40 protein-coding genes and 1 pseudogene are annotated in these 45981 nt (G+C 39.1%); 18 read left to right on the top strand and 23 right to left on the bottom strand.

What is annotated here, in order from left to right; all coding sequences use genetic code 11:
- The 3 genes from P9B04_RS01905 to P9B04_RS01895 all read right to left on the bottom strand — a co-directional run.
- Positions 1 to 1830, bottom strand: a 1830-nt coding sequence (locus P9B04_RS01905) for a pPIWI_RE_Z domain-containing protein (RefSeq protein WP_446717957.1), incomplete at its 3' end; no start/stop codon positions are given.
- Positions 1827 to 2126 (bottom strand): restriction endonuclease-related protein, encoded by a 300-nt coding sequence (locus P9B04_RS01900; RefSeq protein ID WP_342053308.1) that lies wholly within the window; start codon positions 2124 to 2126, stop codon positions 1827 to 1829. The genes P9B04_RS01900 and P9B04_RS01905, both read right to left, overlap by 4 nt.
- 118 nt (positions 2127 to 2244) lie before the next feature.
- Positions 2245 to 2979, bottom strand: a complete 735-nt coding sequence (locus P9B04_RS01895) for a hypothetical protein (RefSeq protein WP_342053307.1) — start codon at positions 2977 to 2979, stop codon at positions 2245 to 2247.
- Between the two features lie 168 nt (positions 2980 to 3147).
- On the opposite strand from P9B04_RS01895, the gene P9B04_RS01890 reads away from it, so the two are divergent.
- Positions 3148 to 4350, top strand: a complete 1203-nt coding sequence (locus tag P9B04_RS01890) for a class I SAM-dependent methyltransferase (protein ID WP_342053306.1) — start codon at positions 3148 to 3150, stop codon at positions 4348 to 4350.
- A 219-nt stretch (positions 4351 to 4569) separates the two neighbouring features.
- Here P9B04_RS01890 and psaB read toward each other — a convergent pair whose 3' ends face one another.
- From psaB to P9B04_RS01870, 4 genes are all read right to left on the bottom strand, one after another.
- A complete protein-coding gene (psaB, locus tag P9B04_RS01885) occupies positions 4570 to 6777 on the bottom strand; it encodes a photosystem I core protein PsaB (RefSeq protein WP_342053305.1) in 2208 nt (735 codons plus the stop codon).
- A 176-nt stretch (positions 6778 to 6953) separates the two neighbouring features.
- On the bottom strand, positions 6954 to 9197 hold the full coding sequence (psaA, locus tag P9B04_RS01880; protein WP_342053304.1) for a photosystem I core protein PsaA: 2244 nt from the start codon (positions 9195 to 9197) through the stop codon (positions 6954 to 6956).
- Between the two features lie 368 nt (positions 9198 to 9565).
- The gene (locus P9B04_RS01875) at positions 9566 to 10381 is read right to left on the bottom strand and encodes a Cof-type HAD-IIB family hydrolase (RefSeq protein ID WP_342053303.1); all 816 of its coding nucleotides are present in this window, start codon (positions 10379 to 10381) and stop codon (positions 9566 to 9568) included.
- 175 nt (positions 10382 to 10556) lie between these two features.
- Positions 10557 to 11846, bottom strand: coding sequence for a glucose-1-phosphate adenylyltransferase (locus P9B04_RS01870; RefSeq protein WP_342053302.1), 1290 nt, complete (start codon positions 11844 to 11846; stop codon positions 10557 to 10559).
- Between the two features lie 399 nt (positions 11847 to 12245).
- On the opposite strand from P9B04_RS01870, the pseudogene P9B04_RS01865 reads away from it, so the two are divergent.
- Positions 12246 to 12389 (top strand): annotated as a pseudogene (locus P9B04_RS01865) (transposase family protein); the annotation flags it as partial.
- Positions 12390 to 12511: 122 nt separating this feature from the next.
- Here P9B04_RS01865 and P9B04_RS01860 read toward each other — a convergent pair.
- From P9B04_RS01860 to P9B04_RS01840, 5 genes are all read right to left on the bottom strand, one after another.
- The gene (locus P9B04_RS01860; RefSeq protein WP_342053301.1) at positions 12512 to 12889 is read right to left on the bottom strand and encodes a hypothetical protein; all 378 of its coding nucleotides are present in this window, start codon (positions 12887 to 12889) and stop codon (positions 12512 to 12514) included.
- An 18-nt stretch (positions 12890 to 12907) separates the two neighbouring features.
- Positions 12908 to 14920 carry a ribonuclease catalytic domain-containing protein gene (locus tag P9B04_RS01855; protein WP_342053300.1) on the bottom strand — a complete coding sequence of 671 codons (2013 nt, stop codon included), beginning with the start codon at positions 14918 to 14920 and terminating at the stop codon, positions 12908 to 12910.
- A gap of 144 nt (positions 14921 to 15064) precedes the next feature.
- Positions 15065 to 15280, bottom strand: a complete 216-nt coding sequence (rpsR, locus tag P9B04_RS01850; protein ID WP_342053299.1) for a 30S ribosomal protein S18 — start codon at positions 15278 to 15280, stop codon at positions 15065 to 15067.
- 32 nt (positions 15281 to 15312) lie between these two features.
- Positions 15313 to 15507 (bottom strand): 50S ribosomal protein L33, encoded by a 195-nt coding sequence (gene rpmG / locus P9B04_RS01845; RefSeq protein ID WP_342053298.1) that lies wholly within the window; start codon positions 15505 to 15507, stop codon positions 15313 to 15315.
- A 288-nt stretch (positions 15508 to 15795) separates the two neighbouring features.
- Positions 15796 to 16299, bottom strand: coding sequence for a hypothetical protein (locus P9B04_RS01840; protein WP_342053297.1), 504 nt, complete (start codon positions 16297 to 16299; stop codon positions 15796 to 15798).
- A 788-nt stretch (positions 16300 to 17087) separates the two neighbouring features.
- Between P9B04_RS01840 and P9B04_RS01835 the strand changes: the two genes are divergently transcribed.
- Both P9B04_RS01835 and dnaN read left to right on the top strand, forming a co-directional pair.
- A complete protein-coding gene (locus tag P9B04_RS01835; protein ID WP_342053296.1) occupies positions 17088 to 18266 on the top strand; it encodes a cysteine desulfurase family protein in 1179 nt (392 codons plus the stop codon).
- 586 nt (positions 18267 to 18852) lie between these two features.
- Positions 18853 to 20034: a DNA polymerase III subunit beta gene (dnaN, locus tag P9B04_RS01830; protein WP_342053295.1), complete on the top strand. Its 1182-nt coding sequence runs from the start codon at positions 18853 to 18855 to the stop codon at positions 20032 to 20034.
- 31 nt (positions 20035 to 20065) lie between these two features.
- Here the strand turns inward: dnaN and P9B04_RS01825 are convergent, their stop codons facing one another.
- The 3 genes from P9B04_RS01825 to ldpA form a co-directional block, all read right to left on the bottom strand.
- Positions 20066 to 21247 carry a M20 family metallopeptidase gene (locus P9B04_RS01825; protein WP_342053294.1) on the bottom strand — a complete coding sequence of 394 codons (1182 nt, stop codon included), beginning with the start codon at positions 21245 to 21247 and terminating at the stop codon, positions 20066 to 20068.
- 330 nt (positions 21248 to 21577) lie between these two features.
- A complete protein-coding gene (locus P9B04_RS01820) occupies positions 21578 to 23383 on the bottom strand; it encodes a R3H domain-containing nucleic acid-binding protein (protein WP_342053293.1) in 1806 nt (601 codons plus the stop codon).
- 70 nt (positions 23384 to 23453) lie between these two features.
- Positions 23454 to 24506, bottom strand: coding sequence for a circadian clock protein LdpA (ldpA, locus tag P9B04_RS01815; RefSeq protein WP_342053292.1), 1053 nt, complete (start codon positions 24504 to 24506; stop codon positions 23454 to 23456).
- Between the two features lie 479 nt (positions 24507 to 24985).
- Between ldpA and P9B04_RS01810 the strand changes: the two genes are divergently transcribed.
- Positions 24986 to 26080, top strand: coding sequence for a calcium/sodium antiporter (locus P9B04_RS01810; protein ID WP_342053291.1), 1095 nt, complete (start codon positions 24986 to 24988; stop codon positions 26078 to 26080).
- Between the two features lie 273 nt (positions 26081 to 26353).
- Positions 26354 to 27712 carry an NAD(P)/FAD-dependent oxidoreductase gene (locus P9B04_RS01805; protein WP_342053290.1) on the top strand — a complete coding sequence of 453 codons (1359 nt, stop codon included), beginning with the start codon at positions 26354 to 26356 and terminating at the stop codon, positions 27710 to 27712.
- 73 nt (positions 27713 to 27785) lie between these two features.
- Here P9B04_RS01805 and P9B04_RS01800 read toward each other — a convergent pair whose 3' ends face one another.
- Positions 27786 to 28985 carry a tetratricopeptide repeat protein gene (locus P9B04_RS01800; RefSeq protein ID WP_342053289.1) on the bottom strand — a complete coding sequence of 400 codons (1200 nt, stop codon included), beginning with the start codon at positions 28983 to 28985 and terminating at the stop codon, positions 27786 to 27788.
- A gap of 17 nt (positions 28986 to 29002) precedes the next feature.
- The gene (locus tag P9B04_RS01795) at positions 29003 to 29758 is read right to left on the bottom strand and encodes an LmeA family phospholipid-binding protein (RefSeq protein WP_342053288.1); all 756 of its coding nucleotides are present in this window, start codon (positions 29756 to 29758) and stop codon (positions 29003 to 29005) included.
- 257 nt (positions 29759 to 30015) lie between these two features.
- Between P9B04_RS01795 and P9B04_RS01790 the strand changes: the two genes are divergently transcribed.
- The 11 genes from P9B04_RS01790 to P9B04_RS01740 all read left to right on the top strand — a co-directional run bounded on the left by P9B04_RS01790 (position 30016) and on the right by P9B04_RS01740 (position 39515).
- Entirely contained in the window at positions 30016 to 30381 is a 366-nt protein-coding gene (locus P9B04_RS01790; protein ID WP_342053287.1) for a hypothetical protein, read from the top strand.
- Positions 30382 to 30571: 190 nt separating this feature from the next.
- Positions 30572 to 31114, top strand: coding sequence for a hypothetical protein (locus P9B04_RS01785; protein ID WP_342053286.1), 543 nt, complete (start codon positions 30572 to 30574; stop codon positions 31112 to 31114).
- On the top strand, positions 31102 to 32091 hold the full coding sequence (locus tag P9B04_RS01780) for an HTTM domain-containing protein (RefSeq protein ID WP_342053285.1): 990 nt from the start codon (positions 31102 to 31104) through the stop codon (positions 32089 to 32091). Before P9B04_RS01785 ends, P9B04_RS01780 begins: the two co-directional genes overlap by 13 nt.
- Before the next feature lie 18 nt (positions 32092 to 32109).
- Entirely contained in the window at positions 32110 to 33483 is a 1374-nt protein-coding gene (fumC, locus tag P9B04_RS01775; RefSeq protein ID WP_342053284.1) for a class II fumarate hydratase, read from the top strand.
- A gap of 68 nt (positions 33484 to 33551) precedes the next feature.
- A complete protein-coding gene (locus tag P9B04_RS01770; protein WP_342053283.1) occupies positions 33552 to 34370 on the top strand; it encodes a carbon-nitrogen hydrolase family protein in 819 nt (272 codons plus the stop codon).
- An 89-nt stretch (positions 34371 to 34459) separates the two neighbouring features.
- Entirely contained in the window at positions 34460 to 35920 is a 1461-nt protein-coding gene (locus tag P9B04_RS01765) for a glycoside hydrolase family 13 protein (RefSeq protein WP_342053282.1), read from the top strand.
- 51 nt (positions 35921 to 35971) lie between these two features.
- Complete coding sequence (locus tag P9B04_RS01760; RefSeq protein WP_342053281.1) at positions 35972 to 36259, top strand: DUF2288 domain-containing protein; 288 nt, start codon at positions 35972 to 35974, stop codon at positions 36257 to 36259.
- Positions 36260 to 36390: 131 nt separating this feature from the next.
- Positions 36391 to 36486, top strand: coding sequence for a photosystem II reaction center protein T (locus P9B04_RS01755; RefSeq protein ID WP_342053280.1), 96 nt, complete (start codon positions 36391 to 36393; stop codon positions 36484 to 36486).
- 180 nt (positions 36487 to 36666) lie between these two features.
- Positions 36667 to 37227, top strand: coding sequence for a transcriptional regulator NrdR (nrdR, locus tag P9B04_RS01750; RefSeq protein WP_342053279.1), 561 nt, complete (start codon positions 36667 to 36669; stop codon positions 37225 to 37227).
- A gap of 89 nt (positions 37228 to 37316) precedes the next feature.
- A complete protein-coding gene (locus tag P9B04_RS01745; protein ID WP_342053278.1) occupies positions 37317 to 38681 on the top strand; it encodes a TrkH family potassium uptake protein in 1365 nt (454 codons plus the stop codon).
- Between the two features lie 141 nt (positions 38682 to 38822).
- Positions 38823 to 39515, top strand: a complete 693-nt coding sequence (locus P9B04_RS01740; protein WP_342053277.1) for a potassium channel family protein — start codon at positions 38823 to 38825, stop codon at positions 39513 to 39515.
- Here P9B04_RS01740 and P9B04_RS01735 read toward each other — a convergent pair.
- From P9B04_RS01735 to hisIE, 3 genes are all read right to left on the bottom strand, one after another.
- Complete coding sequence (locus tag P9B04_RS01735) at positions 39510 to 40070, bottom strand: deoxycytidylate deaminase (protein ID WP_342053276.1); 561 nt, start codon at positions 40068 to 40070, stop codon at positions 39510 to 39512. The genes P9B04_RS01740 and P9B04_RS01735 overlap by 6 nt on opposite strands.
- A gap of 47 nt (positions 40071 to 40117) precedes the next feature.
- The gene (dut, locus tag P9B04_RS01730) at positions 40118 to 40546 is read right to left on the bottom strand and encodes a dUTP diphosphatase (RefSeq protein ID WP_342053275.1); all 429 of its coding nucleotides are present in this window, start codon (positions 40544 to 40546) and stop codon (positions 40118 to 40120) included.
- Positions 40547 to 40732: 186 nt separating this feature from the next.
- On the bottom strand, positions 40733 to 41377 hold the full coding sequence (gene hisIE, locus P9B04_RS01725; RefSeq protein ID WP_342053274.1) for a bifunctional phosphoribosyl-AMP cyclohydrolase/phosphoribosyl-ATP diphosphatase HisIE: 645 nt from the start codon (positions 41375 to 41377) through the stop codon (positions 40733 to 40735).
- Between the two features lie 413 nt (positions 41378 to 41790).
- Here hisIE and P9B04_RS01720 point away from each other — a divergent pair, with 413 nt between their 5' ends.
- Complete coding sequence (locus tag P9B04_RS01720) at positions 41791 to 42996, top strand: pentapeptide repeat-containing protein (protein WP_342053273.1); 1206 nt, start codon at positions 41791 to 41793, stop codon at positions 42994 to 42996.
- Between the two features lie 555 nt (positions 42997 to 43551).
- On the opposite strand, the gene lspA is transcribed toward P9B04_RS01720, so the two are convergent.
- From lspA to bioB, 3 genes are read right to left on the bottom strand one after another with little or no spacing between them, the layout of a single operon-like run.
- A complete protein-coding gene (lspA, locus tag P9B04_RS01715; RefSeq protein ID WP_342053272.1) occupies positions 43552 to 44025 on the bottom strand; it encodes a signal peptidase II in 474 nt (157 codons plus the stop codon).
- A gap of 8 nt (positions 44026 to 44033) precedes the next feature.
- Positions 44034 to 44678 carry a biotin transporter BioY gene (locus P9B04_RS01710; protein ID WP_342053271.1) on the bottom strand — a complete coding sequence of 215 codons (645 nt, stop codon included), beginning with the start codon at positions 44676 to 44678 and terminating at the stop codon, positions 44034 to 44036.
- Entirely contained in the window at positions 44641 to 45792 is a 1152-nt protein-coding gene (gene bioB / locus P9B04_RS01705; RefSeq protein ID WP_446717956.1) for a biotin synthase BioB, read from the bottom strand. The genes P9B04_RS01710 and bioB overlap by 38 nt, the downstream gene beginning before the upstream one ends.
- Positions 45793 to 45981: the final 189 nt, after the last annotated feature.

Below are 45981 nucleotides of genomic sequence, written 5' to 3'. Positions count from 1 at the left end.
ATCTTTGTCCCCTAACTTTCGGCGAGTCCCCCCAGACTTTTTGAGAAGCTTCCTTGGATCAGTCAAATCATCTTGTATACGTTTAAATATTTCACGATATCTCCCATAACTTTTTTCGTATTTATTGGTCGTTGGTTTACGGATTTTTGTCCCTAAACGTATTTTGATTTTTCCTGATAAATGTTCAGCTAAACTATCAAATAAAGACCAGGCTGCAAATAATCTTCCTTCTGTCGAACATTGTTTAAGCAATTTTTCAATCTCTTGAGTGGTTTTTTCTCCTTCAAAAGTAGTAGCAATATCTCTCAGAGAATACAGCAATGAAGAAAACGCTTTATTAGCCAAATGTCGCCATTCTTCTGATGTTTCTAAACAAGAATCACGATATCTATTCGGAACAACCATTGCACCCTGTAAAAAACTATTGACGTGTTGATAAGATTCTTCTCTTATCCAAGTATCTTTGGTTTCATTAAAGGATTCTAAAGTAACAATAGGATAAAATAATTCATCTAATTTAGGTTGAGCAAGATCAACTTCATCTACTATAAATAAATCAGTGCTTAATGCTAAATATTCCAAAATTGTAATGTTTTCTTTTAAAGCATGGCTGGATACTTTTTTATGAATAAATCCTGGTAATGTTCCGACAATTAACTGCGCTTCTTCTAATTTTTTAGCGGTAATATGTTGAGGACAAACACCAACTAAGGGACAATCATATTTTTTCTTTTTTGGATCATTAACATCTTCTAATTGATTAAAACAAGGTTGTTTATTTCTTTTGTTTGTAGTTGACTGTGGAATTGATGGGGTTGCTAATGCAAATAAGGGACAAGATTGACTTAACCATTTAAAACCTGGATGAGTAAAAGACTGTTTTTTATTATCAAACATAATTGCTTGATTTAAGCGACTTAAATGTTTATGTCGTTCAGAATTACCAATGATAGGAACAGCTTTAATGTTTGTTTTTTGAGCAAAATCTAACCAATCTTGAACTTCTCCCACACTATTAGTTGCAATAGTAATCCTTTTATTTTTTTCAATTAAAAGAGTAATTAAAATTTCAATTAATGTTGATTTTCCGCTCCCAGTGGGACCCAAAATATGACTTTCTCCATCAATATATATCTCTTCAGTTTCTTTATTATTCTCTATATCCCAATAATGAGAATTATTGATAATTTCTCCCGCATCATACTTGAGAACTTCTTTTAACTCCCGTCCTTTATTAACCAATTTTTCAAGAGTTATTCTAATTGATTCATGATTATTACTTAAATTCATACTTGGAATACCGTTTTGATATTGTTTTCCTATACTAGCAATCTTATCTGTAATTTTTACTAGTCTTATTTCTTCCGAATTAATCTTAAATTGATAATCTCCTTTCGGTGCAGGATTGTATTTTTTTGTATCAAATTCAAGTCTTTGATTTAGGACACTTTCATAAATCTCATAACGATTCGTAAACATATCATTAGTTAGACGAATACAGTTATTTTCATAATCAATTTGAAATCCTAAACAGCTATTACTTTGTTCAGCAAGATCATTATAATTTCTTAGGGCAATTTCCCAACTAATAGAACTACGAAATTCTGACACTAAATGACGTAAATGTTTAATAATTTTCCACTGCTGATTATTAATTCTTGTTTCTCGATAACCCTGCATTAATAAATGAGCCTTTTGTATTGGATGTTGAGGAAAATACGTATGTAAAGCGTATAACATTAATTCGGTACGAATAAAATTAGTTCGCTGAGAAACATGGTTTTCAAACTGTTTACTTAGTTTTTTAAGCCAACTACTTGAATCTCTCATTTTAATTCCTTCTTGATGCGCTTAATTAAGTCTGATTCTGAAATTAAATCAATATTACCTTGATATTTGCTTTTGAAAATTGCTTGATCTTGAAGCTTCCTAAGTCGATAGTCTGGAACCACAAAAAATGATTTACATTGACCAATATTAGGAATTTTATCTTGATTTAACTCTCTGGCTAATTTCCTTGCATTTCCCCAATCTTTAGCATCAATTGCCCAAATTTTACCATCAGGAAAAGTAACTTTTAGATCAGCTTTATCTAATTCTGGCCACAATTCTACTTCTAATTGCATTTCCTTAATTTTTTCTTCCAGGCGCAATTCAATTAAAGATGGTCTATAGCAGTTCCCATACTTGTGAGGTACAGAAGTTATCTCTTTGAGGCAGAAGGCAGGGGGCAGGAGGCAGAAGTTAGGTGTACCTCATGAGTCCGAGAAACGCTATAATTAAACACCTAACAGTATCAGAAGTAGGTGCCTTATATATTTTTTGATCCAAAGGTTCACAACATCCTTTAATTTCTCTCGCCGCACAGTATAAATAACCACCACATTTTTTACATAGTGGCTTATCATTAGACTGCGAAGGTGTTTCTTGATAAGCTTCTTCTAATAAGTCTTTAATTGTTTTAATTTCAGGATATTTCTCTATTAATAATGCTTCATCAAATTCACAAGGAAAAGGATGTTCTGCTATAAAACGACGAAATACACTATAGGTTTGATAGGGTAAGTCATATTTTGTAATTTCTTCCATCAACCGAGGAATATAACTTTGATTATTATCAATTTCTAAGCTTAAACTATACTCAATTGCATAATCTTCGCATTCCTCCGATGGTTTTGTCATATCCTCAATTAAAGGTTCATCAGGAAAATCAACCCACTGACAAAAATCTGGTTCAACTGCTTCTACTGACTTTCTCGCTGCTTCAACCATGCTGAGAATAGAAGGATGACGCATTTTCCTATCCCTCAATATCCATTTAATGCTTAATTGTTCAAAAGCTTCGTACAAAGGTTGAGGAAATGGCTGATAATCATTAACGAGATAAGCAGGTTCACCTTTATCAATGCGATCGCAAATATCCACTAATCCTTTACACAGTTTAATCAATAATATTTCTTCTGTTTCTTGTTTTCTCATATTTGATCATTAACAGAATAATACTACCAATAATAAGTCTTGATTAGTAAATTTGTTTTTAATTAACATTATTTTAATATTTTAATCATATTATCACTCTCATTTAATGAGAAGATGGGGGAGTATGGACTATTTTCGATAGTTTAATTCACTTTTTTAGCTAAGTTTATGACTAAGTTTTCTCCTGAAAGTTCAGCCGTTCAACAATTATATAATACCTATCCTTTTCCTCCTGAACCCCTATTAAATGAACCACCACCAGGGTATAATTGGCGATGGAATTGGATTGCCGCTTATAACTTTTGTACAGGGAGAAAACCAGTAACAGAAAATATCCGCATTTTAGACGCAGGATGTGGCACAGGAGTAGGTACAGAATACTTAATATTATTAAATCCCCACGCTGAAATTGTGGGAGTTGATATTAGTGAAAAAGCTTTAGAAATTGCTCAAAAACGCTGTGAACAATCTGGTGTTGCAACTAACCACAATCATCCCATCTCTTTTCATCATTTACCCTTAGAAAATGCTGATGAAATCCAAGGAGAATTTGATTTAATTAACTGTGTGGGAGTATTGCATCATTTACCCGATCCCATTGCAGGAATTAAAGCACTATCCAAAAAATTAGCCCCTGGTGGAATTTTCCATATTTTTGTCTATGCAGAGTTAGGAAGATGGGAAATTCAATTGATGCAAAAAGCTATTTCTCTCCTACAAGCCGAAACCAAAGGAGATTATAAAGATGGAGTTTTTGTGGGGCGAAAATTGTTTGAGACCTTACCAGAAAACAACCGAATTGTCAAGCAAGAAGAAAGATGGTCCTTAGAAAATCATAGAGACGAGTCTTTTGCAGATATGTATGTGCATCCCCAAGAAACTGATTATAATATTGATACTTTATTTGAATTAATAGAAGCATCGGGGCTAGAATTTATTGGTTTTTCTAACCCTCAATATTGGCAGTTAGATCGGTTAATTGGAGAGTCAGAAGAACTGATAAAACGAGGAGAAAAATTAAGCGATCGCCAACGATATCGACTGATAGAACTACTTGATCCAGAAAACATTACTCATTACGAATTTTTCTTAGGAAAACCCCCTATACTTAAGATAGATTGGTCAGAGGATGAAACCCTATTATCCGCTATTTGTGGGATTCATCCTTGTTTGCACGGTTGGCCAAGTCAAAGCTTACTTAATTATGATTATCAACCCGTTAGTTTAAATGATGCTGAATATAATTTCATGCAAAACTGTGATCAAAAATTAACTGTTAAAGAGATTTTAGCTAAGGTTTCTGTTGATTTAGAAATTGTGCGATCGCTACAAAAAAAACAATTAATTATTTTGACTCCAAATAATAGTTGAATTAAAAACTTTTTTAAACTGATGATCATAGTCAGCTTGCGCTTCACAAAAGTGTAGCATAAACATCTTGCTTGCTACCTTAATAGCTATTTGCTTAAAAATAGAAACATCTTTACAGTATAAGTATTTTTGTTACTTGTTTTAATTCATATTCAATCAAAAATCCCCCACCGAAAGGCAGGGGATTTATTACTTATTTCATGCTAACTAGAAAGTTATTTAGCCAAACTTACCAGCAGTAGAAGCAATTAGGAACGCCGCATAAGTCAGTACATAACCAATAGTAAAGTGAGCTAAACCAACCACACGAGCTTGAACGATAGAAAGAGCCACAGGCTTATCTTTCCAACGAACTAAGTTCGCTAAAGGAGTACGTTCATGGGCCCAGACAATGGTTTCAATCAACTCTTGCCAATATCCACGCCAAGAGATGAGGAACATAAACCCAGTAGCCCAAACTAAATGTCCAAAGAGGAACATCCAAGCCCAGACTGACAGGTTGTTGACACCATAGGGGTTGTACCCGTTAATCAACTGAGCGGAGTTTGCCCAGAGATAGTCACGGAACCAGCCCATTAAGTAGGTAGAGTTTTCGTTGAACTGAGCAACGTTACCGCTCCAAACTCCTAAATGTTTCCAATGCCAGTAGAAGGTTAACCAACCCAAGGTGTTTAACATCCAGAACATAGCTAGGTAGAAAGCATCCCAAGCAGAGATGTCACAAGTACCACCACGACCAGGACCATCACAAGGGAAGGAATAACCGAAGTCTTTTTTGTCGGGCATTAACTTAGAACCCCGTGCATCCAACGCACCCTTAACGAGAATTAAGGTAGTGGTGTGCAAACCAAGGGCGATGGCATGGTGAACTAAGAAGTCACCAGGTCCGATGCTCAAGAACAAGGAGTTATTACCACCGTTAATAGCGTCTAACCAACCCTGTAAATAAACAGGAGCAACAAAACCCCCGGTAGCTAAACTGTCAGGGTTAGATAAAAGAGTATCAAATCCATACAGTGCCTTACCAGAAGCTGCTTGTACAAACTGAGCAAATACAGGCTCAATTAAAATTTGCTTTTCAGGGGTTCCAAAAGCAACCACAACGTCGTTATGAACGTATAAGCCGAGGGTGTGGAAACCAAGGAAGAGAGACACCCAACTTAAGTGGGAAATAATTGCCTCTTTGTGTTCTAGCATCCGTGCTAAAACGTTATCTTTATTCGCTTCGGGATCGTAGTCACGAACGAAGAAGATAGCACCGTGAGCAAAGGCACCTGCCATCAAGAAGCCAGCAATGTACTGGTGATGAGTGTAGAGTGCAGCTTGGGTGGTGTAGTCCTTAGCAATGAAAGCGTAGGACGGTAAGGAATACATGTGCTGTGCAACCAAGGAGGTAATAACCCCTAAACTTGCCAATGCTAAACCAAGTTGGAAGTGTAAAGAGTTATTAACGGTGTCATAGAGGTTGCGATGACCTGCACCTAATTTGCCACTGGGGGGTTTGTGAGTGTTGAGGATTTCCTTGATGCTGTGACCAATACCCCAGTTAGTGCGGTACATATGACCAGCGATGATGAAGATTACTGCGATTGCCAAATGGTGATGGGCAATATCTGTCAGCCATAATGCTTCAGTTTGGGGATGGAAACCACCTAAAAAGGTCAGAATTGCAGTTCCTGCACCTTCTGCAGTTCCAAACACATGACCAGGGGTGTCAGGGTTAGCCGCATAAGCACCCCAATTACCAGTGAAGAAGGGGAGTAACCCGTCTGGATGAGGGGGGGTAAACAAGAAGTTATCCCAACCAACGTGCTGTCCGCGAGCTTCGGGGATTGCTACGTGAACCAAGTGACCAGTCCAAGCCAACGAGCTAACTCCAAATAAACCAGCCAAATGGTGATTTAGACGGGACTCGGCGTTTTTAAACCAGGCTAAGTTAGGACGGTACTTAGGTTGTAGGTGCAACCAACCAGCAAACAAGAATAAGGCAGACAAAATCAAGAGGAATATAGACCCTTGATAAAGATCACCGTTGGTTGTCATACCTATGGTGTAGAACCAGTGGTACACACCAGAGTAAGCAACGTTAACAGGAGAAGAAGCACCTGCTTGAGTAAAGGCGTCTATCGCACCTTGACCAAACTGGGGATCCCAGATGGCATGGGCGATGGGGCGAATGTTAAGGGGATCGGTAATCCACTGCTCGAAGTTACCTTGCCAGGCCACATGGAAGAGGGTGCCGGAGGTCCACAGGAAGATGATGGCGATATGACCAAAATGAGAAGCAAAAATCTTTTGATATAGATTTTCTTCGGTCATTCCATCATGGGTTTCAAAATCGTGGGCCGTGGCGATCCCGTACCAAATCCGACGAGTAGTTGGATCTTGTGCGAGGTCCTGGCTAAATTTTGGAAATTTAGTTGCCATAGCTTTTTAGGAAATTCTCCTCTCTAAAATAATGAGACAAATGCTCATTTTTTGATGTAATTCGGGTTTGTCGTAAACGACAGAGGGGGAAAACGGTGTTAACACCCTCTTTATCTTAAAAAGTTGAGGATAAAGGACTCAGAGCAAGAGTTGCTCCAGTGTCCTTTTACCCTAGATTAACCAATTGATAAGCTTCTTGCCAGGAAGAATGCCCAGGTGGTCACAATTCCTCCCAACAGATAGTGAGCTACACCAACTGCCCGACCTTGAACAATGCTCAAAGCACGGGGTTGAATTGAAGGTGCAACATTCAACTTGTTGTGAGCCCAAACAATTGACTCAATCAGTTCTTGCCAATAGCCACGTCCACTGAAGAGGAACATTAAGCTAAAAGCGAAGACAAAGTGTCCTGCTAGGAACATGATTCCATAAGCCGATAAGGCAGAGCCGTAGGAATTGATTACGTTAGCAGCCTGTGCCCAGAGGAAGTCTCTTAACCAACCGTTGATGGTAATAGCACTTTGGGCAAAGTTGCCGCCTGTAATGTGGCCAACGTAACCATTTGGTGCAACGCTTCCCCAGACATCCGATTGCATTTTCCAACTGAAGTGGAAAATCACAATAGATAAGGAGTTGTACATCCAGAATAATCCTAAGAACACGTGATCCCAACCAGAAACTTGGCAAGTACCGCCCCGTCCTGGACCATCGCAGGGGAAACGGAATCCTAATTCACTCTTATCAGGAACGAGGCGAGAACTACGAGCGTAGAGAACACCTTTAAGAAGAATTAAGGCAGTTACATGGATGGTGAAAGCATGGATGTGATGAACCATGAAATCAGCTGTTCCTAGGGTGATGGGCATCATAGCCACTTTCCCTGCAACCGCTACGGTTTCACCGCCAAATGCATAACTAGCTGTGGCTAACGCATTGGGGGCAGTTGCGCCAGGGGCTAAGGTGTGCATGTTTTGTACGAACTGCGCAAAGATGGGTTGCAACTGAATGGCGGAGTCCGAGAACATATCTTGGGGACGGCCTAAAGCTCGCATGGTGTCATTGTGGATGTAAAGTCCGAAGCTATGGAAGCCTAGGAAAATACAAACCCAGTTGAGATGGGAAATAACCGCATCCCTGTGACGTAGCATCCGATCTAAAAGATTGTTGACGTTCTTTGCAGGATCATAGTCCCTAACCATGAATATAGCTGCGTGCGCTCCTGCACCTACTATCAAGAATCCACCAATCCAAGTGTGATGAGTAAACAAGGATAATTGGGTTCCGTAGTCAATCGCTTGATACGGGTAAGGTGGCATGGCGTACATATGGTGAGCCACGATGATGGTTAATGAACCTAACAGTGCTAGGTTTAGGGCTAACTGAGCGTGCCAAGAGGTGGTAAGGATTTCATATAAACCTTTGTGTCCTTCTCCTGTGAACGGTCCTTTGTGAGCCTCAAGAATTTCTTTCATGCTGTGGCCAATACCCCAGTTGGTGCGGTACATATGACCAGCAATGATGAAGAGGACGGCGATGGCCAAGTGATGGTGCGCTGTATCAGAGAGCCATAAACCACCGGTTACGGGGTTTAGTCCACCTTTAAAGGTTAAAAAGTCTGAATAGACTCCCCAGTTCAAGGTGAAGAAAGGGGTTAAACCTTCGGCAAAACTTGGATACAACTCGGCCATTTTGCTGACATCGAGAAATTCGTGGGGCAGAGGAATGTCCTCAGCAGCAACCCCTGCGTCCAACAGCTTGTTCACTGGCAAGGAAACATGAATTTGGTGACCCGCCCAAGATAGGGAGCCTAATCCTAGTAATCCTGCTAAGTGATGGTTCATCATGGATTCCACGTTTTGGAACCACTCCAATTTGGGAGCCCGTTTGTGATAATGGAACCATCCAGCGAACAACATTAAGCCAGCCATCACTAAGCCACCGATGGCGGTACAGTATAGCTGGTAACTGTTGGTGTAGCCCGACGCTCTCCACAGGTAGAATAGGCCAGAGGTAATCTGGATACCGTGGAAACCGCCACCCACATCGCCGTTCAAAATCCCTTGGCCTACGATAGGCCAGACGACCTGGGCGCTGGGTTTGATTGCAGTTGGGTTGTTTAACCAGGCTTCGTAATTAGAAAATTTTGCGCCATGAAAATACATGCCGCTTAACCAGACGAAGACTACGGCCAAATGACCAAAGTGCGCGCTAAAAATCTTTCGCGAAATATCTTCTAAATCGCTGGTTTGACTATCAAAATCGTGTGCGTCGGCGTGAAGATTCCAAATCCAAGTTGTGGTTTTGGGTCCTCTGGCCAAGGTACGGTCAAAGTGTCCTGGTTTGCCCCACTTCTCAAAGGAAGTAGGAACCGGATCAACATCAACTGTTACCTTAGCCTTAGCCTCAGTAACATCTGCCATGAGTGTTCTCCTCTCTCGACAATAAAATTTAAGGTTTTCCTATTGAGGACATTGTAATAGAACATTAGCAAAAATAGAATATTTTGCTTTTTTTGTGATTGCGTCTAATTTGCCCGATTCAGTTTTGTTTCAGGCAGGGCATCCGTATTTGATCATAAATCTTTAATGTCTTTTTTGTTGAGAAAACTTAACAATAGTTAAAATTAGGTTTATCTTCCATCTGTACTTGCTTCCCAAAACGACAAAAAAATACACAAAGTCAAGTTTTTCGCCCTTTAATTTACAAAAGGTAATGTTTTAAAATATTTTTTTAATAAAAGGTTGAAAGAAGACAGACTTTTTTGGTAGAGGTCGCTTCCTCTTTACTATTAATTCAACAAAAACCGTTTGATAGCGACGGCTACTCCATCTTTCTCCACATCAACAGTTACCCATTGGCTGACTTGTTTTACTGCTTTTGGTGCATTGCCCATTGCTACACCTAGTCCCACGTATTCCAGCATTTCTAAGTCGTTAAAATTGTCACCGATCGCCATTACTTGATCAGCTCTTATTTGCAACAACTCTTCGGCTAAAAAACGCACCCCAAAACCTTTGCTTGCTTGGGGATGGGTAGCTTCAAAATAAATAGGAGTTGACTGGGTTAAATAAAGTTTTTCACGAGTATAAACTCGTTGTAAATCCGACAATAACTTTCCAATAGATTTGGGTTTCCCGATCGCCAAAATTTTTGTAGTTTCTTGTTTCAAAATAGATCGTAAGTCTTTAACAATAATCGGTTCTATTCCAGATCTTTGACGATAAATTTCTGTTCTTGCTGTAATCTCTTCTACATACAAACGATCATCAATATAGCAATGAATTTCTAGTTTATCTAACCATTCTGGTTTCTGAAAATAATCCAGTAATTCATAAGCGATGTTAGAATCAACGGGAAAATGATGGTGACGAACTCCAGTCAAAGGACATTGAATCCAAGCACCGTTATAAGCAACAATCGGTAAATCAGAAGCGATTAACTCATGAAACCGCTTGGCAGAATGATACATTCTTCCCGTTGCTAAAGCTACTCTAATACCCTGACTTTGTACTAATTTTAGTGCTTTTTTAACCCCATCACTGACTGTATTAGATTTACCGGCAATTGTATTATCAATATCAAGAACTAAAAGACGAATATCCATAAACCATTAATCACCTGAACTAACAAAAAGAAATATGAAATAGATAACCTTATCTGCTTAGAAATTCTATGGGGTAAAATACTCTCATACATTGAAACTCAGTCTTTAAAACGATGAAATCAACGCCAATCGAACCAACTTGAAAAGAGGCGAAATTTCGCCTCTTTGCTAAATGTTAAATCACTGTTCCATCTGGAATAACAGCATTTTTGATGATCACAACAATCCCATTGCGAATATAGAAACCTTCATCTTCACGATTGGATTCTTCTATATTCTCTTTGTTAACAATGGTGACATTGCTACCGATGCGTGCGTTTTTGTCGATGATGGCTCTTCTAATGGTGCTACTATGACCAATACCCACAGGGACTTTACCCTCACTCAGCATAGACTGACGAGTATCCAAAGACTCATAAAAATCTGCTCCCATAAGCAAAGAATCTTCAACTACGCAATCGGTTTCGATACGACTACGAATTCCTAAAACCGAGTTATGTATGCGACAGTCTTTGATCATACACCCTTCACTAATCATGGATTCCGTAATGTTGGAATTGAGAATCTTGGTAGGGGGTAAGTTGCGCGCACGAGTGTAAATAGGAGCCTTTTCGTTGTAGAAGCTAAAACTAGGTCTTGGCTGACGATTAAGAGCCAAATTAGCCTCGTAGAACGATTCCATGGTCCCGATATCTTCCCAATAACCCTTAAACAAATAGGCCTGAAGATTATAGTCTTTGGCAGAACCAGGGATAATCTCTTTACCAAAATCCGTTTGTTCGGGGTTATTTTTAAGTAGATCGGTTAATGCCTTTTTATTGAAGACATAGATACCCATAGAGGCAATGTAGGGACTTTCTTTCGCCTGTTCTGGGTTCAATCCTAAAATTGAAGTATCAACCTGCATTTGCTTCAAAGCATCCCCTTCGGGTTTTTCAGAAAAATCCACAACGCGCCCGTTGTCGTCAATTTTCATCAATCCAAAGCTAGATGCGCGCTTTTCATCGATGGGAACCACAGATAGAGTAATATCTGCCCCAGTTTCCTGATGTCGTCTAACAAAATCGCTGTAGTCCATGCGATAGAGATGATCACCAGACAAAATTAAATATTGATCCACGTCCCATTCATCGAATAACCAGAGATTCTGACGCACAGCATCTGCTGTTCCTTGGAACCAACGGGGGTTTTCTTTTGTTTGTTGCGCGGCCAATACTTCTACAAACCCATCGCTAAAGTTTGTAAAGTTATAGGTGCGTGTTAGATGTCGATTTAAAGAAGCGGAGTTAAATTGAGTTAAAACGTAGATTTTGAGTATTTCTGCGTTAATACAATTACTAATGGGAATGTCGATTAAACGGTATTTTCCTGCTAAGGGAACAGCCGGTTTCGCCCGTAACTTAGTTAAGGGATACAAGCGCGTCCCTGCGCCTCCACCGAGTATGATTGCTAGAACTTTCTTCACAAGATAACCTCGCGATTGCCTGTTATATCTCTCAAGTCAAGTTTAGGACTGTGGGGGACAAATGGGAAGTGTTTAGGGAGACAGAGAGACAGAGATAGTGTGGCAAGAGTTTATGTTTTAACCTATGTAAATCAAAACTGAAGCGCAATGGAATAGTTCTGTTAGAATTCGTCATAGAAGTGAGTCAAAATATAGGCCAGGGCAAAAGTATCTAAAATATCAACAGAATTAAATTATAATTGAGTTGAGATTAGAAATTAGAATCTTAATCTCCAATTTGTTTGCGCTCTCTCTTCATTTCAACGCAAGAGACTCATTAGCTACAAAACTTCTTTTGTTAGGCAGGAAACCTGGCGTAGGTGAGAGATAATGAGAAAAAGTCCTTTTTAATGAGAGGAAATCAAATTACGTCCAAAAATCACCCTCGTTGACCATTTTGAGAAATTAATTGACTCAAGGGTTGAGCGCACTAAAGACCATAAGCTGATTGATATTATTGTCATCCCCCTGCGTGTCATAATGTGTGGGGCGGATAACTTTGTGGCCAATTTTTAAAGGGGCTATGGCAAACGGATTTGGGATTACCCCATAGTCATAAAAGAGTTATCATCCCTCGATTTCAAATGGACGGATCTCACCCTCTCGTCTTTTTCTGGTAGGATAAGCTAAAATTGCTCGCGATACGTTTGCCAAATTTTAGTAATAAATTGATATAACTTTTCCCTAGCAATGGAATTATTATCTAGGGAATAATCTGGACTACTTAACTGACTTAATAAAGGAATTAATTCTGTATCTAAAGCAGGTTGAAATAGGTTAATAGGATATAATAAATCAGAGGTTGATCGTACATCTGTTAATAATTTTGGGGTAAATGATTGTTGATTAAATTCTCCTTCTTTGCCTAAATCTGCTAAATATAGGGGACGAACCCAACACAATTTACGAGATTCTACTACTTGAATCACCTCGCAATAAAGACGATGGTAGTTATCAGCTAAATAAACAATTTGTTGAGGAGTAAAAACGCAATCTTCACCCATTATTGTAATAATTTATTTTCAACTATTAATGATAGTTTCGTGTTCAAGCATCTCACGAAAGCGGATTTCATCACGATGAGGATCAGCGCGACTGACCTGTACATTGATGCGATCGCCTAAAGACACGGAACGCTCAAAACGATGAGGTAATTCTAACCCCAATTCTTCCAAGAGAATCACCCCTAACCCTTCATCTTCCCTTAACCAGCGTAAAACTAATCCTTGCCAAACTTGATCGGCGTTACGACGCAAAAATTCTAACCCCCAGTAACGGTTCGTTTGTCGTTCAACTAGGGATGCTTCTTGTGCTGACAGGGTAACGCTATATAAAATTTGTTGCATCATGTCCAGAGAAAAGGGTAGTTCATCCCCTCTCAGATGAGCCTTTAGTTGAAAATGAGTCAATAAATCCGTGTAGCGACGAATAGGAGAAGTTACTTGAGTATAGTTGTCTAAACCTAAACTAGAGTGACGACTAGGCAGGGTTCCCATTTCGCTGCGGGGCATACAACGGCGCAAAGCACAAGCCCTCACTGGACCTGCCGGTAACAATAATAATTCTTCTTCTGAAGGTAACTCTGGTTGAGGTTGTCCTCGAAAGGGAACAGGTATGCCGTGTTCCCGGCAATAATTTCCTGCCACTTCTCCGGCTAGAATCATCATTTCTGCTACTAACTGACGAGAAATAGACGTTTCTAATAATTCAATTATAATTTGTTCTTCCGATTTCACTTTAATAATAGCTTCCGGCATTTTGATGGTGATCGACCCTTGGGACTGTCGCCACCGATGTCGTTTTTTTGCCGCATCTGCCAGCACTGCCAATTCTGATTCTGCAGTGATGCCTAACTGTAACATTTCATCCACATCGTGATAGGTGAGGCGATAGGTGGGTTTGATGATGCTGGCATGAATGGAATAAGATTCTGCTGCCCCCTCACTATCCAAGACAACCCCAAAACTCAAAGCTGCACAGATTTGACCTTGACATAAACTCATTGGTCCTGTGGCTAATTCCATTGGGAACATGGAGATCATCCCTGTAGGCAAATATAAAGTTGTGCTACGTTTCCTCGCCTCTAAATCTAACTCATCTCCTGGAGTGACTAAACGGGTAGGATCGGCGATGTGTATCCATAATTTGACTTTATTATCGTCCAAATATTCCACACTCAAACCGTCGTCAATTTCTTCTGTACTTTCATCATCGATGGTATAGACTTTTAGGTGGGTCAAGTCTAAGCGATCTCTATCAGGGTCGGCAGGCAAATTTTGTAAGTGAGAAGAGGCCACATCTAGCACCTTTTGAGGGAAATTGACTGGGTAAGAGCTTCGCTTTAAGAAAAGATTTTCGTTGGGACTCCACCATTTCAAAGTTACCAGCAAATCGAAAGCGGCATCAGGGGTAGTTCCCTGTCCTAGTTCTTTGAGTAAGTCTTGGGCGTTACGATGACTTTGCTCTGGTTGTAAGACAAATTTTTCTAGTAATTCTAATCGAGTGCGATCGCTCTGAGTCCATTCTACCCTTTCCCCTGCTATACCTTGTTGAATATGCTCAAGAAAGATTTCTTTTTCTTGTTGACGCTGTTGTTCAACTTCTAGTTGATGTTTAATTTCTTCGACTTGACTGAGGGAACGGGGTTCATAGTTATCTCCTTTTTTCTTAAAGTATATTTTGTCCTCAGACAGTAGACGATGGGCTGCATAACATAACTTTGGTGTTTGCTCGGAGTAAAGAAAGCTGGCCATCTCTGCCGGTGTTACTGCTTCTCCGTCTTCTACTAACAATTCCCAGGCCACTTCTAAATTAGAGGGGTCAAGGTAGGGTCGAATCTCTTGGAGAAATTGAGGTATATCATCCGTATGGTAAGGGCCTCCTGGTACTTCATAGTCTATTCGTTGGGGTCGCAACTTATGGGAATGACCTTTACAGTCAATAACCATCCAATCCTTTTTACCTTCTGGACGGTCAACCACTGCCAGACGATGTTCTCCGTTGACTCTAAATTCGACTAATTTACCTTTTTCCACCCGCTTTTTGCCTTACTTGCTAACATTTTCCCTAACTTTCCCATACTTCACCGTTTCTGGATAAGGTTTAGCGACTTGTATTGGTACTTTGAGGTTAAGTTCTGATACTATACTAACCCCGAATACCCAGAATTAGAGAATGAGTTAGGCCTCTTTGTTGACAAAAGGTAGCAAAGCCAAAAACCTTGCCCGTTTTACTGCTGTGGTTAAGGCTCTTTGTTGTTTTGCGGTCAACCCCGTAATCCTTCTTGGTAGGATTTTACCCCGTTCGGTGATAAATTTTCTTAACAGTTCTATATCCTTATAGTCGATGGGTTGTTTGGGAGGAATGGGGGACAAACGTTTGCGATAATAACTCATACTTGACTTTTTCCTTATTTTATGGTGTGCAACTATTTAATTTCTTTGTGAACGGTGTGGGTATTGCAGTGGGTGCAGAACTTTTTCAGTTCTATTCTTCCTGTGGTGTTGCGCCGATTTTTGCTGGTAGTGTAGCGACTAACGCCAGGCGATCTCTTGCTGATATTTGTTCGACATTCTGTACATTCTAGGGTAATAATTAGTCGAACCCCTTTTTTACTAGCCATAATTTAATTTAGCAATTTACTCGATTAATCAATATTTACACACAAACAAATATTGTGTCACATTTTTAGTCTGATTGCAAGTTAAGTGAAGTAGGGATAATTAAAGGGGGTCTAAGTTGAAACCCGTAGTTTTTCTTCTTCTAACTAAGTATTAGCTGATTTTACGTGCGAAGTAGTACAAGTAGGGAGCGAAAAACTTTGTTTCTTTAGCGATTTCATCTAAGCATTGCCCCATATTTAGTTTTTTTGTCAATGCAAAACTCCAATGTAACTTGAAGTATCTGTTTATTAGGACAAACAAGTGTCAAGGATTTTTTTATCACTTTGACTAATAAAATCAATACGATGATATCCGTCTAACTCTACTTCGGTCCATGAACTGTTAGTAGAAGCTGTAGAGGGGATTGTTAGTCTAACGGCGTAATCGTGACTAGTCCCATAAAAGTCTACAATAGACATACTTATTTGACCATTATCAAAGATTCCTGTAAAACAATTAAATTCTGAGCGCGGTCTATAAATAGCCCCTTGAACTTCTCCTTGATAAACTTTAAATATCATATAGTCTTGACCTATTTGATCCCGTTCAGAAGAGGTCCCGTATAAATATGTTCCATTGGGTAGTTGATTTTTAGTTATTGTTTGCGAATATAGTTCCCCTTGATTGTTATCTGTCTCTTTTTCGGTTGCCAGAATTGGTAAACTATTGTAAACAGCAACACTAGAAAATAAACTGGATGACAATATAAAAAGATGAGTGAGTGAGGATAAAAGTGATTTATTAAATAGCATGATATTTGTCTTAAAAATCCCTAAACGAGCGGTTTATATACATTTACCCTAGCCTTAAAAAAAGTTGAACTTATCGTCCAAAAGGTAGACTCTTCCCCTGTAGCTAGTCGGTTGAATAATTGGGAAAAGGAAATAAAGAATCAGTTAAATTAGACAACTTCGCTGATTTTGAGCTTAAACCGAAACGAAAACTTATTTGAAAGCAACTGAAGATAGCATTACGAACAACGGTTAGGACACACAAATTGTTGTGTTAGGGAACAGGAAACGGAGAAAATATCCTAACCTTAATGGGGAAGGCTATATGGTTTTCAGCTTTAAGATAAGCTTACATAGAATGGGATGACTCTTAGAGGCGATCACAATATCTATTGAGTTTCAAAAGTTTCCTTATAACCATCCTTATTTTGCAGTCATTTTTCAATAATCGTCAAGAACTTTCTTAAGTTTTAAGAAGCAGTAAAATGTTTACTGAAATTTTACAGCAGGTTTCATTTGTATAGTATTGTAAACTTTATAACCTGAGTTCGATATAAGAAAATTTGTTGAGTTAAGGAATCTCAAATATATACTCGAAAAAGACTTAACAGCGAACTCCAAACTCCTAAGATCGGACTCAGGTTTTATGGTGAAGGTAGGCGAGAATGCCAAGGGTTTGATGGAGAAAAAGACTATAATGTGTGTAAGCCCGATCATTAAAATCGATTGCTAGATTGTCGATTATCGTCTTGCTTACCCGTTCTTTGTAGTTACATCTGGCTTGAGCAAAACACTTATTTTAGGTCATAATGCAGATTTATTTAGATTATAGTGCCTCAACTCCTCCTCGTTCTGAGGTAATTGCTTACGTTAATAAAATTCTCACAGGAGAGTGGGGTAACCCTTCTAGTTTGCATCAATGGGGACAAAGAGCGGCTATAACCCTGGAAACTGCTAGAGTTGAAATAGCCTCGCTTTTCAACGCAGAGAACCCAGAATCGATTATTTTTACATCGGGGGGGACAGAAGCAGATAATCTCGCTATTTTAGGTGTTGCAGGGCAGTATGACACACCTCAACATCTAATCATTTCTAGTGTTGAACATCCGGCTATTAGGGAACCAATACGCCATCTAGAAGCCCAAGGATGGGAAATAACTACTTTACCTGTGAATCGTCAAGGAAGAATTAATCCCCTAGATTTAAAAGCGGCCATTCAATCCAATACGGTGCTTATTTCCATTATTCACGGTCAGAGTGAAGTAGGAACCCTGCAACCTATCGAAGAATTGGGGAAGATTGCACAGGCTCATGGTATCTTTTTTCACACAGATGCAGTGCAAACCGCCGGCAGAATGACTATCGATGTACAGCAACCTCCCATTGATTTATTATCCCTTTCGGCACACAAAATTTATGGAATTCAAGGAGTGGGGGCGTTATATGTGCGTCCGGGAGTAGAAATTGCTCCTTTAGTTTTAGGAGGGGGACAAGAAGGGAAAAAACGTTCAGGAACCCAGGCTGTGCCAGTTATCGCAGGGTTTGGACTCGCCGCCAAACTGGCATCTACAGAAATGATAACAGAAAGTTCTCGCTTGATGGGATTACGGAATCGCTTATTTGATTTGATGGCTGATTGTCCTTATTTGCTTGCTACGGGGGATAGGTTGTATCGTCTTCCTCATCATGTTAGTTTTGTGATTCACGATCCTTTTCAAACAAGTGCAACGGAAAAAATTACGGGTAAAATGGTTGTTCGCCAGATGAACTTAGCAGGAATCGCTATTAGTGCAGGTTCTGCTTGTCATAGTGGAAAATTGAGTCCTAGTTCTGTTTTATTGGCTATGGGTTACTCAGAAAAAGAAGCTTTAAGGGGCATTCGTTTAACTTTAGGACGAGAAACAACCCGAGAAGATATCGACTGGACAGCAATGGTATTAAAACAGGTATTGAATCGTTTAATGCCAAAATTGGCCGTTGCTAAGTAACCATCATTCAAAATATCCCTATGATTACAAAATCAAAGAAAAATAGTCCCCACACTCCCCACCCTCACTAAACCAAGATTTTTATTCACTCAATTGAAAACTGCTATGAGTCTGTGGAAAAAGTTAAAATTATTTTAAATCGCTAAATTTGACAATTTACGTGAAAAATAGGTTTTTTTGAGCTATTTTTAGATTTTTTTCCCAGAAAGAGTAAAATTTCAGTTCCATGAAATTACGGTGTGTGAGCAGTTGAGAATTTCTCCGTTTGGTTTAGCTCTAAAGAAAAGCATTTACGAACAATCCCTTATAAAATTGAGAATGACAGTGAATTATGGAATAAGAATCAAGATTATTGTCTTATATGTGCATTTAGTTGTCTTTTGTTCTTCTCAGTATTTATTGCTGTTCTCCCCTTTTTTGCCAAGATTAGCTAATTTTTAAGATTAAACTAAGATTTCTGTGGAAAAAATAAAAGTTTTTCCACACCTTTTCCACAAACTCACCCCGAAACAGAAGAAAAATTTAAGCAACTAGGAATCTGTTTTAAAATACAATTGATCTACGTTAATTACCCTTTCAACTCTCTATGAAATTCCTTTGTAGTCAAAGTGATCTTAATAGCAATTTATCTTTAGTCAGTCGTGCTGTTCCCTCTCGTCCGACGCACCCTATTTTAGCCAATGTGTTAGTGATAGCTGACAGTCAAAAAAACCGAGTTAGCCTAACCGCATTTGACCTCAGCTTGGGAATCGAAACCAGTTTTAGTGCTGATGTTAGTGAAGACGGGCAAATTACCTTACCAGCTAAACTGCTCAACGACATTGTATCACGACTTCCAGAAGGGGAAATCACCCTCATGGTCGAAGAAGATGAAGACAACGATAGTCAAATCGTAGCTCTAAAATCGGCATCAGGACAGTTTCAGGTAAGAGCGATGGATGCAGAGGAGTTTCCCCCATTACCAACGGTAGAAGAAGGGGAGTCAATTCAATTGCCCATTGTGATGTTAACAGAAGGCTTAAAAGGGGCTTTATTTGCAGCCAGTAGCGACGAAACCAAACAAATCTTGACAGGGGTTCATTTAACAGGGACACCGGATAGTTTGGAGTTTGCCGCCACCGATGGACACCGCTTATCTGTCGTAGAAACTACTTTATCTCCACAAACAGATGAGGAAAATGAAGAGGAAAAAAGTCCTGAAATGCCGAATCTAGAGGGATTTTCCATGACCATTCCTGCGCGAGCTTTACGGGAGTTAGAACGGATTATTGGTAACCGTGGTGAATCAGATACCATCGCTTTACAGGTGGATGAAGGGCAAGTTGTGTTTCAATTGGGCCATCAACGGTTGACGGTTCGTAAGTTAGATGGGGCGTATCCTAACTATCAAATGCTTATTCCTAAACAGTTTAGTCGCAGCGTTAGTTTAGAGAGAAAACGCTTATTGAGTAGCTTAGAAAGGGTGGCGGTTTTAGCGGATCAAAAAAACAATTTAGTCAAGTGTACTTTTAGTCACGAAGACGGACAAGTTTCTTTATCCGTGGAAACCCAAGATTTAGGTAGTGCAAAAGAATCCATGCCGGCAGAAGTTACTGGGGAAAGCGGAGAAATTGCTTTTAATGTTAAATATTTAATGGATGGTTTGAAGGCGTTACCCACCACAGACATAAAAATGCAGTTAAATGAGGGGAATCAGCCGGTTATTTTCAATCCCTTGGGAGGATTACAAATGACCTATTTGGTTATGCCGGTTCAAATCGTTAAGTAGTCTAATCTTTTAGGGTAACTGATAAGCAATTTCAATGTTTCCCTTGCCAATATTTACAAGTAGCATAGGCTAAAGTAACCACACCGGTAACAATAGCAGACTCATCCACTTCAAATAAGGGATGGTGCAAAGGGTAGTTAGTCTTATCTTGACGGCCAACACCCAAGCGAAACATGGTACCTGGGGCGTGTTCTAAGTATAAGGAAAAATCCTCTGCCCCTAAAGATGGTTCCGGGAGTATTTCTACGAGATCGTTGCCCCATGCTTCCCGACAAGCACTTTCTAAGATTTGGGTCAAGTTGAGATCATTTTGAACCGAAGGAACTCCCCGACGGTAATTCATTTCGTACTTAGCATTGTAAGTGTTGCAGACATTGGCAACAATTTTTTCTATCCAGTCCGGTAAGTTAGCATGGGTTTCCGGATGGAGCGATCGCACCGTCCCGGCCATTCTAACTTGATCGGCGATGACATTTGGGGCGCGACCTCCGCTTATTTGTCCAATGGTTAAAACCAAAGGACGTAAAGGGTTCTGAGTTCTGCTGATGGCTTGCTGTAGGGTGGTTATGATTTGAGAAGCGATCCAAATAGCATCCACTGCTTCGTGGGGGCGCGCCCCGTGACCAGATTCTCCTTGAATGAAGATTTCGATATCATCTGCAGCTGCGGTTAAAGCCCCGTAGCGAATGCCCACAGAACGGGACATAAGGGACGGAAATACATGAACTCCAAAAACGCCGTCCACATCTCGCATCGCCCCGTCCTGCACCATCCAGCTTGCTCCTTGGGCGATTTCTTCGGCAGGTTGGAATAGGAAGCGAATGTTCCCGGGCAATTTTTCTCGTAACTGAGCTAAAATCATGGCAGTTCCCAATCCAAGAGTTGTATGGACATCATGACCACAGGCGTGCATTACCCCAGATTTACAGGAGGCAAACTCCAGTTGTGTCCTTTCTTGGATGGGTAGAGCGTCCATATCGGTGCGTATGGCTAAAATCCCCTTTTTTTGACCATTTCCTTCTAAGTTACCCACTACCCCTGTTTTTCCTACCGCTTCTTGCACACGAATACCGCAGGATGAGAGAACTCCCGATACATAGGCTGCTGTTTGGTATTCTTGTCCGCTTAATTCTGGGTGTGCGTGCAAATGACGACGAATTTCAATCAACCTTGGTGCTAGGTCTTCAGCAAGGGTTTTTATTTGGGAGAGCATAGAAAATGGTGAGGATTGAGCATTATTTTTATATTAACAATATACTCAATGCAAAAGGATAAATAGTTCAACAGGGGTAAGGTAGGGTTTTTTAGAGGAACTATTACTGACATCTTGCACCAGTGCATAAAAACTTAAGTTAGTAAGCAGTTCCTCACTCCGTTTCGGCGCTATCGCACAGCGTTCGGCTTTCATCTCTTAGCTGAAAGAGTTAAGCTTATGTTTAATCTCACTCACAGCATAAGATAGGGATTGATATGTTTCAACTGATGGCTGATAGCTGAACCCTTACAAACTAGCCAGTTTTACTGAAGGTGCAAGATGTGAGTATTATGCCGGATAAATCCGTAATCTACGGTTAGGTTCCTCACCAAAACTATCGGATTGTAGACGATAATGTTCTACTAACTCGTGTTGCATTTTTCGGACTTTAGGCGATCGAGGTAATAATTCTACGGGTTGACCTTTAGGTAGTACAATCTGCTCTACCGCTAGTCTCGCTTCCTCTAGAGCTTCTAACTCATCGTCATTACCCCCACGGGTAAATAGTCTTAAATCTGCTGTTTCTGGAGTTTTAGTCTCATCCATCCCTAATATGCGCTGCAAGGTTCGGGTAATTTGGGGAATGGTGTTAGATTTAACCCCGTGAATCGGTACTTGACGTATTTTGGCAACTTGGCGTAACTTAGATTGGTTTTTTAGATGGGAGCGTAAGGCTACCACTACATCAGCGTTGTCTAAGTCTTTGGTTAAAACAATGGGTAAATTTAGTACCTCAATTACCTGTTCCAGTTGCGATCGCCCGATTCCATAAGGATAAATGTACACAGGAAAGTCCTCTCCATTAGGACCAGGAATCCTCACTTTATTCCCTTTTGGTTCTGGTTGGGACCAGGAAGCATTTAAAAGGCGGTCGAATTCGGAGGGTGAACTGATACTACCCGCTTTTTTGGAGCCAAAAGCAGACACAGGGGTCATTTTCCCCGATGCACGCCATCCTTTGGGTTGTTGTATCATGTCACGTCCAAAAGTAGCGGGGTTTGGGGTCAAATCAGGTTCTTCTTGGGCGATTTGTACTTCCCCCTTTTCATCTACGGTTCTCAGTTGAGGGTTGGGGTGTCCATTGCGTAATAAAATGTCGATGGTGTTAGCTACATCTTGATGAACTACCCATTTTTGTCTCTCCAACATTTCGATGGCAATCTCAAAGGTAGGAGGTGCTTTTCTCTCCAAAACTGTTTTTTGAGAACCTCGTCTTCTGGCTTCATCATCCCCCAAAGTAACCGCTTGAATGCCTCCGATAAGGTCAGAAAGGGTGGGATTTTTGAGTAAATTTTCGATACGGTTACCGTGAGCCGTTCCTACTAACTGAACCCCTCGCTCAGCAATAGTCCGAGCGGCTAAAGCTTCTAATTCCGTGCCAATTTCGTCGATAACGATCACTTCTGGCATGTGGTTTTCCACTGCTTCGATCATTATTTTATGCTGTAATTCTGGGGCTGCTACCTGCATCCGTCTAGCGCGGCCAATAGCTGGGTGGGGAATATCTCCATCCCCGGCGATTTCGTTAGAAGTGTCAATTATAACCACTCGTTTGTCAAAGTCATCCGCTAAAACCCTGGCAATTTCTCGTAGTGCGGTTGTTTTACCCACCCCCGGACGACCTAGTAAGAGTAGAGATTGCCCTGTTTCTACTAAGTCGCGGATCATTGAAATGGTACCAAAAACAGCCCTTCCCACACGACAGGTTAAACCGATAATGTCTCCACCACGATTACGAATGGCACTGATACGGTGCAAAGTTCGTTCTATCCCGGCTCGATTATCACCGCTAAAGGTTCCTACTCGTTGAATTGCGTATTGTAAATCCGCTGCCGATACAGGAACTTCCCCTAAGTAGGTAGCTTCCCCAGGAAAACGAGCTTCTGGGAGTCTTCCTAAGTCCATGACAACTTCTACTAAGAGATCGCAGTTGGGATGTTCTGTGAGATGATTACAAATGCTTGAGGGTAAAATATTGAGCAGCTTACTAAGATTATCGGTAATCTGCATCCGTTGAGATAAAACTTTTTCGGGTATAGATGGCACTGTTATGGATGATGGATTTAAAGAGTTATTTATTTTGGGGTTTAACATAATTTACCGAGCTTAGTCAAGATTATTACTGGGAGACGAGAAAGGGATCATTGATAATTGGTCATTGGATTTACCTCTGCTTTAAGGGTGAAACTAAACCGTAAGCTGTGTCTACAGCTTGCCAAAATGATTCGGGAACGTCTTTTGTTGGGGATGATCTTATCTGTGTTTCGATCGCTTCTAAAAAAGGAGATATTAAAGTACGGGCGTAACTGCCATAGGCGATTCCTGCTATGGTAGGTTCAGAGAGTGATTTAGGAGCTAATAAACCCAATTCTTTGAGTTTAGGTACGGTATGATTGTTAGTTCCCCCTGCTAGTTGAACCCATCCTGGTAAATCTCCTGCTAAAACTTTTTTTCCTAGTCGAATGGCTGCATGGGTAGTTCCTTTGCCTATATCTCCACTCATGGGACGACCATCGGTTTGCCAAATTAGTTCACAGGATAAAGGTGAGACGATATCATAAAGTGTGTGCAAATAGTTAATTAATCCCTTGCCGTCAGGACAACTAATAGCCACAAGTTTTAATTGTTTGATACCAGGAGATAATTGTTGCCAAAGTTCTTTAAATAGCTTTTCGCGTCCCACTTGGGTGTGAATTTCGATCGCATCTACACTGTTTTCTTTTAGCAAGTCTAATATTGTTTCTGGTGTAATGGTTCGTGAGCGAGTTTCAATTAAATTTAGAGGACACACAGGAAGACAACGACCACATCCATAACACCGCTGCTCTATAATTCCTAGTGGAACGATTGCTTGCGCTGGACAGATAGATTCACAAGGACGTAAACAGTCGGAAGGACATAATTTTTCATCGAAGTAAGCTTTGCGAAAGTGGGGATCTTTTCCATCGTTTAAACTGACCATTAACCAGGGTTTATTCATTTGGGGATAACCTCTGTTTTTGGCAATTTTTCCCCATTCAATCCCTAGATTTATCCCTTCTCTTGCCGCTTTTATCACTGCAGGATCGGCAGCCACATCGATACAGTTTGCGCCAGCTAGTGTGTAAACTAGGGACAAACTACGGATTGCTGGCAAGTCTTGGAAGCTTGCTCCACAAATTAGTTTAAACCATTTTCCTTTCCTCAAAGATGCTGAGGGGGATAGCCAATCATTCACTCTTCTATGTTGATACTATTCGCTAAATATTGTAGGTGTTTGCTTAGATTTTTCTTCTTGATGTTTAATTTTTTTAATTTAGGCTTCTCTATGTTACACCATAATACTATAATAATTCAACTGAGAGTTTAAAGGTTAATTGCCTCTTCGGGGCAAGGAGTCAGAATTAATATTAATAATCAAACATTTTTCTCTCCTGACTCGTGTGGGGTAGATGATGATAGAAAGTAAGGAAAAAATTAGAACAAATAAAAATTACGATATTTGATTTTATTTGTATGGTTTCTCAGAAGTTTATTGACTTATTAAAAAAGCTGAAAAATTCTTTGTGTTAAATAACAAGGATTCACTGTAATATGATAAGTAGGCCGTATCATAGGCCACATAGCAACTACGTCAAGGTTAAAAAATATTTTGACCTGGTTTCCTAGTTGCCAGATTTTTAATCTGTCGATCCTTATAAATAATCACAAAATTGAATGAATCTTATCATAGCTATTAAGTTACTCGTCGGACTCGTACTATTAGTGGTTGGAGCAGAAATTTTAGTGAGGGGTGCCGCCCGTTTAGCGGCCAGTGTAGGTATTTCTCCCTTGGTCATCGGTTTGACCATTGTTTCTTATGGAACCAGTTCCCCAGAGATGGCTGTGGCTGTACAGTCTAGTTTAGCTGGTCAAGCGGAATTAGCTTTAGGGAATGTTATTGGTAGTAATATATTTAATATTTTGGTCATTTTAGGCTTATCATCCCTAGCCATCCCTTTAATGGTAGCGCAACAGTTAATTCGTTTGGATGTCCCTATCATGATTGGAGTATCCTGTTTAACCCTTTTCTTTGGACTAGACCGCACCATTCATCGTTCCGATGGCATTATTCTTTTGGTGGGAGGTATTGTCTACACGGTATTTTTGATCTATCAAGGATCAAAAGAACCTAGTGATCCAGACTCAGAATACGAAGTAGAATACGGCAACAAAAGTTCTCTATCCTTGGGACAATGGGTTCAAAACATTGCTTTTATTTTGCTAGGGGTAGGATTTTTAGTCTTGGGATCTCAGTGGTTAGTGGACAGTGCCACAGACATTGCCCGTAAAATTGGAGTTAGTGATTTAATTATTGGTTTAACTATCGTTGCAGCCGGAACCTCCTTGCCAGAACTCGCTACTTCTGTTGTGGCTGCTATCAAAGGAGAAAGGGATATTGCAGTGGGTAATGTGGTAGGTAGTAATATTTTCAACATTCTAACCGTATTAGCGATTTGTGCCATTGTTTCCCCCATTGGGGTTCCTGTGTCTGATGCTGCTCTATATTTTGATTTACCAGTAATGGTAGCTATTGCCATTGCTTGTTTACCTATTTTCTTTACAGGAAATATAATTGCTCGTTGGGAAGGATTCTTATTTTTAAGTTATTATATTGCCTATACTACCTATCTTATTTTGTACACAACAGAGCATGACGGATTGTCTGTATTTAGTAGTGTTATGCTCTTTTTTGTGATTCCCATCACTGCTTTAACTCTATTAATTTTGGCATTAAATAGCTTACGAGAAAAACGACAACAAAAGAAGTAAGCCATCAGCTCTTAGAACATAAACTATTGTGACTCCTTGTCGTGTCCAGAAAAAAATGCCTCTTAGTCTCCGGTTGAACATGAGATCCTTGTCACAAGGAAGTTCCCATAAAGCAAAATTAAGATAATATAGACTGATAAAAGTCCTTTTAAAAAGGGAAGAACTTAAACCAAAATTTTTAGTAACTCTAGTTACTTAACCTTTTTGAAATTACCCTTAAACTATGGGTCAAGCAAACAACGTGATATCACGCAATAGCAGTTTAAAACATTTATGGATCATAACGCCTTGAAAAATCAAACAAATGTTGTTATCGTTGGCGGAGGCTTTGGAGGCTTATACACAGCTAAAGACCTCAAAAATGCCTCTTTAGAAGTAACTCTCATTGATAAACGTAATTTTCATCTTTTCCAACCTTTACTTTATCAAGTGGCCACTGGATTACTTTCTCCGGCGGAGATATCTTCCCCTTTACGATTGGTTTTACGTCAACATAAAAATACCAAAGTTCTTTTAGATCACGTAGTCGATCTCGATCCCGAGAAAAAAGAGGTAGTCCTAGATAATCATGAACCTATTCCTTACGATGTTTTGGTGTTAGCTACTGGGGTATCTCATCACTATTTTGGTAACGATCAATGGGAACCTTTAGCCCCAGGTTTAAAAACAATTGAGGATGCGATCGAGATTCGTCGCCGCATTTTTATGGCCTTTGAGGCAGCAGAAAAAGAAACAGACCCTGTCAAACGCCAAGCTTGGTTAACCTTTGTTATCGTTGGGGGAGGACCAACTGGCGTAGAATTGGCTGGAGCGATCGCAGAAATTGCCCACGGAGCGTTAGCTGGTGATTTTCGCAATATAGATCCCAAAGAATCCCAAATTCTTCTTATTGAAGGGCTAGATCGGGTACTTCCTCCCTATCCCCCCGAATTATCCGCTAAAGCAGCAGATGATTTACGCCATTTAGGGGTCACAGTTCAAACCCAATCGATGGTAACGGATATCAATGACCATGTGGTAACGGTTCGTCAAGGGGAACAAATTAAACAGATTAACTCCCGTACTATTTTATGGGCAGCCGGGGTAAAAGCCTCGAAAATGGGTAAGGTGTTAGCGGAACGCACTGGTGTAGAATTGGATCGGGCAGGACGAGTAGTAGTCGAGCCAGACCTCAGTATTCCAGGGTATTCTGATATTTTTGTTATCGGAGATTTAGCTAATTTTCCCCATCAAGGAGAGCGTCCCTTACCTGGTGTAGCACCGGTGGCCATGCAACAGGGAGCTTATGTAGCTAAACTAATTAAGCAACGTCTCCAAGGAGAATCTTTACCCCCGTTTGTCTATAACGATTATGGCAATATGGCGGTTATTGGCAAGAATAAAGCTGTGGTTAATTTAGGGTTTGCTAAATTCTCTGGTTTCTTGGCTTGGTTCCTTTGGGTTTGGGCCCATATTTACTACCTGATTGAATTTGATAACAAGTTAGTTGTTATGGTTCAGTGGGGTTGGAATTACTTTACCCGTGGTCGCGGTGCGCGATTAGTTACTGGGGTTGGTGAAGGAAAAAGGAAAGACCAACTGCAAGAAATGGCTCAAGAGGCAACAAAAGCCCCAACTTCTGTGACTCGTTAAAATTTCCAGGCAACAGTCTTGGTAAAGCAGTAGGGTGGATAATATCCACCTTACCATTAGTTTTATGTTGATCCTATTCTTCCCAAATCCCTAATTCTTTTAAACCATTACGCAGATTGTCTGCAGCTACCTGGTTATCTTGCTCATTATATAAACTCACTGCTTTCTTAAAAGCTTCGGAACTTTCAGGAAGTCTATTCAACTTGAATAAAACCACTCCTAAGTTCTGATAGGCGGCCGCATAATGGGGGCTTAAAGATGTTAATTTTTCATAGATAGATACAGCGTCTGCTAACCTTCCCATAGCACTTAAAGTCATGGCAAAGTTATAGTAACCTGTGATAAAACTAGGATCGATTTTTAGGCTAGTTTCGTAGGCTTGGGCTGCATTTTTATAGTCTCCCATACTTTGCAATACTACCCCTAAATTGTTATGAGAACCTAATTTTAAAGGTTCCATAATAGGTTGATTGATGGCTTTTTGGTAGTGTTTGATAGCTTTTTCCGAGTCTTCTTGTTTGGCGTAGAGATTTCCTAAATGATAATGAAGTTCGTATAAGACGTGGATGTCTGCTTTATTGGATTTTATACCCTGTTTAAATAACTTAAATGCCTGTTTCTCTTTGCCAGTTTGAGCATATAAAGCTCCTAATTTACTACAAGTGTAGGGATCGTTTGGGTGTTCTTTAATAAAACCTTCCATCGCAGCCTTGGCACGATTGAACTTATCTAAAGATGCGATCGCTCCTGGGGTATAACCGTAATGGAACACACTAATGACGGGAAGATCGACAATTTTCCAAGAATTTTCTTTTTTCAATATCTCTCCCACACTATCATCAATGATGGCGTGATAGGGACGAGAAAAACTAATCTCTGGATGCTTACGAAATAAACGAGAAACTAAAGAATAAGGCGACTGTGATGAACCAATTTCATGACGAACTAAATTCACCACTATATTTTCTTCTTGTTCTATGGACTCTTTTATTTGTGGGGCAACTTTTTTATTGAAAACTTCGTCAGCATCCAATACCAAAACCCAGTCCCCTGTTACATATTTTAGGGCTTCGTTTCTGGCCTCTGCAAAATTATTGCCCCATTGATAAGTTGGTACAATTGCTCCGAACTTTTCAGCAATCTCTATGGTTTTGTCCGTTGAACCTGTGTCCATGACTACCATTTCATCAACGATATCTTGAACACTCTCTAGACATTTTGATAGGGTTGATTCTTCGTTTTTAACAATCATGCAGAGGCTAAGTTTTGTCATAACGACTCCCAATATTTCTACTTCTTCCCTTGGGGAAAACGATCGATTTTTGCAATACCGTAGAAGATTAGTTCTTTATTACGGATACGAATGCGATCCACTCTCAACTGTGTTCCATCTAGTGCAAATTTGTCTAAGTCTAACAAGCTATTTACATGACCAATTAAAGCTTGACCCAAATTTTTTGCTTTTTCATCCCCTTCGTAGTTGACGTGGGTGAATTGGATTTTCCTGCGATCCTCCACTTCCACTTGTGCAGTCATATCTATGTTGATGGTTTCAGTGCTTTTACCTAGTTGCACTTGGCTTCTCAGGGTTAATGATTTATCATCGTTTACTAACATTTCCGTTTTTTGGAAATTTAAAGCCTGTCCTTCGTGTTCCAAACGTTGCAACTTTTCTACCACAAAGGGGGTGTTAAAGGAGGTTGTTAGGTCATCTTCGGTTAAGACGACTCGCATAGTTGCTTGAGTGGGTTGTCTGAGGTTGACTAATCCTCTGAAAATGGCACTAAAATCGATAGAAACAGCTTGTACATAGAGTTCCATTCCCTCTATGCGCAAACCATTGTACATGAGCATTCCGTTACCAATGAAGTCAAAACCGTCTACACTGCCTTGTAATAACTTGGCAACGGGTTCGGCCCTAACCATCGCTTCTATCTTGCCGGTCTGCTTGAATAAAGCTGCGATCGCAGCACTAACGGCTTTACTGACGATTTTATCGCCACCTTGATTGGGAAAAGGGAGGGTTCCAAACACAACTGCTGTCATTACTTAGTTACTTGGTTGTACGTTACTTCATCTTAACATTAAGAAATATGAAGTGCTGTTACATTTCTTAATATTTTGTATGAGAAATGTAACTATAGATTTAAGTCAATTATTATAATTGATTTGAGCCTGGGTTAAAATCAATTGCAAGAATTAAGATATTAAGTTGTTATCTTAAATTTATCCTAAATTTGCTCTGTTGGAACAAAAATGAAAGTTAAACTTGTAAAGCAAGTCACATTTTAGAGAAGAAAACTATGGGACTATCAACCGTGAAGAGATTAAATCTGACCCATTATATTGTATTGCTATGTGCTATTGTTGTTAGTGGTAGTTTTGCTTCCTCTGCTAATGCACAAGCAGACCAGCAAGACGAAATACGCTATGTTCAAGAAGCAGTTAAAATTCTTTATGACCAAGATCCAAATCAAGCATTTACTGTTCGGGAATTGTTAGATGATGGTTATAAAATGTGCAAAGAAGTTGCGGATGCTAATCGTGATCCATTGGGAAATTTAGCACAAGAAGCCATTAGGAGTGGTTTAGGGGTTGGGGAAAATAGTTCCGAAGACAACTCAGAAATGATGCGAATTTCTGAAAGGTATCTTTGTCCTGATCGTTAGGCAGTATGGATGATAAAAATAACTTTGATTAAGGGAGGGAACTTTGCCTCCCTTTATTTTTAGTAGTCTTGGATATTGAATAAAGTAAGTTAAAAAAATATGTGATCTTTGAGGTTAAACATTGAGAATTAATAGAATTTAGATAATGTGTTTATTCAGGGTCAATGATTAAGCTATAAAAGAAGTAAATATGGTATCCAAGTTAGCTGTTAAAAAGTCTGTTAATTATCTTAGAAAGCTTAGTATTACCTTTGTTATTGTCGGTTCTCTTGGTTCTCACCTCATACACAATACATCTCTTAAAAGTCCTATCTTTCCTAATCTATTTGCACGGTTCACCACCCTAACGGGAATGAGTAGTCAATGGCGGATGTTTTCCGTAGTAGATCGCTTTAGCTGGAAATTAGAAATTGTAGCTATTCACAAAGATAAAAAAGTAACAACATTGCCAATTTTTACTGAAGAAAATAAGGGATTTTTTGAAAAGCAGTTTATAAATTTCCGAGAGGGAAAATTGCACCAAAGCTTATTTGTTTATCCCCAAGTACGCTATCACTATAGTAGTTATTTATGTCGAATTTATCACGATAAAACTAATCATATTCAAGCTATTCGTTATGATTTATTTTGGAGAAAGATATTACCCCCTGGACAAGCTGCTATTAGAAATCAGTATCTAACAGAAGAGTTTAGCGATATAGGAAAACTAGGAGAGTATAAATGCCAGAATTGATTAAAAAGGTAGCTAAAAAATTTTATAATTTCTGGTTCGCTAAAGAGTCAACCCTAAATGTAGGAATATTTCGGATTGTTTTTGGTCTATTTATTCTCAATATTTTATTCCTTAGTTATTTTCATTGGGAGGAGTATTATGGAGTGCATGGGATTATATCTCTAGACAAATTTATTGACGATAGAGGGGGTTGGGTTTTAGCATCTTTTAAGTCTATATTTGCTCTATCTAATAATCCTCAATTTATCTGGGTTATTTATGGATTTGGTTTGATAATAACTTTGGGTTTTATTATTGGTTTGGCGACTCCTATTATGACAATTTTACTGTATGTTTTATGGGTGTCTTTATGTAATCGAAATCCTGCTATTATTGACAGTAAAGATGTGGTTATTCAGATGCTATTGTTTTATAGTTGTTTTGCACCTTTAGGGAATAGCTTATCTGTTGATAATATCTTTCGAGGAAAATCACTCAGAAAAAGTCGTAATATTACTAATTATATTTCTCCAAAACAGTCAGTTTGGAGTTTAAGAATTCTACAAATTTCTATTATTTTGATTTACATTTTTTCTGCTGTGGATAAACTGCACAGTGATGTTGCTTGGCGAGAAGGTAGTATCATGTATTATATTTCTTTGTATGATGCTTGGTTTCGCTTTACAGATGTTGATTTACTGCACAATTATTTTTTGAGTATTATCGCAACTTATAGTGCTTTAATGCTTGAATTCTTGTTTCCTATTTTGGTATGGTTCAAAAAAACTAAATATTGGATGTTAGGCGCAATGGCATTATTTCACATTTCCATTGCCATTGTCATGAATGAATTTGTTTTGCAATTTAGTATGATAATGTTGATTTCTTACACTTTATTTCTTGAACCTCAAAAAATAGAAAAATTATTATTAAAATCAAAGGAAACTATACTTATTGCCAAACAACAAAGAGTGACAGATAATAAAGTTAAATTATAAACAATAATGGAGATTAAAATGAGAATTGAAAGTGATACTATGGGGACAATTGAAGTTTCATCAGAAGCTTATTGGGGCGCACAAACCCAACGATCGCTCTATTATTTTGCTATTGGAAATGATACCATGCCTAGGGAGATGATTCGGGCGATCGCTATTCTCAAAAAAGCCACAGCTATTGTTAATAAGGACTTAGGAAAATTAGAGTCAGAAAAAGCAGAATTAATTGTACAAGCAGCCGACGAAGTTATATCAGGAAAATTAGATAGCCAGTTTCCTTTAAAAATTTGGCAAACTGGAAGCGGAACCCAAACTAATATGAATGCTAATGAAGTTATTGCTAACCGCGCCATCGAATTAGCAGGAGGAATACTAGGAAGTAAAAGTCCCATTCATCCGAACGATCATGTTAATATGTCTCAATCTTCTAATGATACTTTTCCCACTGCAATGCACATCGCAGCAACAGAAGAAATTCAGCACAAATTATTACCAGCAATTAGGAAACTAAGAGATAGTTTAGCAACAAAAACCCAAGAATTTGAAAACATCGTTAAAATCGGTCGCACTCATTTAATGGATGCAGTTCCCTTAACGTTGGGACAAGAATTTTCAGGGTACATTTCCCAGTTAGATAAAGACATAGAAAGAATACAATTAAGTTTACCCGATTTATATGAATTAGCCATCGGAGGAACAGCAGTAGGAACAGGACTAAATACCCATCCAGAATTTGCTGAAAAAGTCGCCCAAGAAATCGCCAGAATAACAGATTTGCCCTTTGTTTCCGCCCCTAATAAATTCGCGGCTTTAGCTGCACACGATGCCATTGTAATGTGCAGTGGAACCCTGAAAACCTTGGCTTGTTCTTTGATGAAAATAGCCAACGATATTCGTTGGTTAGGATCGGGTCCTCGTTGTGGTATTGGGGAGCTTATTTTACCAGCAAACGAGCCGGGATCATCTATCATGCCAGGAAAAGTTAATCCCACTCAATGCGAAGCAATAACTATGGTTTGTGTGCAAGTTATAGGCTATGATACTGCAATTAGTATGGCTGGAAGTCAAGGTAATTTTGAATTAAATGTCTTCAAACCTTTACTAATTTTCAATCTGTTAAACTCCATTCGTTTATTAGGAGATGCCTGTTCATCCTTTACAGAGCATTTAGTCTTAGGATTAAAAATTAATCAACAACAAATCGAAAGTTATCTCAACGAGTCCTTGATGCTAGTCACAGCTTTAAACCCCCATATCGGTTACGATAAAGCTGCCAAAGTTGCTAAAAAAGCTTATCAAGAAAATACAACTTTAAAAGAAGCTTGTGTTAGTTTAGGATTTCTAACCAAAGAGGAGTTTAAAACCATTGTTGATCCCCAAAAAATGACTTAATTCAACCGACAGTTTTTTGCGGACATTTCGTTCTATAATTACTGTAGCATTTTAACGAAAAGGAACTAATGAAACCTTATCTCGCCGCTGCCATTCAAATGACGAGTAAGCCCGACCTGGACAAAAATCTAGTGGAAGCTGAAGAACTCATTGAACTTGCTGTGCGTCGTGGGGCTGAGTTAATTAGCCTGCCGGAAAATTTCGCTTTTTTAGGAAAAGAAGAAGCAAAACTTACCCAAGCACAAGAAATTTCTCAAAAAGCCGAGAAATTTCTCAAAACCATGGCCCAACGTTTTCAAATCACTATTTTGGGTGGAGGGTTCCCTGTCCCAGTACAAGGTGACACAAGTAAGGCCTACAATACAGCTATTTTGATCGATCCCACGGGAAAAGAAGTCGCTCGTTATCAAAAAGTTCACTTATTCGATGTGGATCTTCCCGATGGAAATAACTATCAAGAATCAAGTACAGTTATGCCGGGAAGCCAGTTTCCCCCTATCTACCCTTCCCAGGACTTAGGTAATTTAGGACTTTCTATTTGTTATGATGTTCGCTTTCCGGAGTTATACCGTAATTTATCGAAACAAGGAGTGGATGTACTGTTTGTTCCTGCCGCTTTTACCGCTTTTACTGGCAAAGACCACTGGCAAGTTCTTTTACAAGCCAGAGCTATCGAAAATACCTGTTATATCGTAGCACCAGCACAAACAGGAAATCACTACGCCAGACGGTTCACCCACGGTCACGCAGTCATTATTGACCCTTGGGGAATTATTCTCGACGACGCAGGACAACAACCCGGTATGGCACTAGCAGAAATTAACCCCAACCGCATTAAACAAGTCCGTCAGCAAATGCCCTCTCTACAACATCGTGTCTTTGTCTAAAAAGAAAATCAACACTAAATCTCTACTTTGCCCTATGACTACCGTGATAGCATAGGGATCTCAGAAGGACAACCACTACCAAAGATTGCATGGCTATAAACACTCCCGACTGGGTGAAACACGCTGTATTTTATCAAATTTATCCCGATACTTTTGCGAGAAAAGTTCCCCCCCACCAACAATGGTTATTGGACGTACCCCTAGAAGACTGGGACATCCCCCCAACCTTTCAAGGATACAAAGGAGGTAACCTCTGGGGTGTAATAGATAAATTAGATTATTTACGGGATTTAGGGGTTACAGCCCTCTATTTTACCCCCATTTTTCGGTCAGCTAGTAACCATCGCTATCATACCCAAGATTACTACGCTATTGACCCTTTATTGGGAGATCGTGAAGCCTTCGACTTATTGTTGAAAACAGCCCACGAGAAAGGGTTTAAAGTGGTTTTAGACGGGGTGTTCAATCACGCTAGTCGTGGCTTTTTCTTCTTCAACGACATCCTCGAAAACGGTCCTAATTCTCCCTGGTTAGATTGGTTTAAAATTCAAGGATGGCCTCTATCGGCCTACGATGGAGATCGTCCAGCTAATTATGTCTCTTGGATCGATTACCGCGCCCTACCCCAGTTTAACCACAACAATGCAGGGGTGAGAGAATATATCATGCAAGTGGGAGAATATTGGTTGAAACAGGGGATCGATGGTTGGCGTTTAGATGTCCCTGACTGTGTGAAAGCAGAGGGTTTTTGGGAGGAATTTAGAGAGCGGGTAAAAGCAGTTAACCCGGAAGCCTATATCGTCGGAGAAATCGCTTTTAATGCTACTCAGTGGCTAGATGGAAAGCAATTTGATGGGGTTATGAATTATCCCTTTGGTCGCTTAACGGCGTGTTTTGTTATTGGCGATCGCGTGGATAAAGACACTATCCCCCATTTTTATCAACCTTACGAAACCATCGATGCAAGGGGATACGCCAAAGGAATCGAGGAATTATTAGCCCGTCATCCTTGGGAAATTCAGCTAACTCAGTTAAATTTATTGGATAGTCACGACACACCCCGATTTTTGAGCATTGCCGACGGCGATCGCACTTCGGTAAAGTTAGCCACCTTATTATTGTTTACTTTTCCTGGAACCCCAAACCTGTTTTATGGTGATGAAATAGGCATTGAAGGGGGTCATGATCCCGATGGCAGAAAAGGCTTTCCCACAGAAGAAAAGTGGGATCAAGAAACATTAGCGTATCATAAACAGCTAATTGAAATTAGAAAGAAATATCCCGCCTTACGCACAGGAAATTATCAAATTCTTGTTGCCGAAAAAGATATCTATGTCTTCGCTCGAATTTTAGGAGAAGAAGGTTTAATTATTGCAGTGAACAATGGGGAAGAAAAAACAGAAATAACAATAGATAAATTTGACAAAGCAGACTCAATTTTAGACACTAAACCAAATCAAATTATTTATGGGGAAGGATCAATTAACTGGGGTGGCAATCAGTTAAAGATAACAATTCCTCCTCGTTGCGCTCTAATCTTAGCTCCTTAACCAGTTATTCACTGATAACTGATAACCCAATTAATCAACTAATAATTATTTATGGAAGAACTCAAAAAACAACTAAAAAACGAGATGGCTGATGTTGATTGGAATGACATTAAACCCCATGCTCAAAGAGATGCTGTGATTGTGGTTAATGGAAAATTAGATCTATTAGAAGTAGGAGTTGCTATCGCTCAAGATGATAAAAAAGCCGTCGAACATTGGATTACGGAACAATTGATAAGTAAGCCATCAAATCAACAATTAAGCGATTGGAATATCAACTCAACTCAATTATTTAAAACTCTAATTGTACAACCCTTTGTTCTGGTTCAAAGTCTTTAACATAGTCAGCATTACTCAAAAAATACCCATTGCTTCTTAATGATAAAGATTGTACATAACGGGGGAGTCCATTCAATTCTGCCGATTTTTTGATACACTAGTGATGAAAATAATTTTAGGAAATTCTTAAAATGGAAAGTGTAGCTTATATCGTTGTTTTAGCAATGGCTCTTTCAGTCCTATTCTTTGCCATCGCCTTCCGCGAACCCCCCCGTATCCAAAAGTAGGTTTGAAAGTGTAACATCTCTGAAACCTACTGTCTCATACAAATTTCTGAGCCGCTTTTCCCTTTGCTTTTGGTTGAGGGAATCCTAAACGGCTCAGAATAGTCTGTTTTTCTGAAGCTTTTTAATGACCACAATATCTTACTTCTTTAACTCTCATTTTCCGTTACTACGGATAGTTCTATGCAATGTCCATACTGTCAGCATACCAATAGCCGTGTTTTAGAATCCCGTTCTTCTGAAGGAGGCCAAAGTATTCGTCGCCGCCGTGAATGCTTAAATTGTAAGCACCGTTTTACCACATACGAAAGGATTGAGTTCGTTCCCATCACCGTTATTAAACACGACGGCAAAAAAGAATCATTCGATGCCTCTAAGCTCTTACGAGGAATGGTGCGAGCTTGTGAGAAGACAGGAATTACTCATCAGAGGCTTGAGACAATTGTAGATGATATCGAGGCCTATTTACAACAACGTTCTCAACGAGAAGTTAGCACTCGTGAGATCGGACAGTTAGTTCTAAATTACCTACAAGGAGAAAACGAGGTTGCCTACATTCGTTTTGCTTCTGTATATGGTAAGTTTAAGGGAATTAAAGACTTTGTTGAAACTCTTGATAAACTACAACAAGAAACCCCATCTGCATCGCCATCTCAATGGTCTAACCATTCTACTAAAAATAGAGAAAAATCTTCGGCCTCTCCTTGTTTAAGTTTAAGCCATAATGCCCCTGATCATCCTTGAGTCATGATTGGTATGGTAAATAATTGACAAGAAATGAGCAATAATTGATAATAAATCAGTCCATACTTTTATAGATTTTATATTTTCTGATGACAATTGCTAGGACGATTTGTATCGGATTTCTTGCGGTAATTGCTATAGGAACACTACTATTAATGTTACCTTTTGCGACTCAAGATGGAAATTGGAATAATCCTTTAGTTGCTCTGTTTACCGCCACTTCTGCTGTTTGTGTTACTGGATTAATTGTTGTTGATACAGGAAGTTATTTTTCTTTTTGGGGTCAATTAATTATTTTACTTTTAATTCAAGTGGGAGGGTTAGGTTATATGACTACTACAACCTTTCTTATTTTGCTCTTAGGAAGAAGATTTGACCTTAGACAAAAACTAGCAATCCAAGAGTCTTTTGATCGTCCTTTTTTACACGGTAATAGTCAAACTCTAATTCGTTCCATCATTGCAACAACACTGGGTTTTGAGATTTTTGGTATTCTGTTAATGCTAAATGTTTTCTCTCAAAAATATGGTACTTTGCAAGGCTTATGGTTAGCTATTTTTCATAGTATTAGTGCTTGGAATAATGCAGGATTTAGCCTGTTTTCTGATAGTCTGATGAGTTTTAGTGATTCTCCAACCATTAATTTTGCTATTCCTTTACTAATTATTTTTGGTGGTATTGGTTATCAAGTTATTATGGAACTTTATATGGCTATTGTTCATCTAGTTACTAGAAAGCAGGAGAGGTTTATTTTTTCTCTGAATTTTAAGGTAGTAATCACCACAACAACTATTCTATTAGTAGCTGGAACGTTGATATTTTTTATAATTGAATATCCTAACCCTAATACATTGGGTAATCTTGACTTAAAAAGTAAATTCCTAACAGCATGGTTTCAGTCTGTAACCACAAGAACTGCAGGTTTTAACAGCATTGACATTGGAAAAATGAGTTTTTCAGGCTTATTTTTAACCATAGGATTAATGTTTATTGGTGCAAGTCCTAGTGGTACAGGAGGAGGAATTAAAACAACAACTTTGAGGATTTTAACTAATTGTACTCGTTCTGTTTTAAGAGGTAATGATGAGGTGGTAATGTTTAGGCGAGAAATTCCTGTATCATTAATCCTAAAAGCAGTGGCAGTAGTTTTCGGTTCCACTAATATGGTGGTATTAATGACCTTTTTAATTTACTTAAATGAGGGCATTTTTAACCCTAGTTTCTTTGAATCTGGAGTGACTTCATTTCAAGTATTATTTGAAGTTGTTTCAGCGTTTGCAACTGTAGGACTATCTGCAGGAATTACAGATAAATTATCAGCGATTTCTCAAATTCTGTTGATTGTAACTATGTACACTGGAAGGGTTGGAATTCTTCTATTTATGGCAGCGATCGCAGGGGAAACTCGTCCAAGGGTCATCCAATATCCGGAAGAAACTTTATTGGTGGGATAAGCATTAAATTCTAAGCATTCAGTTGTAATGGTTTCCCATTTAGAATGATAAATAATGGAACTCAATAGCTTAAAATTTGCCTATAATTTGATATAATAAATAAAAGCCAAACTATTGTTAAAACAAGGATGAGGTATTAACTTGAAATCCTTAAACTTTTTAAGTAGTCTCCGTAGAGAAACCCGTCAATTTGCTGTAATTGGGTTAGGAAGATTTGGCCGCGCTGTTTGTGAAACCCTCCATAAACTGGGGTACGAAGTGTTAGGAACCGACATCAATGAAGCTTTGGTTGCTCAAGTTTTAGCAGAAAAACGTGCTTCTAGTGCGATTGAATTAGATTCTACTAAACCTAATGCTTTAAAAGAAGCAGGAATCTTTGAGTTTGATACAGTTATTATTGCTATTGGTAACTATTTAGAAGAAAGTATTATTACCACTTTAAACGTCAAAGAAGGTGGGGTAAAATACGTCGTTTCTAAAGCTTCATCGGATATTCATGGGAAGCTTTTAAAAAGGGTAGGAGCAGATTTAGTGGTGTTTCCTGAATATCAAGGAGGATGTGATCTAGCTAACTTATTGACCCAAAATCCAGGGGTAATGGAACGTTTTGAACTCGATCCCGATCACAGCATTGTGGAAACTCGCATTCCAGAGGAGTTTCATGGCAAAACTATTGAAGAATTAAAGCTAAGAAGTCGTTATAATATTAGTGTTTTAGCTGTCGGAAAAGACGATAAATTTAATATCAATCCACCCCCTCAAGAAATATTAAATAAAAACCTCTCAATGGTTGTTATTGGTTCTAATAAAGCTATTCAGAAACTCCCATTATAAAGTGTGGCTATTTTCTAATCTTTCTCTAGCGACTGAGGTAGGATTTAAGAGAAATAAAGAGGCTCGTTTTGCCGTTTCTTGGGATAATTTTACCTGAGTTAAACTAACTAGCTGATCTTCTATAAAAGCATCTCTAACCAATACTTTATCTCCTTTGTTAAAATCACTTTCATAGAAAACTTCCCTAATACCAGCAGAAATAATTAATTTTAAGCAGGAAAGACAAGGTTCTAAGGTAACATAGATACTAGCTCCGTGGGTAGCGATGCCGTGTTTAGCTGCTTGTGCGATAGCATTAGCTTCGGCGTGGACTGCACGGGAAGGAAGACTACTGGAACTATCACAACTACTGAGTCCAGGGTAACAAAATCCCTGTGCTGTACAGTGAGCAGAACCGGACGGAGAACCGTTATAACCTGTTGCTAATACTTGTCTATCTTTAACGATGACGGCACCAACAGGAAAGGCTAAACAGGTTGAGCGAGTGGCTGCCAATTTAGCCATCATGATAAAATATTCGTGCCAAGTGGGTCTTTGTTCTTCAAGAAATGTCATTTTATTATTAAATGATTGATATGAAAATTAATATGAAAAGAATAACTTCAAACCCCCGTAGAACCAAAGCCTTTTTCCCCCCTCATTGTATCACTTAATTCCTTAACTTCCTCTATTTTAACCCGAATAACTGGGGTAATTACCATCTGAGCAATTCTCATTGCTTGAGTCACTTGAAACGATGTCTTACCATGATTGATTAAGATAACTCCTATTTCCCCTCTATATCCTTCATCAATGGTTCCTGGAGTGTTTAAAACGGTAATTTGATGTTTTAAAGCTAGTCCGCTTCTAGGTCGTATTTGTGCTTCTGTATTGGGGGGTAATTCTAAAGAAATTCCTGTTTTAATTAACCGGCTTTCTCCTGATGGTATTTCTACGGTTTCGATGGAGGATAAATCGAGTCCTGAATCATTATGATGTTCGTATCTAGGGGTGATAGCGTTTGGGTTCAATTTAATAATTTTTAGTTTCATTATAGGTTGAAAAAACTATGTATTTATCATCATTCATTCAATGTTACATCTTGATAAATATACCACTTTCAGAAGATAAATTATCAATAAAAGTTCGATATAATAAAGTTTAAAGCCTAGCTTTTCAAAGGAAAATTCTTGGCAGTGGGACATAAACTTCTATTACAAAAATAACCTCTGAATTCGTTAACGCTTTCTCTGTTGTAGATGACGATAAACATCTTTAATATCAACATGATGATAGGATAATGCAACTAATGTGTGATAGAAAAGATCCGCAACTTCTGAAGCGATCGCTTCTTTTTCGTCGTCTTTACAAGCCATAACTACTTCAGCAGATTCTTCACCTATTTTTTTAAGAATTTTGTTATCTCCTCCTGCTAATAGTTTACGTGTATAAGAACCCTCCATCGGATTATCTCGACGTTGACAAATAACCTCATAAAGTCCTGATAAAGTATCCGCTAGAGGTGCTATTTTTTCGTCATTTTCTAGTTGATGAAAACAACTTCTTTCCCCTGTATGACAAGCGATGTCTCCCACTTGTTCGATAGTAATTAATAGTGCGTCGCTATCACAATCGTACCGAATAGATTTAACCTTTTGAATGTGACCAGAAGTCTCTCCTTTATGCCATAATTCTTGTCTCGAACGACTCCAATACCAAGTCTCACCAGTTTGTAAGGTTTTTTGTAATGATTCTCGATTCATCCACGCTAACATCAATACTGTTCCATCTAAGTAGTCTTGCGCAATTGCAGGAACTAAACCCTGCTCATTATAGCGGATTTTATCTAAGGGGATAGCATTGCTTAAAGAATGATCAGACACAACAAAAAACCTCAATAACGCCACAAAACCATTGTCTTTTCTATCTTACTATCTATTTCTTCTAAGACTCTATGTTCTTTTTTTTATTTTAAGTAATGTTTCAAAATACAAATATTCTTAATGTTTTCTACAGTTTCTTGTATTAAATATGATATCTTAAGAATAGTAAGCCCAATGAATTTAATAGATGTGAGGACGGGGCTAAATAGAGATGCTTGACATCCTCTAGGATAATATAATCTACCAAAAATATCAAATTCTGAACTTTGATTATCAACAAAGTTTGTCACTTTGTGCTGATAACTCTAGGGAACATTTGTTAACCAATATATCGAAGTTCAATAAGATAATTCTTAAATCCAATTAACCAACAAAACTGATTCAAAAAAATTATCAAAACAACGGAGAAAATAATGAAAACCCTTACAGGAATGCTTCTATTAACATCATTAGTTTTGACCCCAGAGGTTAGAGCAGAAAACGCCACAGATTTGCAAACATTAATGGAAACAGGAAACTGTGTTGCCTGTGATTTACAAGATGCTGATTTACGCAACTTAGATCTAAGGGGTGCCAATCTTGAAGATGCCAATCTCATCAATACCAAACTCCACAATACCAACCTCAGCAACGCCAACTTAAAAGGGGCTAATTTAGTCAACGCAGACATGGATGGTGTCACCTTGAGCAATGCCAATCTGCAACAAGCACAATTGAGAGGGGTTCTAATGGTCAACGCTGACTTAGAAGAGGCCAACCTTCAGGGTGCAGACTTTACCCTTCACGATGGAGAAAGATCGATTTTGACTGGTTCTAATTTGCGTAATGCAGATTTAAGGGGAGCTTATTTGCGGGGGATTAAACTCAAAGAAGCCAACTTAGAAGGAGCAGATCTTTCCTATACGGATTTTTCCACCGATTACCCTGAAAATAGTACCTCGGAATCCGTTTTTAATGCGGCGTTGCTCGCTGTGCCTTTTGCCATTCCTGGGGCTGTTTTAGGGGTTGTGGGAGAGATTGTCATCCCTGAAGCGGCTTCTTTTAATGCGGATGTTAGCTATGCCAATCTTCAAGGGGCAAAATTAACCAATGCTAACCTGCAAGATATCAATCTCCACGAAGCTAATTTGAGAAACGCTGATTTACAAAATTCCAACTTACATCACGCTTATTTAGTTAACACGGATTTTAGTTATGCTAACCTAAGCGGAGCAAGGCTGAGCAACATCAATATGGAAGGAGCTAATTTTAGTAATTCCACCTTAATGCAAACAGACTTTCACCTTTCCTATTTGGTGAATGCTAATTTCAGCGATGCTAATTTAACTTCTGCTCAGTTAACAGAGGTTAACATGGAAAACGCTAACTTCAGTGGTGCTAATTTAAGGGAAACAGTTTTAAATTCTTCCTACTTAGTGGGTGTTAATTTGAGTGATTCTATCCTTAAAGAAGCCCAACTACAAGACATTAATATGAGTCGGGCTAATCTAGCCGGGGCTAATCTTCACAATGCTAACCTAGCCGATTCTAAACTGGACAATGTTAACCTATGTGGTGCGACTATGCCCAATGATGACATCTCCCAGGTTGGATGTACTGCTATTAATGTTCAGCAATAAGCTAGTAATGGAGTGGGCAATTTGCCCACTCCATTACTAGCTTATAAACCTGAGTTCCATTTTCTCTATTATGTTACTGTTATTAAAGTTCCAGTTTCGCATTTTAGTGAATTTTGGTTGTAATCGAATAGGTTCAAGAATCATTCCTGTTTCTTGAGGAAGTGTATTAAGATAATTTTGATAAGATATATTTTGAGAGATATCATTACTCTTAGCAATATGTTCTAAAAAATAGGGATTATTAGTTATATTTTTCCAATTAAAATTAGAATCATTGCACCAAGGTTCTTTTGTAAAAAGATGATATTTATAACCAGATACAACCAAATCTCTAGGATCTCTAATAAAATGACTTCCTTTATAATAATGAACTATTACATCAGATGGAAATATATTACTTTGAGGAATGGAAAATAGCTGACGACGTAGTGATGTTAGTTTTTCTTTTACTCTGTTTTGTCTTTTAATTATAACTATGAGATATTTAGCTAGAAAGCTAATTATTTAGTCTATAATCATGTATTATCAAGAAACTATAATCAACCACAACGGAAATTACTTAGAAACTTTATTAGACGATTGGGGATAAAAACTAGCGAACAACAGAAAAAGGATCCCGATATTAATAAAAACATCAGCTAAATTAAATACAGGAAAATTAACCAAACGAAAGTCTAAAAAATCAACTACATAGCCGAACAAAAAACGATCTAAGCCATTACCTAATGCACCGGCTAAAATAAAACCATACCCTAATTGTTCTGTGATTTTCATTTTTTCTCCCCACCAAGCTAAAGCCATTAATGCTAAACTGACTCCCAAAGAAAGCCAGCGCAACCATTTAGCACCCCCTTCAAAAAAACTAAAGGCAGCCCCTGTATTAATGACATAAGTAAAGTGGAAAACCCCCAACCACAACGGTATAGTATCACCAATATTAGGAAATACTTGCACCACCCAGTATTTCGTAAGTTGGTCTAACCCAAAGCCAACTAAACCGACTATCCAAAACCAACGATTTTTTTTCACGAATATGATTAGTAAAAGAGAATATAACGCAAAATAAAAGCAATAACAGCTACGGCACAAACTACCACCAATTGTCCAGGAATTGGCTCTACAGAATAATCCATAATCAGGTCAACCAGACTATTAGATGGTAACTCAGAGGGGATTAAGAACCATAGTCCCACTAAATAAATTAAGCCACAAACATGGATAACTAGTAAACCTCCCATAGCACTGATGGCTAAAGATTCTAATTTTCTTCTTCTTTGGAACGCTAACCAGCCGCACAACCAAGCACCAGGCATAAATCCTATAATGTAACCGAAACTCGGTTGTTGCCAATATTGTAGACCACCCCCCTGAGCAAAAATAGGATACCAAAATAAACCTAAGAAAATGTAGGCTACTTGAGCGAGAAAACCAGCATTTTTGCCCCCCATACAGCCAGTCAAGAGAACAGCCCCCACTTGAAAAGTGACCCCAAGAGGCAAACTATTGACCCCCTCTTGAGGCCAACTCCAGGGTATATTGGTTACGAAAGCTTCAACAAAGGTGCTGAATATGGTTAGTAATAAGCCGATTATCGCCCAAAGCAGTTCATTGGCAAAAGACACCGTTGATGAGGATTGTTTGGTATTAGTGAGCTTGTTTCTGCGTTTGCGTTTGATATTCACCAGGAATTGGAGCCTCACCCCCTTGTAATCCTAAAGATTCTAGCATAGCGTGATCTTCTTCTGGGGGTTGTCCTAAAGTTGTTAGGTAATGTCCAATCAGCATAGCATTAATACCTGATTGTAACCCGAGACTTTGTAATTTTCCCATTACCGCTTCTCGGCCACCAGCGTATCTTAAAATTTGTTCGGGGAGAATGAAACGAAAAATAGCGATCGCTTTTAGGGCTTCAAAAACATCTAATTTCGGTAAATGACCTAAAGGGGTTCCCTCTCTGGGGTTGAGGAGGTTAAGAGGAACAGAATCTACTTCTAAGTCTCGTAGGGAAATGGCTAAGTCTACCCGATCTTCCCAACTCTCTCCCATACCCATAATTCCCCCTGCACAAGCCTGTATTCCTGCTTTTTTGAGGTTTTTAACAGTTTCCACCCGATCACCCCAAGAATGGGTAGAAGCGATGGAACTATAATAATTTTCGGAGGATTCTAGGTTATGGTTATAACGACTGACACCTGCTTGTTTAAGAGCTTCTGCTTGTTCTAGGGTAACTTCTCCCAGGGCGCAACAAGGCTTAATGTTAGTTTCAGTGGTAATTTGTCTGACTGTTTCTAAAATTCGCTCAAATTCCCCTGACTTGGGGCTATTATATTTAGGCCCTCTTCCCTGGCTAACTAAACAGAAGCGTTTGGCCCCGGCCGCTTCAGCCGCTTTGGCTTGAGCAATAATTTCATCGGAAGATTTTAAACCATAGGTAGAACTATTTTTCCCTTGATGGTGAACAGACTGGGAGCAAAACTGACAATTTTCTGAGCAGTTACCGGATTTTACGTTAACAATACTACACAGGTCTACCACATTGCCACAACAAGCCTGACGAATGCCATCAGCCGCTTCGCAAAGCAACACAATGTCGTCTAAGTCTTCTATTTTTGTTAAAGTTAAAGCCTCGCTTTTGTTAAGGCGATGACCATTGATGATGCGTTGAGCGAGGGTATCTAACCAATGTTTTAGAGCGGCAGTTTCTTTTGGTAGGGACCGAACTTGAGGTGGTGGAGAAGATAATTGAACCACGATAGTCTTACCTGATGCTGTTTTAGGTCTTATGAATTGTATCATTTGATGGTTTTACCCTCAGCTTAGTAGCAAGAAATCTTTAAACTTATCACCCTACCTAACCCGGTCCCAGAGAGATTTAACCCCACAATTTATCTTTAATGTCGGGGTGAAGACCCCCGTTACACGAATGTTAGCGGTGGGATGAAACCCCGACCAATGAATGAAACTGCGTAGCATCCATATTTTAGG

Origin of the sequence: Crocosphaera sp. Alani8 (assembly GCF_038442745.1) — a bacterium.
Classification (GTDB): Bacteria; Cyanobacteriota; Cyanobacteriia; order Cyanobacteriales; family Microcystaceae; genus Crocosphaera.
Note: the sequence above shows the minus strand (reverse complement) of the source record. Positions and strands in the feature narration are given on the sequence as shown.

Bases quoted from the DNA above. Each gene is read 5' to 3' on its own strand.
- P9B04_RS01900 (WP_342053308.1), bottom strand. From the start codon at position 2,126: ATGCAATTAGAAGTAGAATTGTGGCCAGAATTAGATAAAGCTGATCTA.
- P9B04_RS01895 (WP_342053307.1), bottom strand. From the start codon at position 2,979: ATGAGAAAACAAGAAACAGAAGAAATATTATTGATTAAACTGTGTAAA.
- P9B04_RS01890 (WP_342053306.1), top strand. From the start codon at position 3,148: ATGACTAAGTTTTCTCCTGAAAGTTCAGCCGTTCAACAATTATATAAT.
- psaB (WP_342053305.1), bottom strand. From the start codon at position 6,777: ATGGCAACTAAATTTCCAAAATTTAGCCAGGACCTCGCACAAGATCCA.
- psaA (WP_342053304.1), bottom strand. From the start codon at position 9,197: ATGGCAGATGTTACTGAGGCTAAGGCTAAGGTAACAGTTGATGTTGAT.
- P9B04_RS01875 (WP_342053303.1), bottom strand. From the start codon at position 10,381: ATGGATATTCGTCTTTTAGTTCTTGATATTGATAATACAATTGCCGGT.
- P9B04_RS01860 (WP_342053301.1), bottom strand. From the start codon at position 12,889: ATGGGTGAAGATTGCGTTTTTACTCCTCAACAAATTGTTTATTTAGCT.
- rpsR (WP_342053299.1), bottom strand. From the start codon at position 15,280: ATGAGTTATTATCGCAAACGTTTGTCCCCCATTCCTCCCAAACAACCC.
- rpmG (WP_342053298.1), bottom strand. From the start codon at position 15,507: ATGGCTAGTAAAAAAGGGGTTCGACTAATTATTACCCTAGAATGTACA.
- P9B04_RS01840 (WP_342053297.1), bottom strand. From the start codon at position 16,299: ATGCTATTTAATAAATCACTTTTATCCTCACTCACTCATCTTTTTATA.
- P9B04_RS01835 (WP_342053296.1), top strand. From the start codon at position 17,088: ATGCAGATTTATTTAGATTATAGTGCCTCAACTCCTCCTCGTTCTGAG.
- dnaN (WP_342053295.1), top strand. From the start codon at position 18,853: ATGAAATTCCTTTGTAGTCAAAGTGATCTTAATAGCAATTTATCTTTA.
- P9B04_RS01825 (WP_342053294.1), bottom strand. From the start codon at position 21,247: ATGCTCTCCCAAATAAAAACCCTTGCTGAAGACCTAGCACCAAGGTTG.
- P9B04_RS01820 (WP_342053293.1), bottom strand. From the start codon at position 23,383: ATGTTAAACCCCAAAATAAATAACTCTTTAAATCCATCATCCATAACA.
- P9B04_RS01810 (WP_342053291.1), top strand. From the start codon at position 24,986: ATGAATCTTATCATAGCTATTAAGTTACTCGTCGGACTCGTACTATTA.
- P9B04_RS01805 (WP_342053290.1), top strand. From the start codon at position 26,354: ATGGATCATAACGCCTTGAAAAATCAAACAAATGTTGTTATCGTTGGC.
- P9B04_RS01800 (WP_342053289.1), bottom strand. From the start codon at position 28,985: ATGACAAAACTTAGCCTCTGCATGATTGTTAAAAACGAAGAATCAACC.
- P9B04_RS01795 (WP_342053288.1), bottom strand. From the start codon at position 29,758: ATGACAGCAGTTGTGTTTGGAACCCTCCCTTTTCCCAATCAAGGTGGC.
- P9B04_RS01790 (WP_342053287.1), top strand. From the start codon at position 30,016: ATGGGACTATCAACCGTGAAGAGATTAAATCTGACCCATTATATTGTA.
- P9B04_RS01785 (WP_342053286.1), top strand. From the start codon at position 30,572: ATGGTATCCAAGTTAGCTGTTAAAAAGTCTGTTAATTATCTTAGAAAG.
- P9B04_RS01780 (WP_342053285.1), top strand. From the start codon at position 31,102: ATGCCAGAATTGATTAAAAAGGTAGCTAAAAAATTTTATAATTTCTGG.
- fumC (WP_342053284.1), top strand. From the start codon at position 32,110: ATGAGAATTGAAAGTGATACTATGGGGACAATTGAAGTTTCATCAGAA.
- P9B04_RS01770 (WP_342053283.1), top strand. From the start codon at position 33,552: ATGAAACCTTATCTCGCCGCTGCCATTCAAATGACGAGTAAGCCCGAC.
- P9B04_RS01765 (WP_342053282.1), top strand. From the start codon at position 34,460: ATGGCTATAAACACTCCCGACTGGGTGAAACACGCTGTATTTTATCAA.
- P9B04_RS01760 (WP_342053281.1), top strand. From the start codon at position 35,972: ATGGAAGAACTCAAAAAACAACTAAAAAACGAGATGGCTGATGTTGAT.
- P9B04_RS01755 (WP_342053280.1), top strand. From the start codon at position 36,391: ATGGAAAGTGTAGCTTATATCGTTGTTTTAGCAATGGCTCTTTCAGTC.
- nrdR (WP_342053279.1), top strand. From the start codon at position 36,667: ATGCAATGTCCATACTGTCAGCATACCAATAGCCGTGTTTTAGAATCC.
- P9B04_RS01745 (WP_342053278.1), top strand. From the start codon at position 37,317: ATGACAATTGCTAGGACGATTTGTATCGGATTTCTTGCGGTAATTGCT.
- P9B04_RS01735 (WP_342053276.1), bottom strand. From the start codon at position 40,070: ATGACATTTCTTGAAGAACAAAGACCCACTTGGCACGAATATTTTATC.
- dut (WP_342053275.1), bottom strand. From the start codon at position 40,546: ATGAAACTAAAAATTATTAAATTGAACCCAAACGCTATCACCCCTAGA.
- P9B04_RS01720 (WP_342053273.1), top strand. From the start codon at position 41,791: ATGAAAACCCTTACAGGAATGCTTCTATTAACATCATTAGTTTTGACC.
- bioB (WP_446717956.1), bottom strand. From the start codon at position 45,792: ATGATACAATTCATAAGACCTAAAACAGCATCAGGTAAGACTATCGTG.